Here is a 57,671-nt window from a genome sequence, read left to right on the forward strand (position 1 = left end):
CGAACACCCCGAACACCCCGAACACCCCGGCAACGCAAAACCCCGACCGCTCGTGCGGCCGGGGTCTCAGTCTCGTCTGTGGTCGGTACTCACGAACCCGTGGGCACGGAGTCAGTCGCCTCCGTCCACAGATCCTGCTCGGCGCGATCCGCCTGGATCTGGCGGTACACGAGGAGCCCGCCGATGGCGGCCAGTGCGACCAGGAGAAGCTTCTTCACCGCGCGACCTCGTCTCTTCCTTGACGTAGGGGACCTCTGGCGCCCGACTATACACACCGACCGATACCGATCGGTGACCTGGCGTCCGACCCCCAACTCAGGCCCGCCACAAGGCGTTGCACGAGGTCGGACCGCTCCGATCGGAGGGTGATCACACCCCCACGGACGGTGACTTTGCTCCGTATCGACTCATTTCATGGCGCTTTCCTAGGATTTTTCCCCTGCCATGCACCCATCCGTGTGGTGTTCATCAGAACATCAACGCGCCACGAGCCGACGTCCCCCACTTCGCGACCCTCATACACATCATGAGGAAAGTACGCAAATCGCCCAACCCGAAAGTGAGGGGCCATGGCCCGGAACTCCAAGGTCATGACGCTGTGGACCGCCATCGTCACCGCCTTCCTCGCGCTGTGCACGGCGCTCGGATTCGTCTCCGCCACCACCGCCGCCGCGGTACCGCAGACCGAGACCCCGCGCAACAGCACCGGCGACGACCACAGCACGGACCGGGTGATGATCCCGGCACAAAGTCACTGGCTCTGGTCCCACGCCAGGTCCCTGCCGCCCACGATGAAGCAGCGCATCCGGGCCGAGGCCCACGGCAAGACCCCCAGCTGCCGCCACCGCCCCCTGGACACCACCGAGCCGGAAACCCCGGCCGACCCCCCAGCGGCACCGCTGGACTGCTGACCCCGCCGGTACAGACGGCTCGGACGCAACGGCGCAAGGGCGACTTGCGTACGTACCAGCGCCTACTGCGACACAGGCCCGTGACCGGGATCGATCCGGCCGCGGGTCTCCGCATGCCCGGACATCCCCGCGTCCCTGGACGAGCCGTCCGTGGACGAAGCCATCCGTGCACGAAGCCATCCGTGCACGAAGCGGCTCGACTCATCAACACCTCTTGAGGAGTCGTAGCCTGATCGTGTGCCCAAGGCCTACGAGGAGATCGCCGACGACCTCCGCCGCGCCATCCGACGCGGCGAGCTCACACCCGGCGCCCGGCTGCCCTCCGAGGCCGAGCTGGCCCGGCGCCACCGCCGCAGCGTGCCCACGATCCAGAACGCGCTGCGGCTGCTGAGCGCGGAGGGCCTGATCGACAAGCGGCACGGCAGCGGCACCTTCGTGCGCCGCCCGCGCACCCGCGCGGTCCGCGACAACGAACGGCACCAGTGGGAGAAGGACCGCGCCCTGATGCCGGAGGCCACCCGGGCCGAGACCGGCGCGACCGAACGCGAGACCGGGCTGGTCATCGACGACCTGGTCTTCTTCGCCCGCTACCGCAAGCTGGCCGCGCCCACCGACCTCGCCGACGGGTTCGGCGTGCCCAAGGGCACCGTGCTCCTGGAGCGCACCTACCGGACCCGGCACTCCGCCGAGACCGCCCCCTTCAGCCTGGTGACCTCCTACCTGGTCCACGACATGATCGCGGCCAACCCGGATCTCCTGGACGAGACCAACGAACCCTGGCCGGGCGGCACCCAGAACCAGCTGCGCACCGTCGGCATCGAGGTCGACCGCGTCGAGGAGCGCTTCACCGCCCGTCCGCCGACGCCCGAGGAGGCCCGGGAGCTGGACCTGCCGGCCGGCACCTCGGTGATCCTGCTGCGCAAGCGGTCGTACGACATCCATGACCGCATCGTGGACATCACCGCCGTCACGCTTCCCGGCGACCGCACCGAGCTGCTCTTCACCACACACCTGGAAAGGTGGTGAACGCTGCCGTGACCCGGCGCATCACCGTCGTCACCGCGGTCCACGCGCCGTCGGCCCGCTTCCTGCCCGAGGCCTACAAGTCGCTGTGCGAGCAGCGGCTGCCCGACGGGTGGGAGTGGCAGTGGCTGATCCAGGAGGACGGCTGCGGCGACGAGGTCGGCCCGTACGTCCCCGACGACGCGCGGGTGTCGTTCCGGCAGGGCCGCGCCGGTGGTCCCGGGGTCGCGCGCACCATCGCGCTGGCCCGGGCGGAAGGGTCGTACGTCAAGGTCCTGGACGCCGACGACCAGCTCCAGCCGGGTGCGCTGGGCCGTGACCTGGCCGCGCTCGAGGACCGCCCTGACCTCGGCTGGGCCACCTCACGAGCCCTGGACCTGCTGCCGGACGGCTCCACGGCCCATTTCCCGGGCGACCCGGAGGAGGGCCCGATCGAGCGCGGGACCGTGCTGGGCCACTGGACGGCGCACGGCTTCCGCGCGCCGGTCCACCCGGCCACCCTCTTCGTCCGCCGTGAGCTGCTGCTCGCTCTCGGCGGCTGGATGGCGCTGCCCGCCTCCGAGGACACCGGTCTGCTGCTGGCTCTCGACGCCGTGAGCCGGGGCTGGTTCTCGGCGGAGACCGGGCTGCTCTACCGCAAGTGGGCGGGCCAGGTCACCGGCCACCCCGCCCACACCGACCCGGCGGAACGGGAGGCCCGCATGACGGTCGTGGCGGCCCGGGCACGGGCGCTGGCGGAGCTCGGCTGGCGGTACGGGTGACGCCTGCTTCCCATGACCTACAGGGTCGCCGCGTCCACTCGTGAGAACACCAGGTCGCTCTCCTCGGTCACCGGGCGGTCCCAGCGGACCGGGACCACCGGCTCGCCGTACAGGGCGCGGGGGTAGCTGTCGGCCGCGTAGCTGTTGGCGAGCCGGTAGACGTGGTAACCGGCGTCGGTCATGGTGCGCAGCAGGTCCTCCGCGCTGTCGCCCAGCTGGGCCATCCGGTCGGGGGTGACCTCGACGGTGATCTCGGCGTCCGGGCGCAGCTTCTCCAGCAGCGGCGCGAGCCCGCGCACCACCGCGCCCTCGGCGCCCTCCACGTCGATCTTGATGACCCGCGCGGTCTCGATCTCCTCCGGCCGGAGGAGTTCGGGCAGCGGCACGGCCTCGATGTCGAAGCGGGACTCGGCCGGCCCGTCCCACGGGACGATGCTGTTGGCACCCATGTTGCGGGAGCTGGCGAGCACGAAGGTCAGGGTGCGGTGGGCGTCGGAGACGGCGGCGTTGACGGCGCGGATGTTCCGGCAGCCGTTGAGGGCGCTCTGCTGTTCGAGGCGGCGGTGGAAGGCGGGGGAGGCCTCGACGGCCACGACCCGGCCCTGCTCCCCGACCAGCCGGGAGGCGAGGACGCTGAAGACGCCGATGTTGGCGCCGACGTCGACGAAGCAGTCCCCCGGCGCCAGCCGGCCGCGCAGCCAGCGGGTCATGTGCGGTTCCCACACCCCGAAGAGGTAGAGGTAGCGCTGGATGAGGTCCTGGGTGTCGACCGCGAACCGAGCGCCCCAGCGCGTCTCCACGACCCGCCGCCGGGGATGGTCGCGCAGGTAGGGGTTGAGCGCGCGGGCGGCGAGGCTCTTGCCCCAGGGGCGCGGGAAGTCGCGGACGTAGCGGCGGCCGAGCGTGGCCAGGAGTTCGGTGAGTTCGGTGGGGATGGCGAGGGCGGTGGGGGTAGTGGGGGTGGTGGGGATGGTGGGGATGGTGGGGATGGTGCTCATCCGCTAGTCGGTGACCCTTCGGCCGTCGATCCGGATCGCCTGCGACGGGCAGCGCTCGGCGATGTCCCGGATCAGTTCGTCGTCGTCCCCCGGTTCCCCGGAGTCCTCGCGTCCGGGCAGGACGAAACCGTACCCGTCCTCGAAGCCGAACACAGCGGGTGCCCGGAACGCACACTCACCCGACCCGTAACAGACGTCGGCGTCGACGGAGACCTTCATGGAAGGTCCCCTGCCCAGCGGCGGGCCCGCTGAACCGGCTAGGTGAACGGCAGCTCCAGCATCCGGATGGCGTTGCCGCGCAGCAGCTTGTACGCCACCTCCGGTGCCAGGCCGCCGACGTGCTCCTGGGCCACCCGCTTGGTCTCCGGCCAGGTCGAGTCGACGTGCGGGTAGTCCGTCTCGAAGGTCGCGTTGTCCACGCCGACCGTCTCGATCGCCTCGATGCCGTGCCGGTCGCGGAAGAAGCAGCAGAAGATCTGCCGGTAGTAGTACGTCGAGGGCGGCTCGGGGATCAGGTCCTTCACCCCGCCCCAGGCGCGGTGCTCCTCCCAGACGTCGTCGGCGCGCTCCAGGGCGTACGGGATCCAGCCCATCTGGCCCTCGCTGTACGCGAGTTTCAGCCGGGGGAACTTCACCAGGACCCCGGAGAAGAGGAAGTCCATCATCGAGGCCATGGCGTTGTTGAAGCTGAGCGAGGCCTGGACGGCGGGCGGGGCGTCCGGGGAGGCGGCCGGCATCTGGGAGCTCGACCCGATGTGCATGTTGACGACCGTCCCGGTCTCCTCGCAGGCCGCGAAGAACGGGTCCCAGTAGCCGGAGTGGATCGACGGCAGGCCCAGGTAGGTGGGGATCTCGCTGAAGGTGACCGCGCGGACGCCCCGCTCGGCATTGCGCCGGATCTCGGCGACGGCGAGGTCGACGTCCCACAGCGGGATCAGGCACAGCGGGATCAGCCGGCCGCCGCTGTCCCCGCACCACTCCTCGACCATCCAGTCGTTGTAGGCGCGGACGCAGGCCAGCGCGACCTCCTTGTCCTCGGCCTCGGCGAAGGTCTGCCCGCAGAAGCGGGGGAAGGTGGGGAAGCAGAGGGAGGCCTCGACATGGTTCATGTCCATGTCCTCCAGGCGGGCCTTGGGGTCCCAGCAGCCGCGCCGCATCTGTTCCCGGGTGATGCCGTCCAGCGTCATCTCGTCCCTGGAGAAGCCCACGGCGGCGATGATCCGCTTGTACGGGAAGAGCAGGCCCTCGTACTCCCACCAGTCGGTGGTCTGGCCCTCGGGGTCGGTGGTGAAGCGGTACTTGCCGCCGACGTAGGCGAGTTCGCCGATGCCGGCGGTGAAGGGCTTGGGCCCCTTGTCGCGGTACTTGCCCGGCAGCCACTTCTCGAAGAGGTGCGCGGGCTCGATCACGTGGTCGTCCACGCTGATGACCCTGGGCAGATCCTGGGTGCCGGTCGCGTTCTCTGCCATGCCTACCCCCTGCTGCCTGCGGAGTTCCGAATATATCTGACGGTCCATCAGATAAGCCGTCGCATTCAGGCTAGGCCCAGGAGCCAGCACCAGCAAGGCCCGCCACGCTCCTCCCGCTTCCCGGCCCCCCGACCCCTCGCCTCCCGGCCTCCTGTCCTCCCGCCTCCGCCCTCCCGCCCCGTCCTCCCGCCTCCCGCCTCCCGGCCTTCTCGCCTCTCGCCTCCCGACCTCGCGTCCTCCGCCTCCCGACCTCGCCACCTCCCCCCTCCCGACCTCCCCACCTCCCGGCCTCCCGGCCTCCCGGCCTCCCGCAGGAGTTCACCCCGCCCTCCCCCTTGCGGCGCACGCCGCCTTCCGCTGAACTGACGGTCCGTCAGGTGTCATGTGGGGATCGATCCGGGGAGGGTGCGGGATGCGATCAGCCTTGCTGAGCGGTGCCGAATGGTTCGCGGTGCTCCGCATCGGGCTCGGCCTGTGGTGGCTGGAGAGCTGGCGGCACAAGGACAAGAAGCAGTGGTTCGGCGGTGGCGGCATCCGGTGGGCGGCCGGCGTCGCGGAGAAGCACCGCTGGCCGGTGGTCCGGCGGGGCTTCGACACCGTCGTCGCGCCACGTCCCCGGCTGATGGCCTACGTCGTCGCGTACGCGGAGCTCGCCCTGGGCCTCGGTCTGGTCTCCGGCTTCCTCACGCCGATCGCGCTGGTGGCAGGGTTCCTGCTCAACCTGGTCTACCTGGTCCTCATGATCCACGACTGGGCGGAACAGGGGCAGAACCTGATGATGGCCCTGATCTCCCTGGTCGGGCTCTTCGCGATGAGCTGGCAGAGCTGGTCGGTGGACTCGGCACTGGGACTGTTCGGCTAGGGAGGCCCCGATGGAACGCCCCCGCAGGGGCGCTGGGGGTACCCCCGGCCGAAGGCTGGGGGAGGAACTGCGCGGCCAGCCTCCACGCACCCGCGGCGACACTCGACCGCATCACGGCGCTCCCGACGAGGAGGCACAGATGACGACCGACCCCTCGAACTCCCCCTCCCGTTCCTCTGCTTCCTCTGCGGCCGACTCCTCCTCGGCGGACACCCTGAGAAAGCTGCACTCGGCGCGCGCCCACAGCGCGTACGAGCGTGCGGTGGCCGCCTGTCGCCACGCCGGGATCGACCCCGACGCGGCGCAGACCGTCCCGACGAGTCCGGTGGGCCGGGCCGCGAACGCGCTCCGGCTGTCGGCTCAGTCCCTCAGCGCCCTGGCCGGCACCGCGCCCGACCCGGCGGCGGACGCCCGCTGCGCCCGCAACGCCGCCGCCACCGCTGCGCTGGCCGCGCAGGTGGCGACGCAGGTGGCCACGCACACGCCCGCACAGGTGACCGGCTCAAAGGACGACCGCGCCGTAACCGCGACGGCCCTGCACGCCGCCCTCACCGCGTCCCAGGCGGCCGCGAAGGCGGCCGGCGGCACGGCGGCGGGACAGGACACGGCGCTGAACGCGATCGCCGACGACGCGGAGGAACGCGCGGTCGAGGCGGCACGGGCGGCGGGCTGGATGTGATCCGTGCCGTTCGGCACCGGTCCCTCCCCACGTGGGGACCGGTGCCGAACGGCACGGAAGGTGTCGGACCGCGCACTGAGCCCGCAGGCCCGCTCGGTAAGCGGAGGCAGCTCGCGTCATACGGCCACTCCGGCGGAAGGACGCCGGTCGAAGGTGACCGAGAACGTGCGGTGCCGTGAGCTGTCTCTGCCAATGCTGAGCTGGTCGGCCGGTCGGGGCGAGACCCGATCACCGCGTTGCTGCGGCGAAATCCTGCCAGCCGAGCAGCCCGTCTGAGGAGGGCCGGACGTCCGGTTCAGAGCTTCGCCGCAGGTCAGCCGTATAAGGTGAGTTTTCCGGTCCGGATGACCAGCAGCAGGGGAAGTAGGGAGTGGAGAGCCTTGAGTCCCGACGCAGGGGCACGCACAGCCTTCGCGGAACGCCTCGCGTTGCTGTACAAGGAGGCCGGTAATCCTCCGCTCAAGCGGGTCGCCGAAGCGGTCGACCGGCTCCATCGCGTCGACGAGCGAGGCCGTCCGGTACGGGTCTCCGCCCAGCGGATCAGCGACTGGCGGCGGGCGAAGAACGTGCCCGCCCAGTTCGTCGCCCTCTCCGCCGTCCTGCAGGTCCTGATCCCCCAGGCGCGCCGCGCCCAGCCGGCGCCGGTGTCCAGCGGGCTCTACGACATGGCCCAGTGGCAGAAGCTGTGGGAGCGGGCCGTGGCCGATCCGGTCGCCGACTTGCCCGCACCGGAGACGGCCGAGGAGACGGACCAGCCGCCCCCGGTCGACAGCGTCTGCCCGTACCGGGGTCTGGCCTCCTACCGCCGCGAGGACGCCCGCTGGTTCTTCGGCCGGGAGCGCAGCACCGACGCGCTGGTCGCCCAGCTCCGTTCCGCGAAGGCGGGCGGCGGCCTGGTGATGCTGGTCGGCGCCTCGGGCGCGGGAAAGTCCTCACTCCTGAACGCGGGCCTGGTCACCACACTGCAGAGCGGCGCCTTGGCCGACGGCGAGAGCCAGCCGCCATCCATCCTGCAACTCGTCCCGGGTCCGGACCCCGTGAAGGAGCTGACCCGCCGGATACCCGAGTTGGCCGAACTGACGGACCTGGACGATCCGGACGCCGTACGGGAAGCGGTCACCTCCTGGGCCCGCCGCGAAACCGAGTCCGGGACAACGGCGGCCGGATCGGCCGACGCTCTGCCGACCGCGGCGGCCGGGCCGGCCGGTACGCGCGGGTCGACCGTCGATGTTTCACGTGAAACACGGCCCTCCTCGAGCACCGGACGAGCCCGTCCGGTCGTGATCGTCGACCAGTTCGAGGAGACCTTCACCCTCGGCAGCGACGAGACGGCCCGGCGCACCTTCGTCCGGCTCCTGCACTCGGCCAGCACCCCCGCCGCCCCCGGCGAGCGAGCCCCCGCCCTGGTCGTCCTCGGCATACGTGCCGACTTCTACGAGCAGTGCCTCGGCTACCCGGAGCTGGCCGACGCTCTTCAGCACCGGCACATGGTGCTGGGGCCGCTCTCCACTGCCGAACTGCGCGAGGCCGTGACCGGTCCGGCGAAGGCGGTGGGCCTGGAGCTGGAGCCGGGCCTGACCGAGCTGATCGTCCGGGAGGTGAGCGCGGACGGCCCGCGCGGCGCCCATGACGCCGGCATCCTCCCGCTGCTGTCCCATGCCCTGCTGGCGACCTGGCAGCGCCGCAAGGGAGGCCGCCTGACGCTGGCCGGCTACCGGGCCGCCGGCGGCATCCAGGGCGCGGTAGCCGCGACCGCCGAGCGCGCCTGGTCCAGCCTGGACCCGGCCGCCCGCACCGCCGCCCGGCTGCTCCTGCTCCGCCTGGTACGGCTCGGCGAGGACACCCAGGCGACCCGCAGGCGCGGCACCCGGCGCCAGCTGGCCGCCGAGTCCACCGACCCGGACAAGACGGAGGAGTCGCTCGAAACGCTGGTCAGGGCCCGGCTGGTGACGCTGGACGCGGACACCGTGGAGATCACCCACGAGGCGCTGCTGCACGCCTGGCCGCGGCTGCGCGAGTGGCTCGACGAGGACCGCAAGGGCAACCTGCTGCGCCAGCGCCTGGAGGAGGACGGCCGGGCCTGGGACGAGTCGTCCAAGGACGCCGCGCTGCTCTATCGGGGGTCACGGCTGGAACAGGCCCACAGCTGGGCGAAGACGGCCGGTGACACCTACCTGACCCGCAGCGCGGTGGAGTTCCTGGCGGCCTCGGTGCGGCTGCGCAGGCGCACGGTGTGGATCAGCCGGGCCGCCGTGTCGGCGCTGGTCGTCCTCGCGGTGCTGGCGGCCGGGTCCGCCGTGATCGCCCGGCAGCAGCGGGACGAGGCGGTGTTCGAGCGGGTGGTCGCCGAGGCCGACCGTTTCCAGTACTCGGACCCGTCGCTGTCCGCCCAGCTCGACCTGGTGGCCCATGGCCTGCGCCCGGACGACGAGGGTGCCAACAACCGCCTGATCTCCATCGTCAACGCCCCGCTGGCCACCCCCCTGCTCGGCCACACCGGCGCCGTCTACCTCACCACCTTCAGCCCCGACGGAAAGGTCCTGGCCACCGCCGCCTACGACCGAACGGTCCGGCTGTGGGACGTGAGCGACCCGACCCGGCCCAAGGCCCTGGGCAAGCCCCTGTCCGGCCACACGAGCTGGGTCTCCAGTGCGGTCTTCAGCCCGGACGGCAAGACCCTGGCCAGCGCCGGCGACGACGGCACCGTACGCCTGTGGGACGTCTCCGACCCCCGGCACCCCGTCTCCCTGGGCTCCCCCCTGGCCGGCCACGACGGCACCGTCTACCTGGTCGCCTTCAGCCCGGACGGCCGTACCCTGGCCGCCGCCGACGAGGACCACACCGTCCGTCTGTGGGACGTGCACGACCCGCGCCACCCCGCTTCGCTGGGCACTCTCACCGGCCATACCGAGGCCGTGCGTTCCATCGCGTTCAGCCCCGACGGCCGCACCCTCGCGGCCGGCAGCGACGACAACTCGATCCTCCTGTACGACGTCTCCGACCCCCGGCACCCCGAGCGCGTGGGCGCTCCGCTGACCGGGCACACCGCGACCGTGCACTCGGTGGCCTTCAGCCCGGACGGCCGCACCCTCGCCAGCGGCAGCAAGGACGACACCGTACGGCTGTGGGACGTCACGGACCGGGCCCACGCCAAGGCCCTAGGCGGGCCGCTCACCGGCCATACGGGGCCCGTCTGGTCGGTGGCCTTCAGCCCCGACGGTTCCATGCTCGCCGCGGGCAGCGCGGACTCCACGGCCAGCCTGTGGAACGTCGGCAACCCGGCCTTCCCCTCGCAGGTGGGCGAGCCGCTCGCGGGCAGCAGCGGCGAGATGTACGCCGTCGGCTGGAGCCCCGACGGGCACACCCTCGCCACCGGCAGCGGCGACGGCAAGGTGCGGCTGTGGTCGATCCCGGGCGCGGACATGATCGGTGCGGCGGGGGCGTTCAGCCCGGACGGCCGCGTTCTGGCCACCGGCGGTGGCGACAGCAGGATGCGGCTGTGGAACATCGCTGATCCGGCCCGGCCCACCGCGCTCGGCGAACCGTTCCGCACCGGGTGGCGGGACCTGCGTTCGATGGTGTTCACCCGGGACGACCGCACCCTCGTCATCCTGACCGGCGAGAACAACGTCAACTGGGTGCAGCTGTGGAACGTCTCCGACCCCGCGCACGCCGCCCAGTACGGTGCGCCGGTCCGGCTGAACACCCGGTACGCGGGCGCCGAGGCGCTGGCGCTGAGCCCCGACGGGCGCACCGTGGCCGCCGACTACGACGACCGCACGGTCCAGCTCCTCGACATCAGCGACCCTGCCCGTCCCAAGCGCCTCGGTGAGCTCCTCAAGGGCCACACCGGCTACGTCAACGCGCTCGTCTTCAGCCCGGACGGCAGGACGCTGGCCAGCGGCAGCGCGGACGGCACGGTCCGCCTCTGGAACGTCTCCGACCGGATGCGCGCCAGGCCCCTGGGTGCCCCCCTCGGGGGCCACCTGGGCCCCATCAACACCCTCGCCTACAGCCCGGACGGACACACCCTGGCCAGCGGCAGCGACGACGACACGGTGCGCCTCTGGAACATCTCCGACCCCGCGCACGCGCCCCGACTCGGCGCGGTCCTCACCGGCCACACCGAGGCGGTCGTCTCCCTGACCTTCAGCCGGAACGGCAGAACCCTGGCCAGCGGAGGCAACGACAACACGGTCCGCCTGTGGAACGTGTCGTCCCCGTCCTCGGCACACCCCATCGGCCAGTCCATGAGCCCCAACGCCAAGACGGGCAACTTCCTCTCCTTCAGCCCGCGCAGCAACATGCTGGGCGTCTCCAGCGGCGCCGACACGGTCCGGCTGTGGAGCCTGGACGTCGACCAGGCGGTCACGCGCATCTGCTCGGTCACCCGCAATGTCCTGACACCCGCCAAGTGGCGCGAGTACCTCCCCCGCCTCGCCTACAACCCGCCCTGCGACGCCTGATCCACGCCTGCCCCTGACCATCTTTGAGTGATCCCGATCACAACTGCTCATGCCGGTCGAGAAGTTGGCTCCCGTCGCACGGGCCACCTTGTTAGGCTGGCCACAACCCGGTCGCTGGTGCATCCCCCGTCGCCAGCGGCCGGGCTTTTTCATGCCCACCCCCCGAAGGCCCCGGGAAACGCCGAAGGTCCCCGATCCATCCGCATCACAACTGATCGCTCGGCCTGTTCGGCAGCGCACAGGAACTGATGGGCCGGTGTCACCAGCTCACCCGGGATCGGATCAATGCCGCGCACCCGGACTGCCACGATGTCGATCACGACGGGAGAGTGAGGGGGCTTGATCTCGACCAGTCGCCACCGGAAGGGGCGGGGAACATCCTTGGCCGGTAGGTCTGTCATGGCCAAATGGACCCACCGATCATAGACAGTCGGATAGACCCGCACGTCAGCACCGCACAGGCGGCAAGTCGGCGGCTCCACAAAGGTCACGTCGTCGGGGTCGAACTCGGGTCGGGGCGGCGCCGTTGCGCCCTCTTTCTCCGCCATGTCGTTGGCGAGCCGATTCCAGCAGTCGTCGCACAACACGGCCATGAGATCAATGCGCCCTCGACTGCGGACCGTCGGGCCGGCCTCCCCGCAGCGCTGGCACAAGTGCTCGTCACGATCGCCGGTCGCCCCCATGTGTTCGAGTGTGGGCGAGTCTGAGCAAATCGCAGTAGGGCGCGATTTGGCCTCATTTGACGATCAGAGGCGCAGGTGGCCCCAGGCGCGGCGATGGGCTCGGCCTGGGCGGGCGCCCCTGAGACGTCATCCCCTGAAAAGAGGTGGGCTCGCCGGTCTCTGGGTCAGTACGATCCACCTGGCCATGAGTCGTTCAGCGGCCCAAGACGTCGCACTCGGGTTCGCCCCGATGCGGAAACCCCGGTTCGAATCCGGGCCACGGCCACCTTTGTGTGTCCTTCCTCAACCTAGGTCCGGGGGGCACCTGCGACGATGCCCAGCATGCTGCCCCTGAGCAGGGGAGAAGTGTCGGCTACCGTCACTTCGCTGCTGACGGCGACCGGCTCCGCCTCATTGGTCCTGCTGCCGTCGTCCACGACGCAACCCTCTGGCGGTGGCGACGGTGACGAGGAAAGTACCGCCTACTGTCATAGGGAGTTCAGAGGCGAAGGGCCTTAGAGGGGGGTGTTCAAGGAAGGCCCGGGCGAACGCAATTCCGATCAGGGCGGCAGTCAGTGTGATCGCCCACAAGAGCAGGACGAGCAACCACGTACTCCGAGTGCTCAGCCAAGAAGTCATGGGGTCATCATGCACCCGACATGCCGACGGCCAGAGTCGCCCTCGCCAGGAAGTCACGCTCAACCCGCGCTCAGCGAAGGCCTGTTGGGCACCTGCTCCCCTCAAGCAAACCCGCCCCGGCTCCCATCCCGTCGGCGCAGCGCGGGCGGAGCGGGCCGACGGCAGGAGCGGCGCCCGCGGCGGAGCCGGGAAGCGCGCCCGGCGGAGCGGAGCGCAGCCGGCCTGATCCGGTGGGCTCCTCACGAACCTTCGGGCGACTCGTGAAGCGCGCCGGCGTCCGCCGCATCACGGTCCGGCTCGCTCGGCACACCTGCGGGACCCTGCTCGCCTTCCTGAAGGTGCATCCCAAGGCCGCTCAGGCGATCCTCCGGCACAGCCGGATCAGCACGACCATGGACGTGTACACGCACGTGGTGGGCGGCAGTGAGCGGGAAGCCGTCGCGATGCTCGCGGAGCCGCTGGAAGATCCGCTCATCGGCTGATCGCCGCCGTTGGTGTCAAGCGCTGGTGTCAAAAGACCCCCGGACCGATGGTCCGGGGGTCTTTTTGCTGGTGGGGCTAACAGGATTTGAACCTGTGGCCTCATCCTTATCAGGGATGCGCTCTAACCAACTGAGCTATAGCCCCGCCGCGCTCTGCGGTGTGTGTCCCGCGCGCTGACTCCTGAAGATTAGCGCACGACCGGGGCAGTCCCAAAATCGGTTGTCGGGGGATCGCCGGCAGAGGTTTGAACCCCGGTCACTCGTCCTCGGCCAAGGTCAGCTCGATGCCGCCGACGAAGCCCGCGGAGATGTTGTAGATGAACGCGCCGAGGGTCGCCAGCGCCGTCGCGAGGACGACGTCGATGACCGCGATGATCGCCGTGAACATCAGGACGTGCGACAGCGAGAGGAACGACTGGAGGTCGAAGCCGTTGGACTCGTTCGAACCGGTGGCCTCCGAGATCGTGCCGCCGACCGTCGAGAAGACACCCATCGCGTCCAGGACCATCCACAGCACCGCCGCCGCCACGATCGAGCAGATGCCCAGCGCGATGGAGAGCAGGAAGCTGACCTTCATCACCGACCAGGGGTCGGCCTTGGCGACCCGCAGGCGGGCCTTGCGGGTGCGCGGGGCGGTGCGCGTGCCGGCGCCGGTGCGGGGCCGTCGTACGCCTGCCGCGGGCGTCTGTGCGGCCTGTGCGGCCTGCGCCGCCGGGTAGGCCTGCGGCGGGTGGTAGGGCCCGGCGGGCTGCTCGGTACGCCGTTCCCCCGGAAGCGGGGATGCGCCCTGCGGCTGCGCGGGCGCCGGCCGGTCGCCCGGCGCGGCCGGCCCTCGGGTGTCGGTCACGGATCCCCCCTGCGATCCTTTCGCGTCCGGCGCGGGCGCCTTTCCGTGCGCCTTGATCGCCTTCAGCTGGGTGGTGTGCGTGTCCGCCTGCTGCGGCGCGCCGCCCCCGTCGGACGCGGCGGAGCCACGGCCGCCGCCGTCCGCATCCGTACCCGTCGGGGTACCGGCCGATCCGGCGCCCGTGGCTCCGCTCACGATGACTCACTCCTCGTGCCTACTCGGCCGAGGGCGCCTCACCCTCGTCCGTGCCGCTGGCCACGGCACCCTCGGCGGTCTCGTCCACGGCGTCCTCGCCGTCGACTTCCTCCGCCTCGCTGCCGGCCTCGGCGTTACGTGCGATACCGACGACGGCATCGCGCTTGCCCAGGTTGATCAGTTGGACGCCCATGGTGTCACGGCCCGTCTCCCTGACCCCGCTGACTCGCGTACGAATCACACCGCCGGACAGGGTGATGGCGAGGATCTCGTCGTTCTCCTCGACGATCAGCGCGCCGACGAGCGAGCCGCGGTCCTCCACGATCTTGGCAGCCTTGATGCCGAGGCCGCCACGGCCCTGGACGCGGTACTCGTCGACACGGGTCCGCTTCGCGTACCCCCCGTCGGTGGCAGTGAACACGAACGTACCGGGTCGAACAACATTCATCGACAGAAGTTCATCCGCCTCACGGAAACTCATGCCCTTGACACCGGAGGTGGCCCGGCCCATGGGACGCAGAGTGTCGTCGGAGGCGGTGAACCTGATCGACTGCGCCTTCTTGCTGATCAGAAGCAGATCACTGTCCGCCGAGACCAGCTCGGCGCCGATCAGTTCGTCGTCGGAACCGTCCTCGCGCTCCCGCAGGTTGATCGCGATGACACCGCCGGAGCGGGGCGAATCGTAATCCTTCAGAGGCGTCTTCTTGACCAGACCGGCCTTGGTGGCCAGCACCAGGTAGGGCGCCGCGTCGTAGTCCCGGATCGCGAGGATCTCGGCGATCGCCTCGTCCGGCTGGAAGGCCAGCAGGTTCGCCACGTGCTGACCGCGCGCGTCCCGGCCGGCGTCCGGCAGCTCGTAGGCCTTCGCCCGGTACACCCGGCCCTTGTTGGTGAAGAACAGCAGCCAGTGGTGCGTGGTGGAGACGAAGAAGTGGTCGACGATGTCGTCTTCCTTCAGCTTCGCGCCCCGCACGCCCTTGCCGCCGCGCTTCTGCGCCCGGTAGTCGTCCGTCTTGGTCCGCTTGACGTAACCACCGCGCGTGACGGTGACCACGATGTCCTCCTCGGCGATCAGGTCCTCGATGGACATGTCACCGTCGTAGGGCACCAGCATCGTCTTGCGGTCGTCGCCGTACTTCTCGACGATCGCGGCCAGTTCCTCGCTGACGATGCCGCGCTGCCGCACCGGCGAGGCGAGGATCTTGTTGTACTCGGTGATCTTCGCCTGGAGTTCGTCGTGCTCCTGGATGATCTTCTGGCGCTCCAGAGCGGCCAGGCGCCGCAGCTGCATCTCGAGGATGGCGTTGGCCTGGATCTCGTCGATCTCCAGGAGCTCCATCAGGCCCGTGCGCGCGATGTCGACCGTGTCACTGGCCCGGATCAGCGCGATGACCTCGTCGATCGCGTCCAGCGCCTTGAGCAGACCGCGCAGGATGTGCGCCCGCTCCTCGGCCTTGCGCAGCCTGAAGCGCGTACGGCGGACGATGACCTCGATCTGGTGCGTCACCCAGTGCCGGATGAACGCGTCCAGCGACAGGGTGCGCGGCACGCCGTCGACCAGCGCCAGCATGTTGGCGCCGAAGTTGGTCTGCAGGTCGGTGTGCTTGTACAGGTTGTTCAGGACGACCTTGGCGACCGCGTCCCGCTTCAGCACGATCACCAGCCGCTGACCGGTACGAGACGACGTCTCGTCCCGCACGTCCGCGATGCCGCCGACCTTGCCGTCCTTCACCAGGTCGGCGATCTTCTGCGCGAGGTTGTCGGGGTTCACCTGGTACGGCAGCTCCGTCACCACCAGGCACTGGCGGTTCTGGATCTCCTCGACCTCGACGACCGCGCGCATGGTGATCGAGCCGCGGCCCGTGCGGTAGGCCTCCTCGATGCCCTTGCGGCCGACGACCAGCGCACCGGTCGGGAAGTCGGGGCCCTTGATCCGCTCGATCAGCGCGTCCAGGAGCTCCTCGTGCGAGGCCTCCGGGTTCTCCAGGTACCACTGGGCGCCGGCCGCGACCTCGCGCAGGTTGTGCGGCGGAATGTTGGTCGCCATGCCGACCGCGATCCCGGCCGAGCCGTTGATCAGCAGGTTCGGGAAGCGGGCCGGCAGGACGGTCGGCTCCTGGGAGCGGCCGTCGTAGTTGTCCGTGAAGTCGACGGTCTCCTCGTCGATGTCGCGGACCATCTCCATCGACAGCGGCGCCATCTTGCACTCGGTGTACCGCATGGCGGCCGCCGGGTCGTTGCCCGGGGAACCGAAGTTGCCGTTGGAGTCGACGAGCGGCATCCGCATCGACCAGGGCTGGGCGAGCCGGACCAGGGCGTCGTAGATGGAGGAGTCGCCGTGCGGGTGGTAGTTGCCCATGACGTCGCCGACGACACGCGCGCACTTGTAGAAGCCGCGCTCGGGGCGGTAGCCGCCGTCGTACATCGCGTACAGCACACGGCGGTGGACGGGCTTGAGGCCGTCACGGACGTCGGGCAGCGCGCGGGACACGATGACGGACATCGCGTAGTCCAGGTACGAGCGCTGCATCTCCGTTTCGAGCCCGACGGGCTCGATGCGCATGGTGTCGCCGCCCGCTGCCTCGGGCGTGACCGGGGTGTTCTCGTCGGCCATAGCTGGTGAAGATCCTTCCTGGTGCGGTCAGCTGAGACCGACTCAGATGTCGAGGAAGCGGACGTCCTTGGCGTTGCGCTGGATGAACTGGCGGCGGGCCTCGACGTCCTCGCCCATCAGGACCGAGAACAGGTCGTCGGCCTGGGCGGCGTCATCGAGGGTGACCTGGCCGAGGACCCGGTGGTCGACGTCCATCGTGGTCACGCGCAGTTCCTCGGCGTTCATCTCGCCGAGACCCTTGAAGCGCTGGATCGAGTCCTCCCTGACGCGCTTGCCGCGCTGACGGCCGAGCTCCAGCAGCGCGTCGCGCTCGCGGTCGGAGTACGCGTACTCGACCTCGTCCCGGCCCCACTTGATCTTGTAGAGCGGAGGACGGGACAGGTACACGTGCCCCTGCTCCACCAGGTCCCGCATGAAGCGGAACAGGAAGGTCAGCAGCAGGGTGTTGATGTGCTGGCCGTCGACGTCGGCGTCCGCCATCAGGATGATCTTGTGATAGCGGAGCTTCTCGATGTCGAAGTCCTCGTGCACCCCCGTGCCGAACGCCGAGATCAGCGCCTGGATCTCCTGGTTCTGCAGGATCTTGTCGATCCGCGCCTTCTCGACGTTGAGGATCTTGCCGCGGATCGGGAGGATCGCCTGGTACTGCGGGTTGCGGCCGGACTTGGCCGAACCGCCGGCGGAGTCACCCTCGACGATGAAGATCTCGCACTTGGTGGGGTCGTTCGACTGGCAGTCGGAGAGCTTGCCCGGCAGGGACGCCGACTCGAGCAGGCCCTTGCGGCGGGTAAGGTCCCGGGCCTTGCGGGCCGCCACGCGCGCGGTGGCCGCCTGGATGCCCTTGCGGATGATGTCCGCCGCCTCGACCGGGTTGCGGTCCAGCCAGTCGTTCAGGTGCTCGTAGACCGCCTTCTGCACGAAGGTCTTGGCCTCCGTGTTGCCCAGCTTGGTCTTCGTCTGACCCTCGAACTGCGGCTCGCTCAGCTTGACCGAGATGATCGCGGTCAGCCCCTCGCGGATGTCGTCACCGGTGAGGTTGTCGTCCTTCTCACGGAGCAGCTTCTTGTCCCGCGCGTACTTGTTGATCAACGAGGTGAGCGCCGCGCGGAAGCCCTCCTCGTGGGTGCCGCCCTCGTGGGTGTGGATGATGTTGGCGAACGAGTACACACCCTCGCTGTAGCCGGTGTTCCACTGCATGGCGACCTCGAGGGACAGGCTCTTGTCCCGGTCCTCGGCCTCCAGGTCGATGATCGTGGGGTGCACCACGTCTCCCTTGCGGGAGTTGAGGTACTTCACGTAGTCGACGATGCCGCCCTCGTAGTGGTACGTGACGGTCTTGACCTCGGCCTTCTCGTCCGCACCCGCCTCGTCCGCGCCGGCGACGGCCTTCGCCTGCTCGCGCTCGTCGGTGAGCCGGATCGTCAGGCCCTTGTTGAGGAACGCCATCTCCTGGAAGCGCCGCGACAGCGTCTCGAAGGAGTACTCGGTGGTCTCGAAGATGTCCGGGTCGGCCCAGAACGTGACCGAGGTGCCGCTCTCGCCGGTCTCCTCGTGCTTGGCCAGCGGGGCCGTGGGGACGCCCAGCTTGTAGTCCTGCGTCCAGCGGTGCCCGTCGGTCCTGACCTCGACGGCCACCTTGGTCGACAGGGCGTTCACGACGGAGACGCCGACGCCGTGCAGACCGCCGGAGACCGCGTATCCGCCACCGCCGAACTTGCCGCCCGCGTGCAGCACGGTCAGCACGACCTCGATGGCCGGCTTGCCCTCCGAGGGCACGATGCCGACCGGGATGCCACGGCCGTTGTCGACGACACGCACGCCGCCGTCGGCGAGGATCGTCACGTCGATCGTGTCCGCGTAGCCCGCCAGAGCCTCGTCGACGGAGTTGTCCACGACCTCCTGCACCAGGTGGTGCAGGCCGCGTTCACCGGTGGAACCGATGTACATACCGGGTCGCTTGCGGACCGCGTCCAGCCCTTCGAGCACGGTGATGGCGCTGGCGTCGTACGAACCGGAGGCGATGGCCTCAGCGTGCACGCCGGCGTCGGTGGACGGGATGTTCTCGTTGGGGTTGCCGGAATCGGCCACGAAGCGCCCTTTCTGGCACAGCACGAGCCAGGCTCGTCGGCGGGTTGCCGGAGCGGCTGCGGCATGTTGCGTTGGTAAGCCTTGATCAGCGTTGCTCAGCTTTTCCCGGACGGTCCCCACGTTCGGGGCGGGATTGTCTCCCAGTCTACCGGTAGCGCCGACAGTGATGGGGGTTTGCCGGTACCTGAGTCCGCATGTGCCGCCCTGAACCGGCCTGTGCCGACTCCCGATATACGGATGGGGGCTCCAAGAGGCTCACAGCGGCACTCAGCGCTTTCGGCTGTCAACCCTTGGCTACTCGGGGGTCAGGTCGCGGTTCGCAACCGCGTGCGGTCGTACGACGACCGGCCGGGCCGGCCGTGAAACGGCACCGCACCCGGCTGCGATCGTGACGTAAGTCACCCGTAGGTGTCCCCGGGACCCGTGCTCCCAGGGGCGCGCAGCGGGCCGTAGCGCCGGGGCGGCCCACCGGGATTGAGCACCTTGATCAGGCGTACGGTGCCGTGCCCCAGGTCCTCGTTCAGACGGGCGACCAGCGCGGGCGCGAGATGACGCAGTTGCGTCGCCCAGGCCGTGGAGTCGCACTGGACGACCAGCACCCGCTCGTCCTCGTCGTAGCGCTGCGGCACACAGTGCTTGGCCAGATCCCCGCCGACGATCTCCGGCCAGCGGCCCATCACCCCGCCCACTGCGGCCGGCGTCTCCCAACCGCGCTCGGTGATCAGCCGGTTGATCGCCGAACCCAACGCCATGGGGTCGCGGCCGTCGGCGCGCGCACCGGAGCGCAGACCACCCCGCCGCGCCTGCTTCCTCTGCTGCGCCGCGTCCCCACGCGCGCGCGCCGCCTCCCTGGCCGCCCTGAGCGCCACGCGCGCGAGGTCGACACCGGAGGGTTCCTCCGTGGGCGCCGGCCCGGGTCCGTCCGTGCTCATACGCGCTCCACCGCCCCGTCCGCCACCGCGTACCGGGCCCCCGCGAGGATGTGCGGTACGTCGTCGTCCACCGCGGCGGTGACCAGCACCTGCTCCCCGGGCGCGACCAACTCCGCCAGCCGCTCCCGGCGCCGCGCGTCCAACTCGGCGAACACGTCGTCGAGCACCAGCACCGGCTCGTTCCCCTCGGCACGCAGCAGGTCGTACGACGCGAGGCGCAGCGCCAGCGCGTACGACCAGGACTCGCCGTGCGAGGCGTACCCCTTGGCGGGCAGCTGCCCGAGCTTGAGGACCAGGTCGTCGCGGTGCGGACCGACCAGCGTCACACCCCGCTCGATCTCCTGCTTGCGGGCCTCCACCAGGGCCGCCGTCAGCTGGACGTACAGATCCTCACGCGTGTGCGCCTCACCGGGCGCCGACGGCTTGTACTCCAGCACGACCGGGCCACCGCCCGGCGCCAGCTGCTCGTACGCCTTGTCGGCCAGCGGCTGGAGCGCGGCGACCAGGTCGAGCCGCTGGGCGAGCAGCTCGGCGCCCACACGCGCGAGATGCTGGTCCCACACGTCCAGCGTCGAAAGATCCGCCCCCAGGCTCGAACTCGCTCGCCCGGGAGGTGCCCCCGTGCGGCCGCCGTGCCGCCGCGCCAGGGCCGCGGTCTTCAGCAAAGTGTTCCGCTGCTTGAGCACCCGCTCGTAGTCGGACCGCACACCGGCCATCCGCGGCGACCGCGCGGTGATCAGCTCGTCCAGGAAGCGGCGCCGCTCGCCGGGATCGCCCTTCACCAGCGCGAGATCCTCGGGCGCGAACAGCACGGTCCGTATGATCCCCAGCACGTCACGCGGCCTGACCTGCGAGGACCTGTTGATGCGGGCGCGGTTGGACTTGCCGGGGTTGATCTCCAGCTCGACCAGCTGCTGCCGGTCGCCCTGCCGGACCTGGGCCCGGATGATCGCCCGGTCGGCACCCATGCGGACCAGGGGAGCGTCGGAGGCGACCCGGTGGCTGCCCAGAGTGGCGAGATAGCCGACGGCCTCGACCAGATTGGTCTTGCCCTGGCCGTTGGGACCGACGAAGGCGGTGACGCCCGGGTCGAGCGGGACCTCCACCCGGGCGTAGGAGCGGAAGTCGGCCAGCGACAGATGCGTGACGTGCATGGGTGTTTCGCCGACCTCCCCGTGACCTGCTACTTCGTCTCTGCCTGGTGCTACTTGGCCGTTACGGCGTGGCCGCCGAACTGGTTGCGCAGCGCGGCGATCATCTTCATCTGCGGCGAGTCGTCCTGCCGGGAGGCGAACCGCGCGAACAGCGAGGCGGTGATCGCGGGCAGCGGCACCGCGTTGTCTATGGCGGCCTCCACAGTCCACCGGCCCTCGCCGGAGTCCTGTGCATAACCCTTCAGCCTGTCCAGGTGCTCGTCCTCGTCGAGGGCGTTCACCGCGAGGTCGAGCAGCCAGGAACGGATGACCGTCCCTTCCTGCCAGGAGCGGAAGACCTCGCGCACGTCCGTGACGGAGTCGACCTTCTCCAGGAGCTCCCAGCCCTCGGCGTAGGCCTGCATCATCGCGTACTCGATGCCGTTGTGGACCATCTTCGCGAAGTGGCCCGCGCCGACCCTGCCGGCGTGCACCGAACCGAAGTCGCCCTCCGGCTTGAGCGCGTCGAAGACCGGCCGGGCCTTCTCGACGTGCTCGGCGTCGCCTCCGTACATCAGCGCGTAGCCGTTCTCCAGGCCCCAGACTCCTCCGGAGACCCCGCAGTCGACGAAGCCGATGCCCTTGGCGGCCAGCTCCTCGGCGTGCTTCTCGTCGTCCGTCCAGCGCGAGTTGCCGCCGTCGACGACCACGTCACCGGGCTCCAGAAGCTCGGCCAGCTCGTCGATCGTGGACTGCGTCGGCGCCCCGGCCGGGACCATCACCCACACCACGCGCGGCCCGCTGAGCTTGCCCACGAGCTCTTCCAGGCTGTGGACATCGGCGAGGTCCGGGTTGCGGTCGTATCCGACGACGGTGTGGCCCGCGCGGCGGATCCGCTCGCGCATGTTGCCGCCCATCTTGCCGAGGCCGACGAGACCGAGCTCCATCAGTTGGTTCCTTAGGTTGCGGTGTGGCAGGAGAGGCACGTTCGTGCCGTGTCCGAGCCTAATCGCGACCCTTTGCGCACAGTTGTGGGCATAGCCGCTCACCTGGGGAAACCCGCCGTGCCACGGTGCCGGGTACCCACAGGGAACCGCCCGGCACCATGCACAGCTGTGGACAACTCAGCCGCTGAGGCGCACCGGCATGATCAGGTACTTGTAGGCCTCGTCCGCCTCCGCGTCCAGCGCCGGCTTGCCGCTGAGCAGCGCGGGCTTGGTGGACGTCGTGAACGACAGCTGGGCGACCGGCGAGTCGATGGCGCTGAGACCGTCCAGCAGGAAGGTCGGGTTGAAGGCGATCGAGATGTCGTCGCCGTCCAGCTGGGCGTCGACCCTTTCCACAGCCTGTGCGTCGTCGCTGGAACCGGCCTCCAGGATCAGCACGCCCTGCTCGAAGCTGAGCCGCACCGGCGTGTTCCGCTCGGCGACCAGGGCGACGCGCTTGACGGCCTCCACGAAGGGGGCGGTCTCGATCACCGCGACGGAGTTGAACTCGGTCGGGAACAGCGTGCGGTACTTCGGCAGGTCGCCTTCGAGCAGCCGGGTGGTCGTCCGGCGGCCCGCGCCCTCGAAACCGATGAGCCCCTCACCGGCACCGGAGCCGGACAGGGCCAGGATGACGCTGTCGCCGCTCGTGAGGGCCTTGGCGGTGTCCAGGAGCGTCTTGGCGGGCACCAGGGCGACCGCGGAGGCCTCCGGGTTCTCCGGTTTCCACAGGAACTCACGGACCGCGAAGCGGTAGCGGTCGGTGGAGGCCAGGGTGACCGTGTCGCCCTCGATCTCGATCCGCACACCGGTCAGCACCGGCAGCGTGTCGTCACGCCCGGCGGCGATGGCCACCTGGGAGACCGCGGAGGCGAAGACCTCACCGGGGACCGTGCCGGTCGCGTTCGGCATCTGCGGCAGGGACGGGTACTCCTCCACCGGCAGCGTGTGCAGCGTGAACCGGGACGATCCACAGACCACCGTGGCCCGTACACCGTCTGTGGAAATCTCCACCGGCCGGTTGGGGAGCGCCCGGCAGATGTCGGCGAGCAGCCGGCCCGAGACGAGGACGGTGCCCTCCTCCTCGACCTCGGTCTCGACACTGACCCGCGCGGAGACCTCGTAGTCGAAGCTGGACAGGCTCAGCTGGCCGTCCTCGGCCTTCAGCAGCAGGCCGGCGAGGACCGGCGCCGGCGGACGGGCCGGGAGGCTGCGTGCCGCCCAGGCCACTGCCTCCGCGAGTACGTCGCGTTCCACCCGGATCTTCACCGTAAGCCCGCCTCCTGCTGTTGCCGGGGCCTCTCGCCCTGCTGCGTCTTCGTCGTCTGTCCCGGTGTCGTCGGCCCCGGGGAGGGGAAGAGCACCGGGGACCAGTCTGACGCACCGCACTGACAGCTGGTGCCCGTCGGGGTCAAGTCGTGACGGGGCGCGGTCAGAGGCCGGAGAGCGAGTTGTGCACAGGGCCCTCTTCGAAACGGATTCCCAGCTCTCTCTAGTTGGGAGTAGTAGTAGGGCCTGTGGATACCGTGGATAACCTCGTTTGCCCAGCTCAGGGCCGAGATTTTGTCCACCGCCCCTGTGGGTGGGACCGGTGGACAACCGGGCCTCGCTGTGGAGAACAGAAAGTTCTGCACACGCCGTGCACAGCCTGAGGGGAGTTCTCCCCAACACCGTCCCCAGCTTTACCCACCTTTCCCACAGGCCAACCCGGCACCTTCGTGTGACGCCTTTCACTCGACTCGGTGAGCGGCCGCGTCGCGTTGCCGAACAGTGGACAGCGGTGTGGAGAAGCTGGGGATCGCTGGGGACAACCGCCCCTCATCCTGTGGGCTACCGGTGGACAACTTCATGCACAGCCTGTGGATCTTCTCCTCGTCCACAGTCTGTGGAGATCCGTTGTCCACGATTCCACAGCCACCTGAGCTGCCCTGATGCGCCTTCAACCCCCAGCCTGTGGACGACGCTCGGGACAACTTCACCGTCCCCAGGGTGTGGACGCGAGAAAGTCGGCAAATCTGTGGAGGACGGCCGTAACCAGGGTGGTAATCGAACAGCAGAGCTCGCTTGAGCGCCCCCTTGGGGCGCGGGGCCGTGCCGATGTGCGGCTCCGCCGTGTGGCCGCGATCAGCCTCCACCGACCGGCACCGGACCCCCTCTGAACCACCTCGGGACGCCAAAAAGGGCGCCCCGGGATCTCTCCCAGAGGCGCCCTGAACGCCGTGGCGGCGCCGGCCGGACAGCTACCCGTTCTTGATCCGGTTGGTCAGCTCGGTCACCTGGTTGTAGATCGACCGCCGCTCGGCCATCAGCGCGCGGATCTTCCGGTCGGCGTGCATCACGGTCGTGTGGTCCCGGTTCCCGAACTGTGCTCCGATCTTCGGCAGCGACAGATCCGTCAGCTCCCGGCACAGGTACATCGCGATCTGCCGCGCCGTGACCAGCTGCCGCCCGCGCGAGCTCCCGCACAGGTCCTCGACCGTGAGCCCGAAGTAGTCCGCGGTCGCCGCCATGATCGCCGTGGCGCTGATCTCCGGTGTGGAGTCCTGGCCCCCGGGGATCAGGTCCTTCAGCACGATCTCGGTCAGCCCGAGATCGACCGGCTGCCGGTTGAGCGACGCGAACGCCGTCACCCGGATCAGCGCGCCCTCCAGCTCACGGATGTTGCGCGAGATGCGGGAGGCGATGAACTCCAGCACCTCCGGCGGCGCGTTCAGCTGCTCCTGCACCGCCTTCTTGCGGAGGATCGCGATCCGCGTCTCCAGTTCCGGCGGCTGGACGTCGGTGATCAGACCCCACTCGAACCGGTTCCGCAGCCGGTCCTCCAGCGTGACCAGCTGCTTGGGCGGCCGGTCGCTGGAGAGCACGATCTGCTTGTTCGCGTTGTGGAGCGTGTTGAAGGTGTGGAAGAACTCCTCCTGCGTCGACTCCTTGTCCGCGAGGAACTGGATGTCGTCGACGAGCAGGATGTCCATCTCGCGGTAGCGCTTGCGGAAGCTGTCGCCCTTGCCGTCGCGGATGGAGTTGATGAACTCGTTGGTGAACTCCTCCGAGCTCACGTACCGCACGCGCGTGCCCGGGTAGAGGCTCCGCGCGTAGTGCCCGATCGCGTGCAGGAGGTGCGTCTTGCCGAGCCCCGACTCCCCGTAGATGAAGAGGGGGTTGTACGCCTTCGCGGGTGCCTCGGCGACGGCGACCGCGGCCGCGTGCGCGAAGCGGTTGGACGCGCCGATGACGAACGTGTCGAAGAGGTACTTCGGGTTCAGCCGTGCGGTCGGCTCACCGGGGCCGCCGGCCGGCGCGGGCTTCGCGCCGAGTGGCCCGGGCCCGCCGGCGCTCTGCATGTTCGGGAGGTCCGGCCGTCCAGGACCGCCGCGGTGGCCCGGACCCGGCCCGCCCGAGGACTCGGGCAGGTCACGGCGCCCGGGGTCCCGGTCGTAGTCGGACCGGTCATGGGCGGGGCGCTGGTAGTCGGAGCGGTCGTACTCGGACCGGTCGTAGTCGGGGCGCGGAGGCTCGTACTCCGCGCGCTGCTGCTCGTACGGCGGCCGGTCCAGCGGCTGCTGCGGGCGGTACTCCTGGCCGTACGAGTCCCCGTAACCGTCCGAGCGGTAGGTGTCCTGGGACGGCGAGGCATAGGGGTCGCGTTCGGGGAAGCCGAGCCGCGGCTGCTGCCAGCTGTACTCGTCCTGTCCGGGGCGTGGCCAGGCGCCGGGTTCGGGGCGCTGGTACTCGGAGGGGTAGGCGGGCCGGGCGGTCGGGAGCTGGTCGCGGCCGCCCGGAGCGGGCAGCTGGTCGGCGCGGTGCCGGCCGTACCCTCCGTCGTACTGCGCCGACGGGAGCTCGGGCTCCTCGTAACGCTGCTGCTGCACGGGCGGGGGCTCGCCCGCGGACTCGTCCACGGTGATCGCGATCCGGATGGGCCGTCCGCACTCGCGGCTCAGGGTCTCGCTGACGATCGGTGCGAGACGGCCCTCCAGTACGTTCTTCGCAAATTCGTTCGGTACTGCGAGCAGTGCGGTGTCCGCGACCAGCGCGAGCGGCTGGCAGCGCCGGATCCAGTGTTCGTCCTTCGCCTCCACACCCTGACCGCGGTCCTCACCGAGGAGCTGCTCCAGTACTCGTGGCCACACTGCGGCAAGATCGGCAGGTACGTCAGCCACAGGGCACGCTCTCTCACAGGTCCCACGAACGTGTGGTTCGAGGACGGGTCGGGATGAATATCGGGTCGGGCGGGGATAAAGGAACGAATCGGAGTTCCGCCACGGTAGTCAGCGTGGTGGGTACGGTTCAAGTTGTTGTCCCCAGCCTGTGGATAGTGGCTGCCCGTCCCTGCTGGTTTGACCGAATGGCGTAGCCCCGCGTACCGTAACCAGGTCGAGTTGTCGATGGCTGCTGCCGCCTGCCTCCGATGGGCACAGATCGCTGAAGGTGATCGGGAAGCGGTGCACTCGGGCGTGATGCGAGCTACTCGTGGGCGCACGGTGACAGCCAGGACGGCACCCGCCACACCGATTTGATTTCTGGAGCCCCCGAGTGAGCAAGCGCACCTTCCAGCCGAACAACCGTCGTCGCGCGAAGACCCACGGCTTCCGCCTGCGGATGCGTACCCGTGCCGGCCGCGCGATTCTCGCGAACCGTCGTGCAAAGGGTCGCGCAAGCCTGTCCGCCTGATCCCGGTCAGGTCATGACGTCGTGCTGCCTACCGAGCATCGGCTGAGGCGGCGCGAGGACTTCGCGACCGCGGTACGACGGGGGCGCCGGGCCGGTCGCCCGTCCCTCGTCGTCCACTTTCGTAGCGGTGCCACGGACCCGCACGCGCCTGGGGAGAGCGCTCCCCCGACGCGTGCGGGTTTCGTCGTGAGCAAGGCCGTGGGTGGTGCTGTTGTGCGCAACACAGTGAAGCGCAGGCTGCGTCATCTGATGCGCGAGCGAGTCGCCCTGTTCCCCCCCGGTAGCCTGGTAGTCGTACGAGCGCTGCCCGGAGCGGGCGACGCCGACCATGCACAGCTGGCCCGAGACCTGGATGCCGCCATCGAGCGGCTGCTGGGAGGGGGTGCGCGATGAAGTACCCGCTGCTGGCTCTGATCAAGCTGTACCAGTGGACGATCAGTCCGCTGCTGGGTCCGGTGTGCAAGTACTACCCGTCGTGCTCCCACTACGGCTATACGGCCATCGACCGGCACGGTGCGATCAAGGGCACGGCACTCACGGCCTGGCGCATCCTGCGGTGCAATCCGTGGTCGCTCGGCGGTGTGGATCACGTCCCGCCGCGCAAGCGCCCGCGGTGGCACGAAATGCTGCGTGACGCCTGGCGCGCACGCAGGGGCGGGTCCTCCGCCGCCGAACCGGCCACCGAGGAGAAGCCTCTCTCCGGGCTTCCCTCGAGCCCGGCCGCAGAGACTTCGTCCCATGCCCAAGGAGCATGATTAGTGGACACGATTGCCAGTCTGTTCAGCTTCATCACGACACCCGTCTCATGGGTCATCGTCCAGTTCCACTCGGTGTACGGGAAGATCTTCGGTCCCGACACGGGCTGGGCCTGGGGCTTGTCCATCGTGTCCCTGGTGATTCTGATCCGCATCTGCCTGATCCCGCTCTTCGTGAAGCAGATCAAGGCGACCCGGGCCATGCAGACGCTCCAGCCCGAGATGAAGAAGATCCAGGAGCGCTACAAGAACGACAAGCAGCGCCAGTCCGAAGAGATGATGAAGCTGTACAAGGAGTCGGGTACCAACCCGCTCTCCTCGTGCCTTCCCATCCTGGCGCAGTCCCCGTTCTTCTTCGCCCTGTACCACGTGCTCAACGGCATCGCGACGGGCTCGACGATCGGCGTCATCAACGAGTCGCTGCTCGCCAGCGCCCGTAAGGCCCACATCGTCGGGGCACCGCTGGCCGCGAAGTTCACGGACGGCTCGTCGAAGGTGGAGGCGCTCGGTGCCTCCCTGACGGACGTCCGGGTCGTCACCGCGATCATGATCGTCCTGATGTCGGCGTCGCAGTTCTACACGCAGCGCCAGCTGATGACGAAGAACGTCGACACCACGGTGAAGACGCCGTTCATGCAGCAGCAGAAGATGCTGATGTACGTCTTCCCGGTCATGTTCGCCGTCTTCGGTATCAACTTCCCGGTCGGTGTCCTCGTCTACTGGCTGACCACCAACGTGTGGACCATGGGCCAGCAGATGTACGTCATCCGCAACAACCCGACCCCGGGCTCCAAGGCCCAGGCCGCGTACCTGGAGCGCCTGACCAAGCACGTCACGCACCACGGCAAGACCCGTCGGCGCAGCGAGAAGACCATCATCAAGGCGATCGTCGCCAAGGGCCGGGACCGCAACGAGTTCGAGCGCAAGTTCATCAACGGGCTGACCAAGGCCGGTCTCGTGGCCCAGGCCGACGGCACCGTGGTGAAGGGCGAGGCCCAGGCCGTCGCGCAGGCCGAGGACGGCGTCACGAGCACCGCCGTGGCCAAGCGCCAGCAGCCCAAGCGCCAGACCAAGGCCCAGCGGCAGTCCGCTGCGGCGAAGGCGGCCGACGACGCCACGTCGGCTTCCGACTCGTCGGCTTCGGATGATGTACCGGCTGCGGCGGGCACGACGACCTCGCTGGAGAAGTCCGACGAGCCGCAGGACGCCAAGCCGGCTGCCCAGCAGGCCCCGAAGAGTGGCTCCAACGGCCGCAGCAGGGCCCAGTCCGGTCAGCGCAAGGGCGGTCCGCAGCGCCCCAAGTCCCCGTCCAAGAAGTAAGAAGGAGCCCATCCCGTGACGGAAGGCACCACCTCCGCCGCTGCCGAGGGTGCAGACACCCTGACCCGCCTGGAGCAGGAGGGCGAGATCGCGGCGGACTACCTCGAAGGTCTGCTGGACATCGCCGACCTCGACGGCGACATCGACATGGATGTCGAGGCCGACCGCGCCTCCGTGTCGATCATCAGCGATTCGGGCAGCCGGGACCTGCAGAAGCTGGTCGGCCGCGACGGCGAGGTGCTGGAGGCGCTTCAGGAGCTGACCCGCCTGGCCGTGCACCGGGAGACCGGTGACCGCAGTCGGCTGATGCTCGACGTCGCTGGCTACCGTGCCAAGAAGCGCGCCGAGCTCTCCGAGCTGGGCGCCAAGGCCGCCGCCGAGGTGAAGAGCACCGGCGAGCCCGTGAAGCTGCAGCCGATGACCCCGTTCGAGCGCAAGGTCGTGCACGACGCGGTCAAGTCCGCCGGGCTGCGCAGCGAGTCGGAGGGCGAGGAGCCGCAGCGGTTCGTCGTCGTACTGCCCGCCTGAGCGGCCCCCCGTTTCACCGGCCCCGTCTGTTGAGCAGGCGGGGCCGAACTTTGTCAGCCTGGTAGTTCTGGTGGCCGGCGCGCGGAGCGCCGGCGCTGTACGGAAGGACGGTCCCCGTGACGGAGGCTGCGGAGCTCCCCCCGGCGCCCGAACAGGCGCGGGAAGTGTTCGGCGAGCGCTTCGCCGATGCGGTGCGCTACGCGGAGCTGCTCGCCGAGGCAGGCGTGCAGCGTGGTCTGATCGGCCCGCGGGAAGTGCCCCGCCTGTGGGAGCGGCACCTGCTGAACTGCGCGGTGCTCTCGGAGGCCGTTCCCGAGGGGGTGACCGTGTGCGATGTGGGTTCGGGAGCGGGCCTGCCGGGCATTCCGCTGGCGCTGGTCCGGGAGGACCTCAACATCACCCTTCTGGAGCCGCTGCTGCGGCGCACCAACTTTCTCACCGAGGTGGTCGAGCTGCTCGGACTGGACCACGTGACCGTGGTGCGGGGCCGTGCCGAGGAGGTCATGGGCACGTTGCCTCCGGTGCACGTGGTGACGGCCCGGGCCGTGGCCCCGCTGGACCGGCTGGCCACCTGGGGCATCCCGCTGCTGCGTCCCTATGGCGAGATGCTCGCCCTCAAGGGGGACACGGCGGAGGAGGAGCTGAAGGCCGCGGCCACGGCGCTGACCAAGCTCGGTGCGGTGTCCACGTCGATCCTGCATGTGGGTGAGGGCGTGGTGGATCCACTGTCGACCGTCGTCCGTGTGGAGGTCGGGGAGAGCCCAGGGGGTGTGCGCTTCGCGGCCAAGAGGGCGAAGGCGGCTCGTACCGGGAGAACGCGTAGGCGCCGCTGACCCGTCCTGACGACCAGACGTACTCCACACAAGCTGCCAAACCTACGCATGACGGAGTGTCGCGGCTTTTCGGTCCTACTCGCTGTGCATCGTGTTTCACGTGAAACGTCGCTCACTGTTGCACGGCATCATCAGTCGGGGCCGCGCTGCGGCCGAACCGCGTGACCGAAAGCCTCTCGGGTCGCTCGGAGAGGGCGCCTCTGGTGACACTCCGTCCTCCCTGCGGGGCATGGAGTTGTCCACAGAGGTGGATTTCTCCACAGAACACCAGGCCTCACTGGTTCACGACCCCGAAGGCATGGGAGGCTCTGTTCATTGCGAGCCTGAAGTCGAGGAGAGTGAATCCTTGCGGTCCGACGCCAACATCGCGGGACCGATGACCGATCCGGTCCCCGGTCCCCGTACCGAGTCGATGGGGGTGGATGTTTCACGTGAAACACCGCCTCCGATGGACGACACTCCCATCGGTCGTGCTGCCCAACTCGCGGTGGAGGCTCTGGGCCGCGCCGGCGAAGGACTGCCACGTCCGGAGCAGACCAGAGTCATGGTGGTCGCCAACCAGAAGGGCGGCGTGGGCAAGACGACGACCACCGTCAACCTTGCCGCGTCTCTCGCCCTGCATGGTGGCCGCGTTCTGGTGATCGACCTCGACCCACAGGGCAACGCGTCCACTGCGCTGGGGATCGACCACCACGCCGAAGTACCGTCCATCTACGACGTGTTGGTCGAGAGCAAGCCGCTGGCCGAGGTCGTCCAGCCGGTGGTGGACGTCGAGGGTCTCTTCTGTGCCCCCGCCACGATCGATCTCGCCGGTGCGGAGATCGAGTTGGTGTCCCTGGTGGCCCGGGAGAGCCGGCTACAGCGGGCGATCCAGGCGTACGAGCAGCCGCTGGACTACATCCTCATCGACTGCCCGCCCTCACTGGGCCTGCTGACGGTCAACGCACTCGTCGCGGGCGCCGAGGTGCTCATCCCGATCCAGTGCGAGTACTACGCGCTGGAAGGCCTTGGCCAGCTGCTGCGCAACGTCGACCTGGTACGGGGGCACCTCAACCCCGACCTGCACGTGTCGACCATTCTGCTCACCATGTACGACGGCCGGACGCGTCTCGCCTCCCAGGTCGCGGAAGAGGTGCGCAGCCACTTCGGTGACGAGGTGCTGCGGACGAGCATTCCCCGCTCGGTCCGTATCTCCGAGGCGCCGAGCTACGGGCAGACGGTACTGACCTACGATCCTGGATCGAGTGGTGCCCTCTCCTATCTTGAGGCGGCCCGTGAAATCGCGCTGAGGGGCGTTGGGGTCAGCTACGACCCCACGCAGGCCCACATCGGCGCTCAGACCAATCCGAACATGGTGGAGGGGATCCAGTGAGCGAGCGACGGAGGGGGCTGGGTCGTGGTCTCGGTGCACTGATCCCAGCTGCCCCGACCGAGAAGACCCCGGCCCAGACGGCCATAGGGGGAACGGTAGCTCCGTCCCCCGCCGCGGTTCCGGTACTGACGACCGACCGTGGGGTTGCCGCGGCCAAGGTGACGACGCTGCCGGCTGTTTCACATGAGACCGAGGAAACGTCGGTGTTCGGAGTCGCGGGCGGTGTGGAGACACCCGCTCCTCCGATGGGCGCCCACTTCGCGGAGATCCCCCTCGACGACATCACGCCGAACCCACGTCAGCCGCGTGAGGTCTTCGATGAGGACGCTCTGCACGAGCTGGTCACCTCCATTCAGGAGGTCGGTCTCCTCCAGCCTGTCGTCGTGCGGCAGCTGGGTCCTTCCCGCTACGAACTCATCATGGGCGAGCGGCGCTGGCGGGCCTGCCGTGAGGCCGGCCTGGAGGCGATCCCGGCGATTGTCCGGGCGACGGACGACGAGAAGCTCCTCCTGGACGCGTTGCTGGAGAACCTGCACCGTGCGCAGCTGAACCCGCTGGAAGAGGCTGCCGCCTACGACCAGTTGCTGAAGGACTTCAACTGCACGCACGACCAGTTGGCCGACCGCATCGGGCGCTCCCGCCCGCAGGTCTCCAACACACTGCGGCTGCTGAAGCTCTCTCCGGCGGTCCAGCGCCGGGTGGCCGCCGGGGTCCTGTCGGCCGGGCACGCCCGGGCCCTGCTCTCCGTCGACGACTCGGAGGAGCAGGACCGGCTGGCCCACCGGATCGTGGCCGAGGGGCTGTCGGTGCGGGCCGTCGAGGAGATCGTGACCCTCATGGGCTCGCGGCCCCAGACGACTCGCGCCAAGGGACCGCGGGCCGGCGCCCGGGTCTCTCCGGCGCTCACCGATCTCGCCACCCGGCTCTCGGATCGCTTCGAGACACGGGTCAAGGTCGACCTGGGCCAGAAGAAGGGCAAGATCACCGTCGAGTTCGCCTCGATGGAAGACCTTGAGCGGATCCTGGGCACGCTCGCCCCGGGAGAGGGACCGGCCCTGCACCAGGGGCTCCACGACGGCGACTCCTTGGCCTCCGAAGATCCCGAGGACTGACCATCGCTCACAGAAGAGCGGATCGTGTCCGGTGTGTACCGGACACGATCCGCTCTTTGCTTTCAGGCGGTGTCGATGTAATCGCTGTGTGGATACGATGCGTACGGTATGGCGCATCCACCTGGCAGTTGGCAGCACCTCCGGGAGAGGCGGGGCCATGCGATCGATGAGCCGCACCGGACTGGTGAGCGCGGGTCTGGGACTGGGCGCGACCGTCGGATTCATCGGCAGTCTGCTCAGGGAACGCAGCGCCCTGACAGCCGCTCGCAAGGCCGCGGGCGATGGAAGCGAGGAACAGCCTTCATGGGGCGTCGGCTCGTACCGCTCACGCTGGACAACCTTCAGGACCTTCCCCAGCGCTGTCGCTCGTGTGTCTTCTGGGAACTGGACCCCGTCAGCAGCGAAGCAGCGGTGAGAGCAGGCACCTCCACGCTGGAGAAGGAATCCTGGATCTCCGCCGTCCTGCTCGACTGGGGATCGTGCGGCCGAGTGGTCTACGTCGACGACGTGCCGGTGGGCTTTGTGCTCTACGCTCCACCCGCCTACGTCCCACGCTCCACGGCGTTCCCCACGAGTCCGGTCTCACCGGACGCCGTGCAGCTCATGACCGGCTTCATCATGCCCGGCTATCAGGGGCAGGGTCTCGGACGCGTGATGGTGCAGACGGTCGCCAAGGATCTGCTGCGGCGGGGCTTCAAGGCGATCGAGGCGTTCGGCGACGCCCGCTACAAGGAACCGGCCTGCCTGCTCCCTGCCGAGCATCTGCTGGCCGTGGGCTTCAAGACGGTCCGGCAGCACCCCTCGCACCCGCGGCTGCGGCTGGAGCTACGCTCAACGCTCTCCTGGAAGGAAGACGTGGAACTGGCGCTCGACCGGCTTCTGGGGGCCGTACAGAAGGAACCGGCGCTGCGGCCGCTGTGAGTGCCTCCATGCGAATGGGCCAACCCCAAGGGGTTGGCCCATTCGTGTTTCACGTGAAACATCACTCGGCGATGAAGTCCTCAAGGTCGCGGAGCAGCGCTGCCTTCGGCTTGGCACCGACGATGGTCTTGGCGACCTCGCCACCCTGGTAGACGTTCAGGGTCGGGATCGACATGACGCCGTACTTGGCCGCCGTGTTCGGGTTCTCGTCGATGTTCAGCTTGACGATCTCGATCTTCTCGCCGTGTTCGGCGGCGATCGCCTCAAGCGACGGGGCGATCTGGCGGCACGGGCCGCACCACTCGGCCCAGAAGTCCACCAGGACGGGCTTGTCACTCTTGAGGACGTCCTCGTCGAACGTCGCGTCGGTTACTGCCTTCAGGGTGCCGGCCACGGCGGGCTCCTTTACTTGATCGTGCGGGGGCGGAAGGGGGAAGGTCAGACGGAGGTCTTCTCGGGCTCGGCCTTCTCTTCGTCAGCGAGGGCGGAGAGGAAGCGCTCGGCGTCGAGAGCGGCGGAGCAGCCGGTGCCGGCTGCGGTGATCGCCTGGCGGTAGGTGTGGTCCACCACGTCACCGGCGGCGAACACCCCCGTCACGTTGGTGCGCGTGGAGGGGGAGGCGACCTTGAGGTAACCCTCCTCGTCGAGGTCCAGCTGGCCCTTGAAGAGCTCGGTACGCGGGTCGTGGCCGATCGCGATGAACAGGCCGGTGACCGGCAGGTCGGAGAGCTCGCCGGTCTTGACGTTGCGCAGCTTCAGGCCCGCCAGCTTCTGCTCGCCCTGGACCTCGGCGATCTCGCTGTCCCAGGCGAACTTGATCTTCGGGTCGGCGAAGGCGCGCTCCTGCATCGCCTTGGAGGCGCGCAGGCTGTCCCGGCGGTGGACGATCGTCACGGACTTGGCGAACCGGGAGAGGAAAGTGGCCTCCTCCATCGCGGTGTCGCCGCCGCCGATCACGGCGATGTCCTGGTCCTTGAAGAAGAACCCGTCACACGTGGCACACCAGGAGACGCCGCGTCCGGAGAGGGCGTCCTCGTTGGGCAGGCCGAGCTTGCGGTGCTGGGAGCCCGTGGTGACGATGACGGCCTTCGCCTTGTGGACGGTGCCGGCGGTGTCGGTGACGGTCTTGATCTCACCGGTCAGGTCGACGGAGACGATGTCGTCCGGGATCAGCTCGGCGCCGAAGCGCTCGGCCTGCGCCCGCATGTTGTCCATGAGGTCGGGGCCCATGATGCCGTCGCGGAAGCCCGGGAAGTTCTCCACCTCGGTGGTGTTCATCAGGGCGCCACCCGCGGTGACGGCCCCCTCGAACACCAGAGGCTTCAGCGACGCGCGCGCGGTGTAGAGCGCCGCCGTGTAGCCGGCGGGCCCGGAGCCGATGATGATCACGTTACGAACGTCGCTCACGGCTTGATTCCTCGTCTCTGGTCTACGTCATTCGACCGGTGGGAGCTTCGGTCAGAAGCTCTCACCCCACCCAACGGATCCTAAGGGGCGCGCATTCCCGGGGTGGCCGGGCACACGGGCATCCCTACACCGTACGGATTTCCATGCCGGGGGGAGACGATGCGTTCCCTGTCCGAGGCCGTTCCGAGGGGAGGCTCAGGGACGGGGCAGGGACTCCGTCAGGAGGATCTTGCCGGGGGACGCGGACGCCTTGTCGAGACAGGACGCGTCGACGATGTACGCCTTCACCCTGGATGCGTCGGAGGTGTCGGCAAGCACGACGAGGTAGGCGTTCTTCCCTTCGTACGTTCCCTGCTTCGCACCGAGGGCATCACCGGGCTGACTGATGCCCTGACGGACGCATGCGGGCACGCGTACCGAGGGCTGGATCAGGATCTTGGGACTCTGTGACGAGCCCGGCTGGCCGGTGGCCTGGGACTCGACGGTGAAGGGCTTCTGAGAGCCCCGCCGGGGGGTCGTCTTCGTACCGAGGAGGTCCTTCACCTGACCCGGGAGGGTGCTCGTGGAGAAGGTCCCGGCGGGGTTCGTCGGATTGCCCTGAGCCGTCGTGGCCCCGTTGCCGCCGAGTGACTGAAGAAAGAAGGAGCCGACGCCCAGGACGGCGGTGGTGAAGACAGCGCTGAGCACGACCGTCCGGCGGCGTCGACCGCGGTCCCGTCCGCGTTCCCTACGGCCCGGACCGGCGGAGGAACTCGGTCGCCCGGCAGGGCGGTCCCCGGGGGAGGACATCTCCCGGGGCGATGTTTCACGTGAAACATGTGCCACAGGTGCCGTGGCGTTCAGCAGGGCCTCAGCGGCGAGTGCGGCGTCGATCCGGCCTGCGACATCAGCCGGCATGCGGGGCGGACCCGGCAGCGTGCCCAGCAGGCCCCGGATCTCTTCCAGTGAGGCATGGACGTCGGCACAGAGCTCGCACTCTTCCAGGTGCCGTCGTACCTCCGCGGTCCGGGCGGGCGGCAGCAGACCCTCGGTGAGGTCGGAGATCTCCGCGACGTCCGGGTGCCCGGTCGTGTCTGTCGTCGATGTCACGCTCGCCCACCTCCGCCCTTCAGCGCGGCTGAATCACTCGGCCCGGTGCCCTGTGGGCCCCTGTTCTGAGGCCCCGCTGCGGGTGGGACGGATGTCCCCTCCGCCCGGTTCCGTGCCGGGTCAGGATCCTTTTCGTCACCGGTGCTTTCCGGTCGCAGATGGGTGACCAACGGGAGGAGTCTGGCTCTGCCGCGGGCACAGCGGCTCTTCACCGTCCCTGTGGGCACATCGAGGATCCGGGCGGCCTCGGCGACCGGGTAGCCCTGCATGTCGACCAGGACGAGGGCGGCCCGCTGATCGTGGGGCAGGGTGCCAAGGGCGTCCAGGAGCTGCCGGTGCAGATCGTTCCGCTCGGCCGGAGCGGAGGCCGATTCGTGCGGCTCCAGCAGCTGCTCGAGCCGTTCGGTGTCATCGACGGGGGCGGTCTTGCGGGAGGCCGCCTTGCGGGCGCGGTCCAGGCAGGCGTTCACCGTGATCCGGTGCAGCCACGTTGTGACGGCCGCCTGGCCCCGGAAGGTGTGGGCGGCCCGGTAGGCGGAGACCAGAGCGTCCTGGACGGCGTCAGCGGCCTCCTCGCGGTCCCCCAGGGTTCGCAGGGCGACCGCCCAGAGCCGGTCACGGTGGCGGCGAACGACCTCACCGAAGGCATCGGGGTCGCCCTCCACATGGCGGGCGAGCAGATCCTGGTCGCTCACTCCGCCGTATCCGGCGCCCTCCGCCATCTGCCCCCTCCGCCTTCGGTGCCGCCGGTGAGACGTCAGCCCGTGAACTTCACCTCGGTGACGGCCTGCTTGTAGCCGGCCTGTGCGTACGCGTCGGGATCCGCACCCGACTTCGGTACGGCGGTGATCCACACGAGCACGAACTGGCTCTTCACCTTCTTGCTGACCTTCACCGTGGCGGTGTTCCCGGTGGTGGTGACACTGCCGAGCTTCGTCATCGAGCTGATCGACCCCGGGGTCAGCGAGTCGGCGGCGTACAGCTCGACCGTCGTGTGATCGCCAGAGTAGCGAAGGGAGATGGATCCCGTGGCGAGTTCCTTCGCGGAGCCCAGGTCGTAGACGATTCCCACACCCGGCTTGAATGGTGCGAGCTGTGGGCCGTCGACGAAGGTGTTGGTCCTCCAGTACGTCGAGGTGCTTCCGTCGTACGTCTTCCCGACGTCGTTCGGATGCTGGGCCTCGCCCTCGGCGACGTACTCCTGTGCGCCCTGGACCTTTATCGCGGTGGGTGCGGGGCTGGCGCTGTTCTTGTCGCCGTCGTCCGTCGTCTGGCTGTTGCCGGTGTCACCCGACTTGTCGCCCTGGTTCATCAGGGCGTCCGCGAGCTGCCAGCTGCCCAGGCCCAGGGCGGCGATGAGGAGGGCCGAGACGGTCCACTTCAGGGCCTTGCCCGTGCGGCTCTGCAGCGGCGGCGGCGGAGCCTGGACGGGCTGCGTCACTCCGGGCGGTGTGGGGCGGCCGTAGGTGCCCTGCTGGTAGGTGGTGCGCTGGTACTCGGGCGGTGCCGTGAACGCCGGCTCCGGCGGACGGATGCGGGGCATCTCGCCGATCGCCTTCACCAGTTCCTCCGGCGTGGTGCACGCGGACTCGTGGCGGGAGGCGGTGGCGCCGTCGTTGACCAGAGCCCGCATGGCGAGTTCCGACAGACCGCGGTGGACACCGGCCCGTACCTGGTCCGGGGCGATCAGGCCGACGTCCTTGGGCAGACCGGCCAGACCGTAGGCGTCGCTCTCGTACGGCCAGCGCTGGGTCAGCGCGGCGTACAGCAGGGCGCCGATCGCCTCGGTGTCGGTGCGCTGGGGGGTGTCCGAGCTGATGCCGCGCAGCGCCGCGTTCACCGCGAGGCCGCGGACGCGCCACTGGCCGGTGGAGGTGCGCAGCACGGCGTTCGGGTTGAGGCGGAGATGGGCCAGCCCCTCGCGGTGCGCGGCCGCCATGGCGGAGGCGATCTGACTGACCATCTGGTAGGCGTCGTGCGGCTCCAGTGGCCCGGCCGCGAGCAGCGTGGTCAGCTCGGTGGCGTCCGGCAGCCACTCGTGCACCACGTAGACGAGATCGTCCTCCTCGACGGCGTCCAGGACCTGCACGAACCTGGGGTCGCCGAGCAGTGCCGCCGAGCGGGCCGCAGCCAGCACCGAACGGGTTCGGGGATGGTCGGCGGGCAGGATGTGGACGCCGACGGCACGCCGGAGTTTCTCGTCCACCGCACGCCAACTGCTGAATCCGTCCAGACGGGTGACGCACTCCTCAAGGCGGTAGCGTCTGGCCAGCTTGTGTCCGCTGTGCAGTTCCGGGGGTGAGGCCTTCTTCTCAGCGCCCGCGTTTGTGCCGCTTCCCTGTGCCTCGTCGCTGTCCGTGTCCCGCTCCGGGTTCTGGGCCACCCCGTCGGCCGTGGACTGGTCCGCCTTGGCGGTCAGCGGCTTGTCACCGCTGTTGTCTGCCACGTCGACGGCAGCCGTGCTCCGTTCCGCCACCGTCGTTCCCTGCCTCCCCATCCGTTGCACGCTGTTCGACGCCGAAACCAATTGTGCCCACAGTCCCCCGCCATGCACGACACGCGGCGGCGGACGATGGTTGTGCGCTTACCCCCGCCTCAGCGCCCCAGACGCCCGCGCACCATACCCACGAGGGAGTTGAGCTCCTCGATGCGCATGCGGCGCGCGGCGACGTAGAAGACGCCGAGCAGTACGGCTCCGCCGGCCAGCAGCGCGGCGAAGGAACCGATCACCCCCTGCCCCAGAGTGTGGCCGATGCCGTAGCAGGCCGCACCACTGAGCAACGCCGCCGGTACCGAAGCGATGCAGAGCCTCGCGTAGGTGCGGGTGACCCGGGAGCCGTCCAGGTCGCCGCCGAGACGCTTGCGCAGCCGCCGCCAGGCGACCCCCACGCCGATCGCGTACGCCAGGCCGTAGGAGGCGGCCATGCCGGCCACCGCCCAGCGGGCCGGGAGCAGCAGGTAACAGGCGACCGAGGCACCCGCGTTGACCGCCGCGACGATGACCGTGTTGTAGAACGGCGTACGGGTGTCTTCGTAGGCGTAGAACGCGCGCAGGACGACGTACTGCACCGAGTAGGGGATCAGGCCGAGGGCGAAGGCCATCAGCATGTACCCCATGTTGGTGGCCTCGCTGATGCCCGAGGAACCGAAGATCAGGGTGCACATCGGGATACCGAGGGCCAGGAACCCGAAGGCGATGGGGACGATCGCGACGGCGGTCGTCCTCAGGCCCTGGGAGATGTCGTCGCGGACGGCGCCCGTGTCGTTCTCGGCGGCCGAGCGGGAGATCCGCGGGAGCAGCGCCGCCATCAGGGAGACCGTGATGATGGCCTGCGGCAGGCCCCAGATCAGCTGGGCGTTGGCGTAGGCGGCGAAGCCGGTGCCGTCGACCGGGGAGCTCTTGCCGGCCGCGGTGGACAGCTGGGAGACGACGATCGCGCCCGCCTGGTTGGCGAGGACGAACAGCACGGTCCACTTGGCGAGCGTGGCGGCCTTGCCGAGGCCGTGGCCCCTCCAGTCGAAGCGCAGCCGCAGCCGGAACCCGGTCTCGCGCAGGTAGGGGATCATCGCCAGGGCCTGGACCACGAGGCCGAGCAGCACGCCGAGGCCGAGCAGCCGCTGGCCCTCCGGCGGGATCGTGGTGACCTTCATTCCGGAGTGCGCGGCGGTGCCGTACACCCAGATGAACAGACCGAGGGTGACGATGATGACGATGTTGTTGAGGACCGGTGTCCACATCATCGCGCCGAACTTGCCCCGCGCGTTGAGGACCTGACCCATCACCACGTGGACGCCCATGAAGAAGATCGAGGGCAGGAAGTAGCGGACGAAGGTGATACCGACCGCGTTGGCCGCCGGATCGTTGGCGACCGGGTCGGACAGCAGGCGGATGAGGAGGGGCGCGGCCGCGACGGTGGCCGCGGTGAGCAGGCCCAGTGCCACCATGACGAGGGTCAGCAGGCGGTTGGCGAAGGCCTCGCCGCCGTCCTCGTCCTCCTTCATGGCGCGCACCAGCTGCGGCACGAAGACGGAGTTGAGGCCGCCGCCGACGGTCAGGATGTAGATCATCGTCGGCAGCTGGTAGGCGACCTGGAAGGTGTCACCGAGCAGGCCGACGCCGAGCGCGGAGACGATCAGCGCGGAACGGACGAAACCGGTGAGGCGGGAGACCATCGTGCCCGCCGCCATCACAGCGCTCGACTTGAGCAGACCTCCGGCCTTCCCGCCCTTCTTCGCGGGGACGGGCGCGGGAGCCGCCGCGGGCACGGCACCGAGGTTCAGCGTCTGGTCGGCCGCGACAGCCGGAGCGGGCGAGGCCTGGCGCGGCGACGCCTGCGCCGGGCCTCCCGAGGCGGCCGCCGGACCCGGCACCGCACGCTCCGACGACAGTTGACCACCGCCCTGCTGCGGATCCCGGTAACCGCTCTGCTGCTGGTCACGGAAGAGATGCGCGAAGGCGTCCGGCTCGTGGCGCTCCTCCGCGGAGTGCGAGACCAGGTCGTCGACGCCCACGAACTGGGTCGTGCGCGGATCGTCGCCGTACGGCAGGTACTGGCTCGGGCCGTCCGGCTCCGGCGCCGGTGTCTGGGCCCACACGTTCGGGTCGGGGGCGTACGGAGACTGGGCGGGCTGCCCGTACAGCGGCTGCTGCGGGTAGGTGCCCGGGGCCGGCGGGGGGTGCGCGGCACGGTCGTAGAGCGCCTCGGCGACCGGGTCCTGGGCGGAGAGGTCCCGCGCCCGGTAGGGGTCCTGTTCGTAGGCGTCCTGGAGGTACATGTCAGCCGCGTGCTGCGGCGGGACCTGGCCGGGCTCCGGCGGCGGCTCGGGGTAGCCCGAACCGGCCGCGCCCTGGCCGCGTTCACCGTCGTACGGCGCGTTCATGGTTACCCCACCTCATCGTCCCGGGCCCACCGGCCACGACATCGCTCAACGGTCCACTCTCTCACCCGTCTCGGACGGGTCGGCGCTTTCCGGTGCGGTGTCCGGTGTCGGGTCACTCGGCTGCTCCGGGCCGTCTGCCCGGGAGCGGGCTACGGACTCCTGTTGGAGACGATCCCCTTGGGCAGCGGGGTTCCCCGGCCCGTCGGCGTCATCTGAGTTCTTGGCCTCCGGGTCGCGGGGTGCCTCCGCGGCACCGGGAGACTCGGGGGTGCCGGGAGCGTCCGGGGTGTCCTCGCCCGCCTCGTCGGGGCCCTCGTCCTCCTCGGCCCGCCGGGCGGCCGCCCGCTTGCGCTGGGTGTACATGCGGAAACCGGCGAGCACCAGCAGGAGCACGCCGCCGCCGATGACCAGCATGACCGTCGGCGTGACCTCGGTGACCTTCACGTCGAACCTGACGGGCGCGCCGTACTCCTGGCCGTCCTCGGTGTAGAGCTGGGCGGTGACCTCCACCCGGCCGTTGGCATTGGCCGAGGTGGAGAACTTCACGGACTGGCTGTGGCCGCCGGAGACCTCGACGGGCTGCTCGTAGTAGGGCTTGCCGCCGATCTCCAGTCGGGTCGGCATGGTCGAGGTGAGCCGCAGGACGAGGTGGTCGACGCCCTGGACCAGGTTGTTCTGGACGGTCACCGGGATGGTGGCGCTGCGACCGGAGAGCTTGGTCTCGGACTTGTCGATCAGCTTGACCTGGCCGATGAGGTCGTCGAGCCAGGACTCCACGCTCGTGCGAAAGCTGTCCGCCTCGCTGCCGCGACCACGCCACGACGTGGACATCTCGCGGTTTATGGCCCGCCCGAAGGGGGTCACCACCCGGGACTCGTCGGTGAGGATCACCTGGAAGTTGTCGAGCTTGTCCTGGGTGCGGGCGATCTGTTCGAAGGCCGTCCGGGGCAGCTCGCGCTTGCGCAGCGACGACGGGTACGCGGACGACGAGGGGATCCTCGTGGTCGCGCCGGGGTCGGGCTTGGCCTTGGCGGCCGCCGCGAGGTCCTGGGACTGCGACCAGTTGCCGGCCTGCAGGGCCGTGATCGCCGTCGCCATCGCCTGGGCCTGGCTCGCCGACGGCATCCGCTGCGGGGCGACGACGATGCTGCGCTGCTTGCCCGTCTGGGTGTTCAGCGCCAGGCTCTGGGCGAGGAACTGCTGCACCGCGAGAGTGGCCGAGTCGGCGTCGGTCAGGTCGCCCTCGAAGGCCGTGGACATCCGGGCGTCGGCGACCACCGCTGTGGTGCCGCCGCCGACCGGCCGGGCGGCCGAAGGCGTGTAGGTCAGCCCGCCGGTCTCCTGGAGGCTGTCGCTGCGGGCGATCACCTTGTCGGCACCCGCCGAGGTGGCGACCTTGATGATCGAGGGGTCGACGGCGCCCTCCACGGGCCACGCGAAGTCGGTGCTCGGTGTGACATGGAGCACGGTCTTCACGGTGGTGGCGGCGACGTCGGTGGCGTCCTTGAGGTGGCTCAGCGAGCCGGTCACGGTGGTGCCGTTGTGGGCGAGGGAGGCCAGGTCCGGGTCGGCGAAGGGGAGGGCCACCACCTCCTTGTCCGTCACCGCGTCCTGCAGGTCGGCCAGGAACTGCTTGGCCACCGCCTGATGGGTGCCGGCCGTGGTGGTGGCGCCGGTGCCCTGGATCCGATAGTTGCGGGTCATCGCGTCCACGGAGGCCAGCAGATCCGGGTCGATCACCCAGGTGACGTCCAGGTCCTTGCCGAGCGCCAGCATCTGGGCCAGCCGGCCGCCGGACGAGATCTCCTTGGCGAGGTCGTCGTTCTCGAAGACGGGCGTCTGCAGCTCGCCCGCGCCGGTCTTCGCCGTCACATGGACGGTGGAGATCAGCGGCCACAGATACGTGGTCTTCGTCTTCGTGTCGGCCTCGGAGGACTGCCACGGCAGGAACGTCCGCTGGATGCCGAGGACCTGGTCCCACTGCTGCGTGGACGTCTTGCCGGACAGCGAGACGCCGAACTGGTACACACCGTCCTGGCCGAGGCCGAGCTTGTCGACCGGCACGGAGACGCTGAAACGCTCGGCGACTCCGGGGCTGAGCGAGTCGAAGTCCTCGGTGTACTTGCCGCCCACCTCGGTGCCCAGGCTCGACTGGAGGTCGTCGGAGTGCCGGGCGGCCGTGTCGATCTCGGAGCGCGTGCTGAGCAGGGAGCCCACCCGCAGGTCCACATGCGCGTCGGTGACCGCCTGCTTGCCGTTGTTCGTCACCGTGCCGGAGACCGTCAGCGTGTCCCCGTCGCCGGGGGCGCTGGGGCTCAGCGAGTCCAGGGCGACGGACACGGTGTCCGAGCCGGCCGCCTGCGCCGGCGCCGCGGCCGGCAGCTGCATCAGTCCGGCCAGCAGGGGCGCACCTGCGAGCAGTGCCCCGGTGCGCCGCAGCCAGCGGCGGGCAGGTGAGGGCGTCCCCTGGAAGTCTGCCGCCTCGGCCACGCGCTCGTCCGTCCCTCGTCGTCTTCAGTGGTCGTCGGAATGTGCGTCCACGCATGGTAACGAGGTGCGCTGAGCGGAAGTGCCACGGTCCGCTTCACAAGATCGGAAGAGCGGATCGGACCATCCCCCTGTATCCAGTATTGCCGGGAGACTCCGCTAAGAGCGGATCACTCTGCTTGTCCGGGTAAGGGGTGAGATGCGCCACCCTCTCCGCGGCGAGGCCTCACCTGCGGCGCTGCCGGAATATGGAGGCGCTTCGCACTGCCTGGGGCACGTACCCTGTTCTGTTGTGCCGAACGCCAATGAAGACACTCCCTCTGCCCTGAGCCAGGCGCAGCAGCGCGCGGTGAGCGAACTGCTGCGGGTGGCGCCCGTCGCCGACGATCTCGCCCGCCGATTCCAGGAGGCCGGGTTCTCGCTTGCCCTGGTCGGCGGCTCGGTCCGGGACGCGCTGCTGGGCCGGCTCGGCAACGACCTGGACTTCACGACCGACGCTCGTCCCGAGGACGTCCTGAAGATCGTCCGGCCCTGGGCGGACGCCGTCTGGGAGGTCGGGATCGCCTTCGGCACCGTCGGCGTGCAGAAGGAGGCCCGTGTCGGAGACGACATCCGGCACTTTCAGATCGAGGTGACCACCTACCGGTCCGAGGCGTACGACCGCACCTCGCGCAAGCCCGAGGTGTCGTACGGGGAGTCCATCGAGGAGGACCTCGTCCGCCGTGACTTCACGGTCAACGCGATGGCGGTGGCGCTGCCGGAGAAGGAGTTCATCGACCCGCACGGCGGCCTTGAAGACCTGGCACAGCGCGTGCTGCGCACCCCGGGGACGCCTGAGGACTCCTTCTCGGACGACCCGCTGCGGATGATGCGGGCCGCCCGCTTCGCCGCGCAGCTCGACTTCGAGGTGGCCTCCGAGGTCGTCGCGGCGATGAAGGACATGTCCGGACGTCTGGAGATCGTCTCGGCCGAGCGGGTCCGGGACGAGCTGAACAAGCTCATCCTGTCGGCCCACCCCCGCAAGGGACTGACTCTGCTCGTGGACACGGGCCTCGCCGAGCATGTTCTGCCCGAGCTGCCGGCCCTGCGCCTGGAGAGCGACGAACACCATCGGCACAAGGACGTCTACGACCACACGTTGATCGTCCTGGAGCAGGCCATGGCGCTGGAGGAGAACGGTCCCGACCTCACCCTCCGTCTCGCCGCGCTGCTGCACGACATCGGCAAGCCGCGCACCCGGCGGTTCGAGGACGACGGCCGGGTCTCGTTCCACCACCATGAGGTGGTCGGAGCGAAGATGACCAAGAAGCGCATGACGGCGTTGAAGTACTCCAACGACATGGTGAAGGACGTCTCGCAGCTGGTCGAACTCCATCTGCGCTTCCACGGCTACGGCACCGGGGAGTGGACGGACTCCGCGGTCCGCCGTTACGTCCGTGACGCGGGCCCGCTGCTGGACCGACTTCACAAGCTCACCCGGTCCGACTGCACCACCCGCAACAAGCGGAAGGCCGCGACGCTCTCCCGTGCGTATGACGGTCTGGAGGAGCGCATCGCCGAACTCCAGGAGAAGGAGGAGCTCGACGCGATCCGCCCGGACCTCGACGGCAACCAGATCATGGAGATTCTGGGTATCCGCCCCGGCCCGGAGGTCGGCAGGGCCTACAAGCACATGCTGGAACTGCGGCTGGAGAACGGGCCGATGGACCACGATGCAGCGGTGGCCGCACTCAAGGAGTGGTGGTCCGAGCAGGGCTGAAGACGTGGACCTGGGTCATGTTTCACGTGAAACATGACCCAGGTAGGGGAAGCGGCACGGGGCGATGTTTCACGTGAAACATCGCCCCTCTTCATGAGTCACTGCGGCGCCCCGTGGTTCTGCTGTGGCCGGCGGTCGGGTTGGAGGCGGGCCATGGTCGCAGCGACCGCCGCGTAGACCAAGGCGACCATGACGACGAGGGTCGCGGACCGGCCGTCCGGCGGGAGCATCAGCGCGGCCACGGCGGCGGCCCCGACGAAGGCGACGTTGAAGAGCACGTCGTACACGGAGAAGATCCGGCCGCGGAAAGCGTCATCGACGGACGACTGTACGACGGTGTCCGTGGCGATCTTCGCGCCCTGGGTGATCAGTCCCAGGACGAAGGCGGCGACGAGCATGGGGACGGTCGCGAAAGGGAGCCCCAGGGCGGGCTCCAGTACGGCGGCTGACGCGGCACACGCGACGATCCAGCGGCCGGGGCCGAAACGCCCCGCGGTCCACGGCGTCACGACGGCGGCGGCGAAGAAGCCCGCGCCGGAGACCCCGACGGCCAGCCCGAGCAGTCCGAGCCCGTCGTCCGGGCCGGAGGCGAGGGCGTACCGGCACAGCATCAGTACCAGGACGAGGAGCGCGCCGTAGCAGAAGCGCATCGCCGTCATGCTGACCAGTGCCCAGGCCGCCTCACGTCGCCGCGGTTCGGTGAGATGCCGGATCGCCTCCAGCAGGTCGCGTGCGGTGCTGATCACCGCCACTCCCAGGCTCGGCTGAGCGGGATGCCGGTCCGGTCCGAGGAGGTCGGGGGCCATGGTGAGGGAGGCGAGGGCCGCGCACAGGTACAGCGTGGCGCCCAGCAGTACCACCGCGGCATCGGAACCCGAGGCGGCCAGCCGTACGGTGAAGGCGAGGCCGCCGCCGACGGTCGCGGCGAGGGTGCCGGCGGTCGGGGACAGGGAGTTGGCGAGCACCAGCCGTTCGGTGTCGACCACCCGTGGCAGTGCGGCGGACAGGCCCGAAAGGACGAAGCGGTTGACGGCCGTGACGCACAGGGCGGACGCGTAGAAAAGCCAGTCGGGGACGTGGCCGACCATGAGGACGGCAGTGGCCGCGGCCAGCAACGCGCGCAACAGGTTGCCGTAGAGGAAGACCTGGCGGCGGCGCCAGCGGTCCAGCAGGACGCCGGCGAAGGGGCCAACGAGGGAGTACGGAAGAAGCAGGACGGCCATGGCCGAGGCGATGGCGGCCGGCGAGGTCTGTTTCTCCGGGGAGAAGACGACGTAGGCGGCGAGGGCGACCTGGTAGACGCCGTCGGCCCCCTGGGAGAGCAGGCGTATGACGAGCAGGCGGCGGAAGTTCCGCAGGCGCAGCAGGACGCGCAGGTCGCGGACGACGGGCATGGGCACAGCCTCACATACGGGGCCGCGCGCAGGAGAAGGGTCCCCGGATCGGATGACCCGGGGACCCTTTGAGCCCTGGCAGGAGCGTTTTTTTGCGAGCTTGATCTGTGGAGCTTCAGTGCCCCGCGGTGTGCCGGGTCAGCGCTCGACGTCGCCGCGGATGAACTTCTCCACGTTCTCCCGGGCCTCGTCGTCGAAGTACTGAACCGGCGGGGACTTCATGAAGTAGCTGGACGCGGAGAGGATCGGGCCGCCGATGCCGCGGTCCTTGGCGATCTTCGCGGCGCGCAGGGCGTCGATGATGACACCCGCGGAGTTCGGGGAGTCCCAGACTTCGAGCTTGTACTCCAGGTTCAGCGGGACGTCACCGAAGGCGCGGCCCTCCAGGCGGACATAGGCCCACTTGCGGTCGTCGAGCCAGGCGACGTAGTCGGACGGGCCGATGTGGACGTTCTTCTCGCCGAGGTCCCGGTCGGGGATCTGGGAGGTGACGGCCTGCGTCTTGGAGATCTTCTTCGACTCCAGCCGCTCGCGCTCCAGCATGTTCTTGAAGTCCATGTTGCCGCCGACGTTCAGCTGCATCGTGCGGTCCAGGACGACGCCCCGGTCCTCGAACAGCTTCGCCATCACGCGGTGCGTGATGGTGGCGCCGACCTGCGACTTGATGTCGTCACCGACGATCGGCACGCCGGCCTCGGTGAACTTGTCCGCCCACTCCTTGGTGCCGGCGATGAAGACCGGAAGGGCGTTGACGAAGGCGACCTTGGCGTCGATAGCGCACTGGGCGTAGAACTTCGCCGCGTGCTCGGAGCCGACGGGCAGGTAGCAGACGAGGACGTCGACCTGCTTGTCCTTGAGGATCTGGACGATGTCGACCGGCTCGGCCTCGGACTCCTCGATGGTCTCGCGGTAGTACTTGCCGAGACCGTCGAGGGTGTGGCCGCGCTGGACGGTGACGCCGGTGTTGGGGACGTCGCAGATCTTGATGGTGTTGTTCTCGGAGGCGCCGATGGCGTCCGCCAGGTCGAGGCCGACCTTCTTGGCGTCCACGTCGAACGCGGCGACGAACTCGATGTCCTTGACGTGGTACTCGCCGAACTGCACGTGCATCAGGCCGGGGACCTTGGACGACGGATCGGCGTCCTTGTAGTACTCGACTCCCTGTACCAGCGACGCGGCGCAGTTGCCCACACCGACGACGGCTACGCGAACCGAACCCATTCCGGTTGCTCCCTGTGTGTACGAGTGAGGCCCTGAACGGGACTCACGTGGCGGTGTCGTCGGGCGTATCCGGCCGGGGGGAATCCCCGGACCGGGGCAGGACGCCCGGCGCTCCATTGGTGGTGTTCTGCTGAGCGGACCCCCCGGAAGCGGGACCCTTCAGGTCCCGTCCGGCCCGCTCGCTCTCGATGAGCTCGTTCAGCCAGCGCACTTCGCGCTCCACGGACTCCATCCCGTGGCGCTGGAGCTCAAGCGTGTAGTCGTCGAGACGCTCCCGGGTGCGTGCCAGCGAGGCGCGCATTTTCTCCAGGCGCTCCTCCAGCCGGCTGCGGCGGCCCTCCAGCACGCGCATCCGCACATCGCGCGAGGTCTGTCCGAAGAAGGCGAACCGCGCCGCGAAGTGCTCGTCCTCGTACGCGTCGGGGCCGGTCTGGGACAGGAGCTCCTCGAAGTGCTCCTTACCCTCGGCCGTCAACCGGTAGACGATTTTGGCGCGGCGGCCGGCGAGCGGCGTGGCGAGCGCGTCCTCCACGCTGTTCCCAGGCTCCTCGATCAACCAGCCGTTGGCGACCAGCGTCTTGAGGCAGGGGTACAGCGTCCCGTAGCTGAACGCACGGAAGACACCCAGCGATGTGTTGAGACGTTTCCGCAGCTCATAACCGTGCATCGGGGACTCGCGGAGCAGGCCGAGAACGGCGAACTCAAGGATGCCGGAGCGCCGGCTCATGGTCGCCTCCTCTCGTCCGCGGCTCACTTATCTCGCTCTGATGTATCGACTCGATACATCATGACGATAGATCGGCCTTCCTCGCGCGACAAGAGGGGTGACGGTGAACGGGATCACATCACCGATTCGTAGGAGGTAAGTTGCCTGATTTGGGGTGAACTTCAAGGCTCGACGGGTTTTGGTGGTGCGTAGTCTGTGCGGCATGCACACCACCGGGAACCGAGCGACGCCTGGGGAGCGTCCACGTCCTCGGTGCAGTACGGGTGAATGCAGGACCGACCACATCCGTATTTCGGGGGGACCGGAAATCAGCCGCCGTTCCAGGCGCCCACAGGTGCGCCTGCCCGAGGAGTAATCGTTCGATGAGCGAGCACCGTCGCAAACCGCCGCCGCCGCAGGGAGGCGGACGTGCCGCGGCCCGACGCGGCCAGTCCGAACCGTCCTCCGGCCGCCGTGCGGCACCGCGAGGCGCCACCGGGTCTCTTTCCGACTCCTATGGGTCCAGTTCCTATGGGTCGGACTCGGGGTCGGGAGGTGAGGAGCGTCCGTACGGCGGCCGTGCCGAGGCACGCCGGGCGGCGCAGAGAAGCACGGGAAACGGTCGCCGCAGAGCGGCCGACAACGGGAGCCGCGGTCCTGGTGGTCCTGCCGGGCCGGGGCGTGGCAGAGGTCGCGCGTCGACGGCGCCGGGTAAGAAGCGCCTGATCGACTACCCCAGGGCGAACAGATTCGGCTGGCGCCGCTGGGTCCCCTCCTGGAAGCTCGTCTCCGGGCTGTGCGTCACCTTCTTCGGCAGCCTGGTCGCGCTGGTCGGCGTCAGCTACGCCATGGTGACCATCCCCAGCGAGAACGACGCGGCCAGGTCCCAGAACAACGTCTACTACTGGTCGAACGGCGATCAGATGGTCGCGACGGGCACGGGTGCGAACCGGCAGAACGTCACCATCGACCAGATCCCCGAGGCCATGCAGAACGCGGTGATCTCGGCGGAGAACAAGAGCTTCTACTCGGACTCGGGCGTCGATCCCATGGGTATCGCCCGGGCTCTGGTCAACATGGCCCGGGGTGGTGAGACGCAGGGTGGTTCGACGATCACCCAGCAGTTCGTCAAGAACACCTACCTCAGCCAGGACCAGACGGTCTCGCGGAAGTTCAAGGAGATGTTCATCTCCATCAAGGTGGGCACCAAGCTCTCCAAGCAGCAGATCCTCCAGGGCTATCTGAACACCTCGTACTTCGGCCGTGGCGCCTACGGCATCCAGGCCGCCGCCCAGACCTACTACGGCGTGGACGCGAAGGACCTCAAGCCGAGCCAGTGCGCGGTCCTCGCGGCTCTGCTCAAGGGCGCGACGTACTACGACCCCGCGGGTAACCCGGACATCGACTCCACGGCCACCCAGAAGGCCAACTACCAGCGCTCCCACGACCGCTGGGCCTGGATCCTCGAAGAGATGCACAAGGACCAGCACCTCACCGACGCCCAGTACCAGGAAGCCATCAAGAAGTACCCGATGCCCCAGGGCCGCAAGGCGATCAAGGGCATGACCGGCCAGATCAGCTATCTCGCCGACACGGCCAAGAAGTACGTCCTCGCGCACTCCAACATCACGGAGACGCAGTTCGACCAGGGCGGCTTCCAGATCTACACGACCTTCCAGAAGGACAAGGTCAACGCGCTGAGCGCGGCCGTGGAGAAGGTCCAGAAGGCGCGTCTGGACCCGAAGAACCGCGACAAGGACAAGTACGTCCAGTTCGGCGCGGCGTCGGTGGTGCCCAACGACGGCGCGATCGTCGCCCTGTACGGCGGTGCCGGCTACGAGAACAACCACTTCACCAACAACGCCGACACCTCCGGTGTCCCCGTCGGTTCGACGTGGAAGCCGTTCGTGCTCGCCGCGGCCATGCAGTACGGGACGTACAAGACCTCCCCCGAAGGGGTCTCGCCGCTGAGCAAGTACAACGGCGACGACAACCTCAAGGTCAGGAACCAGGACGGTACCTTCGTCCTCAACAAGGACGGCTCGGTCTTCCATCAGAAGAACGAGAGCGGCTACCCCTGGGGCTACATCACCCTGCGCAAGGCGATGGAGCAGTCGATCAACACGCCGTTCGTGCAACTCGGCGTGGACGTCGGCATGACCAAGGTGCGGGATGTGGCACAGGCGTCCGGAATCCTGCGCGACAGCATGTCTCAGGACCTGAACCCGTCGTTCGCCATCGGTACGTCCACCCCAAGCGCGATCCGCATGGCCGACGCCTACGCGACCTTCGCCGCCTCCGGCAATCACGCGGACCCGTATTCGGTGACGGAGGTCAAGCAGGACGGTCAGGACCTCCAGGGCTTCAGCAAGCCGAAGGTGACCACCGCGATGCCTGAGAACATCGCGAACAATGTCACGGACACGCTGGAGAATGTCATCCAGAACGGTACGGGTACCAACGCCAAGGCCCTGGGCCGTACGGCGGCGGGCAAGACCGGTACCACCGACAGCAACAAGTCCGCCTGGTTCGTCGGCTACACCCAGCAGCTGGCCACGTCGGTGGCGATGTTCCGTGAGAACCCCAAGGACGCCGAGCTGCTCTCCATGAACGGCACCGCGGGCGTGGCGTCCATCCACGGTGGTGACATCCCGACCTCGGTGTGGACCGAGTACATGAAGGCCGCGCTGAAGGGCAAGAACGACCTGGGCTTCCCGGAGGCCACCAAGGTCGGCCAGATCGCCGACGAGGCGGGGGCTCCCTCCCCGACGCCGACCGTCAGCATCACGCCGAGCGAGACGCCCAGCGAGACGCCGAGCGCCACGCCCAGCGAGACGGTCACCGCCCCGTCGCCCACGGCGACGGAGACCTGCCAGTTCGCCTGGAACTGCCCGGCCAACGGCGGCACCACCGGCGGCAGCACATCGGGTACGACGTCCTCGCCGACGGCCACGGATACCACCGGCACCACCAGAGGCAATGCCAACGGTGGAGGGAACCTCTTCGGCGGGTCGGGCGGCTAGCCGCCGTCAGACCGGTTGGTGACTGTTTCGCCCGCCGAAGCCTGTTTCACGTGAAACATGGGCCGTCGCACCCGCGAGGTGCGGCGGCCCTCGGCGTATTGCTAGAGAGGTACGGCAGGATGGGCCCCATGCCCAGTGCAGAGACGACGCCCGCGGGCGTGCGCGAGCCGGAGCCGGTACGGCCGACCAGGGAAGACGAGGTCGCCGCGGCCGGGAGTGAGCTGATCGGCGGCCCCATCGGGCGGCGTGCCCTGCTCGGCACGTCCTGGTGGACGCCGCTACGGGTGGTCGTCATCGTGGCGGTCGGGATGTTCGCTCTCGGCATGGTGCAGAAGCTGCCCTGCTACGACAGCGGCTGGTTCTTCGGCGCGAGTTCCCAGTACACCCACGCCTGCTATTCGGACATTCCGCACCTTTATCAGGGGCGCGGCTTCGCCGACGGTCTGGTGCCGTACTTCGACAAGCTCCCGGGCGACATGGACTACCTCGAATACCCGGTGTTGACCGGTGTGTTCATGGAGGTGGCCGCATGGCTCACGCCGGGCAGCGGCAGCATCATGCTCCAGGAGCAGGTGTACTGGTTCGTCAACGCCGGGATGCTGATGCTCTGCGCCGCCGTCATCGCGGTCTGCGTGGTCCGTACGCACCGCCGGCGCCCCTGGGACGGTCTGCTGGTCGCCCTGGCGCCCGCCTTCGCCCTGACCGCCACCATCAACTGGGACCTCCTGGCGGTCGCTCTGACGGCCGCGGCGATGCTGATGTGGTCCCGGAGCCGTCCCCTCGCCTTCGGCGTCCTCCTGGGGCTTGCCACGGCCGCCAAGCTGTATCCCGTGTTCCTGCTGGGGCCGCTGTTCCTGCTGTGCTGGCGCGCGGGCAAATGGCGGAAGTTCTTCGTCGCCACCGGCGGCGCGGTGGCCGCCTGGTTCGTCGTCAACCTGCCGGTGATGATCTTCGCCTTCGACGGCTGGTCGAAGTTCTACACCTTCAGTCAGGAGCGGGGCGTGGACTTCGGTTCCTTCTGGCTGATCTGGGCGCAGAACACGACCAGCCCGCCCAGCACCGACTTCGTGAACACCGCGGCCACGGTGCTGGTTCTGCTCTGTTTCCTCGGCATCGCCGCCCTGACGCTCACCGCCCCGCGCCGACCGCGCTTCGCCCAGCTGGCCTTCCTGGTGGTGGCGGCCTTCATCCTCACCAACAAGGTCTACTCCCCGCAGTACGTGCTGTGGCTGGTGCCGCTGGCCGTCCTCGCCCGCCCCAAGTGGCGGGACTTCCTGATCTGGCAGGCGTGCGAGGTGGCGTACTTCCTGGGCATCTGGATGTACCTCGCGTACACGACCAGCGGAGACGCCCACAAGGGCCTGCCGACGGACGGCTACCACTGGGCCATCGCCGTGCATCTGCTGGGCACGCTCTACCTGTGCGGCATGGTGGTGCGTGACATCCTCCTGCCCGAGCGGGACGTGGTGCGCCGCGCCGGGGACGACGATCCCTCTGGCGGGGTGCTGGACGGTGCCGAAGACGTCTTCGTGCTCGGTGCGGCGGCTCATCCCCCGCGCCACGCCGCGCAGTTCGAGGGCCCGCAGGTGGAATGGGGAAGCCGGTCCTCCGAGGGCGGTTCGCTCTGAGCGAACAGGCCGTTTGCCGGACGTGAGAAGGGCCGTACACGGACTCCGTGTACGGCCCTTTCCCCTGTCCTGCGAACGGTCAGCGGTCCACGAGACGGTCGAACTGGGTCGTGGTGTGCCGCAGATGGGCCACCAGTTCCTCACCGACCTTCGGCTCCGGGGCGTCGGAGGGCACGAAGAGGATCGACACCTGCATGTGCGGCGGCTCCGCGAACCAGCGCTGCTTGCCGCCCCAGACGAACGGAGAAAGGTTCCGGTTCACCGTGGCCAGGCCGGCCCGTGCGACGCCCTTGGCGCGCGGCATGACGCCGTGCAGGGCCTTGGGAGCCTCCAGACCCACCCCGTGCGACGTACCGCCCGCCACGACCACCAGGAAGCCGTCAGAGGCCGCCTTCTGCTGCCGGTAGCCGAACCGGTCGCCCTTGGCGACCCGGGTGACGTCCAGGACCGCCCCGCGGTACTCGGTCGCGTCATGGTCCCCCAGCCACAGCCGGGTGCCGATCCGGGCCCGGAACCGGGTCTGCGGGAACTGCTGCCGCAGCCGGGCGAGATCGTCGGCCTTGAGGTGGCTGACGAACATCGTGTGCAGCGGCAGCCGCGCCGCGCGCAGCCGGTCCATCCAGCCGATGACCTCCTCGACGGCGTCCGAGCCGTCGGTACGGTCCAGCGGCAGATGGATGGCGAAGCCCTCCAGGCGGACGTTCTCTATGGCCGAGTGCAGCTGCGGCAGGTCCTGCTCGCTGATGCCGTGCCGCTTCATCGTGGACATCACCTCGATGACCACCCGGGCGCCCACCAGGCCGTACACACCGTCGATGGACGACACCGAGCGGATGACCCGGTCGGGCAGCGGCACCGGCTCCTCGCCGCGCCGGTACGGGGTCAGCACCAGCAGGTCGCCGCCGAACCAGTCCCTGATGCGCGCGGCCTCGTACGTCGTGCCGACGGCCAGGATGTCCGAGCCGAGCCGGGTGGCCTCCTCCGCCAGCCGCTCGTGCCCGAAGCCATAGCCGTTGCCCTTGCAGACCGGGACCAGGCCCGGGAACTGCTCCTGCACGTGCTTGTGGTGCGCCCGCCAGCGCGCGGTGTCGACGTAGAGCGTGAGCGCCATGGCCGGACCTGGGACCTTTCTGGGTGGCTGGGGAGTGCCAGAGGACTACGGTGTGTCAGGGCTATAGAAGCACGGAGCGTGACGTCAGCGGCGCGACATGTAGATGTCGAGCGCCTTGTGGAGCAGCTTGTTGAGCGGGAAGTCCCATTCGCCGAGGTATTCGGCGGCCTGTCCACCGGTGCCCACCTTGAACTGGATCAGACCGAAGAGGTGGTCCGTCTCGTCCAGTGAGTCGGAGATGCCACGCAGGTCGTAGACGGTGGCGCCGAGCGCGTAGGCGTCGCGCAGCATCCGCCACTGCATGGCGTTCGAGGGCCGCACCTCACGGCCGATGTTGTCGGAGGCGCCGTAGGAGTACCAGACGTGCCCGCCGACGATCAGCATGGTCGCCGCGGACAGGTTGACCCCGTTGTGCCGGGCGAAGTACAGCCGCATCCGGTTGGGGTCCTCGGTGTTGAGGGCCGTCCACATGCGCTGGAAGTACGACAGCGGGCGCGGCCGGAAGTGGTCGCGCACGGCCGTGATCTCGTACAGCCGCTGCCACTCCTCCAGATCCTGGTAGCCACCCTGGACGACCTCGACGCCCGCCTTCTCGGCCTTCTTGATGTTGCGCCGCCACAGCTGGTTGAAGTTCCTGTGGACCTCTTCCAGGGAACGGTTCGCCAGCGGCACCTGGAAGACGTAGCGGGGCTGGACGTCGCCGAAGCCGGCGCCGCCGTCCTCACCCTGCTGCCAGCCCATCCGGCGCAGCTTGTCGGCCACTTCGAAGGCGCGCGGCTCGATGAAGTCGGCCTCGATGTCGCGCAGGCGCTTCACATCCGGGTTCTGGATGCCCTGCTTGATGGAGTTGGACTCCCAGCGCCGGATGATCACCGGCGGGCCCATCTTCACCGAGAACGCGCCCTGCTGCTTGAGGTGGGCCAGCATCGGCTGGAGCCACTCGTCGAGATTCGGCGCGAACCAGTTGATGACCGGGCCCTCGGGAAGGTAGGCGAGGTAGCGCTTGATCTTGGGCAGCTGGCGGTACAGCACCAGGCCCGCGCCGACCATCTCGCCGGTGCGCTCGTCGAACCAGCCGAGGTTCTCCGAACGCCATTCCGCCTTGACATCGGCCCAGGCCGGGACCTGCATGTGGCTCGCCGCCTGCAGGCTCTGGATGTACGCCAGATGCTGTTCGCGGCTGATGGTCCTCAGGGTCAGGCTCATGTCGGGGCGCTCCTCGGGCTGGTGTGTCCCCATGGATACAGGGGCTCCGGCTCTCGCGCCGAAGCCTACTGCGCCTTGTCCGCGACCTGACTGGGCGTACACCGCCTACGCCCCGGCTCCTGTCGGGCCGGGGCGTTCCACGGTGCTGCCGCGGGTGCCGGACTAGCCGAACAGACCGCCGTTCGCCATGCCGATGAAGAAACCGATGCCCGAGGCACCGAGACCCAGGATCAGACCGAAGCGCTCGCGCGTGGTGATCGAGATCCACTGCCCGTACAGACCGGTGCAGATACCGATCAGGCCGGTCCAGGAACTGAGCAGGTTCAGGCTGGGGAAGAACGACGTGATGAAGGCGATCAGCCCGAGCGCCAGCGTCACTGCCGTCAGGGAGTCCTGGAGCGGATGGGTTTTGCCGTCGGTGGCGAACAGTGATCCGGCGGTGTTGGGTCGCAATGCCTGTGCCATAGGGCACCTCCTGCGGAAGGCGGCGCACTGTAGCGCCGTACACACCCGATGTGTACAGACTGAGGGTCCTGGCGGCCTGATTTCAACCGGAAGCGGGTGTGCGGGTACTCTGTACCCTCTGCACCGGTGTCTGCCCATGCCCTGACCGGGATCCCAGCGGGAACCCCCGAATGTCAGTGGCGGCCGATAGCGTTGCGTACGCATCACAACCCTCCTGCCACGGAACGACCGTGGCCGCTGAGTCCAAAGGAGGTGGGTTCCACATGCGTCACTACGAGGTGATGGTCATCCTCGACCCCGATCTGGAGGAGCGCGCCGTCTCCCCCCTGATCGAGAACTTCCTCTCCGTCGTCCGTGAGGGCAACGGCAAGGTCGAGAAGGTCGACACCTGGGGCCGTCGTCGTCTCTCGTACGAGATCAAGAAGAAGCCCGAGGGCATCTACTCGGTCATCGACCTGCAGGCCGAGCCTGCGGTCGTCAAGGAGCTCGACCGCCAGATGAACCTGAACGAGTCGGTCCTCCGGACCAAGGTCCTCCGTCCCGAGACCCACTGAGCTCACCGCTCAGCCGGTCCCGGGATTCCGAGTAGCAGCACAAGCAGCCAGCAGCAAACCCGCCGAGAGGTTCCCCCATGGCAGGCGAGACCGTCATCACGGTCGTCGGCAATCTTGTCGATGACCCCGAGCTGCGCTTCACCCCCTCCGGTGCGGCGGTCGCGAAGTTCCGTGTCGCGTCCACCCCCCGCACCTTCGACCGTCAGACGAACGAGTGGAAGGACGGCGAGAGCCTGTTCCTGACCTGCTCGGTCTGGCGTCAGGCGGCGGAGAACGTCGCGGAGTCGCTCCAGCGAGGCATGCGCGTCATCGTGCAGGGCCGACTGAAGCAGCGGTCCTACGAGGACCGTGAGGGTGTCAAGCGCACGGTCTACGAGCTGGACGTCGAGGAAGTCGGCGCCAGCCTGCGGAGCGCCACGGCCAAGGTCACCAAGACCGCCGGCGGTGCCGGCCGCGGTGGCCAGGGCGGTTACGGCGGCGGGGGCGGCCAGGGTGGCGGCGGCTGGGGCGGCGGCTCCGGCGGCGGCCAGCAGGGCGGCGCTCCCAACGACGACCCCTGGGCTTCCAGCGCTCCGGCCGCTGGCGGCAACCAGGGTGGCGGCGGCTGGGGCGGTGGCTCCGGCGGCTCCGGCGGCGGTGGCGGCTACTCGGACGAGCCTCCCTTCTAAGGGCCAGTGGCTCGCATCCCCACTTCTTGATCACACAGGAGAATCACCATGGCGAAGCCGCCTGTGCGCAAGCCGAAGAAGAAGGTCTGCGCATTCTGCAAGGACAAGGTCACGTACGTTGACTACAAGGACACGAACATGCTGCGGAAGTTCATTTCCGACCGCGGCAAGATCCGTGCCCGCCGCGTGACCGGCAACTGCACGCAGCACCAGCGTGACGTCGCCACGGCCGTCAAGAACAGCCGTGAGATGGCGCTGCTGCCCTACACGTCCACCGCGCGCTAAGGGAGGGGTGACCGACTCATGAAGATCATCCTCACCCACGAGGTCTCCGGCCTCGGCGCTGCCGGCGAAGTCGTCGATGTCAAGGACGGCTACGCACGCAACTACCTGATCCCGCGGAAGTTCGCGATCCGCTGGACCAAGGGTGGCGAGAAGGACGTCGAGCAGATCCGTCGTGCTCGCAAGATCCACGAGATTCAGACCATCGAGCAGGCCAACCAGGTGAAGGCCCAGCTCGAGGGCGTCAAGGTCCGTCTGGCCGTCCGTGCCGGCGACGCCGGTCGCCTCTTCGGTTCCGTCACCCAGGCCGACATCGCTTCGGCGATCAAGGCTGCGGGTGGCCCCGAGGTCGACAAGCGCCGCATCGAGGTCGGTTCGCCGATCAAGACCCTGGGCGCCCACGAGACGTCCGTGCGTCTGCACCCCGAGGTTGCCGCGAAGGTCAACATCGAGGTCATCGCGGGCTGACGCTGCGCTCGGTCTGAGCAGTAGCTGAAGGGGGCCGTACCCATGAGGGTGCGGCCCCTTTGG

General features: G+C 69.0%; 49 protein-coding genes and 2 tRNA genes. 24 read left to right on the forward strand and 27 right to left on the reverse strand.

Features of this window, described 5'->3' with window-relative positions; genetic code table 11:
- Positions 1 to 89 precede the first annotated feature (89 nt).
- The gene (locus tag LQ326_RS35235) at positions 90 to 218 is read right to left on the reverse strand and encodes a DLW-39 family protein (protein WP_003999697.1); all 129 of its coding nucleotides are present in this window, start codon (positions 216 to 218) and stop codon (positions 90 to 92) included.
- A 351-nt stretch (positions 219 to 569) separates the two neighbouring features.
- Here LQ326_RS35235 and LQ326_RS35240 point away from each other — a divergent pair, with 351 nt between their 5' ends.
- From LQ326_RS35240 to LQ326_RS35250, 3 genes are all read left to right on the forward strand, one after another.
- Positions 570 to 911 carry a DUF6344 domain-containing protein gene (locus LQ326_RS35240; RefSeq protein WP_234543147.1) on the forward strand — a complete coding sequence of 114 codons (342 nt, stop codon included), beginning with the start codon at positions 570 to 572 and terminating at the stop codon, positions 909 to 911.
- Between the two features lie 237 nt (positions 912 to 1,148).
- Positions 1,149 to 1,937 (forward strand): GntR family transcriptional regulator, encoded by a 789-nt coding sequence (locus LQ326_RS35245; protein WP_234543148.1) that lies wholly within the window; start codon positions 1,149 to 1,151, stop codon positions 1,935 to 1,937.
- A gap of 8 nt (positions 1,938 to 1,945) precedes the next feature.
- Positions 1,946 to 2,695, forward strand: coding sequence for a glycosyltransferase family 2 protein (locus LQ326_RS35250; RefSeq protein ID WP_234543149.1), 750 nt, complete (start codon positions 1,946 to 1,948; stop codon positions 2,693 to 2,695).
- A 17-nt stretch (positions 2,696 to 2,712) separates the two neighbouring features.
- On the opposite strand, the gene LQ326_RS35255 is transcribed toward LQ326_RS35250, so the two are convergent.
- From LQ326_RS35255 to LQ326_RS35265, 3 genes are read right to left on the reverse strand one after another with little or no spacing between them, the layout of a single operon-like run.
- Positions 2,713 to 3,693 (reverse strand): FkbM family methyltransferase, encoded by a 981-nt coding sequence (locus tag LQ326_RS35255; RefSeq protein ID WP_234543150.1) that lies wholly within the window; start codon positions 3,691 to 3,693, stop codon positions 2,713 to 2,715.
- Positions 3,694 to 3,696: 3 nt separating this feature from the next.
- Positions 3,697 to 3,912, reverse strand: coding sequence for a ferredoxin (locus tag LQ326_RS35260; protein ID WP_234543151.1), 216 nt, complete (start codon positions 3,910 to 3,912; stop codon positions 3,697 to 3,699).
- 38 nt (positions 3,913 to 3,950) lie between these two features.
- Complete coding sequence (locus LQ326_RS35265) at positions 3,951 to 5,162, reverse strand: amidohydrolase family protein (RefSeq protein ID WP_234543152.1); 1,212 nt, start codon at positions 5,160 to 5,162, stop codon at positions 3,951 to 3,953.
- Positions 5,163 to 5,574: 412 nt separating this feature from the next.
- On the opposite strand from LQ326_RS35265, the gene LQ326_RS35270 reads away from it, so the two are divergent.
- From LQ326_RS35270 to LQ326_RS35280, 3 genes are all read left to right on the forward strand, one after another.
- The gene (locus LQ326_RS35270) at positions 5,575 to 6,024 is read left to right on the forward strand and encodes a DoxX family membrane protein (RefSeq protein ID WP_234543153.1); all 450 of its coding nucleotides are present in this window, start codon (positions 5,575 to 5,577) and stop codon (positions 6,022 to 6,024) included.
- Between the two features lie 139 nt (positions 6,025 to 6,163).
- Positions 6,164 to 6,703, forward strand: a complete 540-nt coding sequence (locus LQ326_RS35275; protein WP_234543154.1) for a hypothetical protein — start codon at positions 6,164 to 6,166, stop codon at positions 6,701 to 6,703.
- Positions 6,704 to 7,047: 344 nt separating this feature from the next.
- Positions 7,048 to 11,169, forward strand: a complete 4,122-nt coding sequence (locus LQ326_RS35280) for a WD40 repeat domain-containing protein (protein ID WP_234543155.1) — start codon at positions 7,048 to 7,050, stop codon at positions 11,167 to 11,169.
- A gap of 149 nt (positions 11,170 to 11,318) precedes the next feature.
- Here LQ326_RS35280 and LQ326_RS35285 read toward each other — a convergent pair whose 3' ends face one another.
- Positions 11,319 to 11,852, reverse strand: coding sequence for a DUF6083 domain-containing protein (locus LQ326_RS35285; protein ID WP_234543156.1), 534 nt, complete (start codon positions 11,850 to 11,852; stop codon positions 11,319 to 11,321).
- 180 nt (positions 11,853 to 12,032) lie between these two features.
- Here LQ326_RS35285 and LQ326_RS35290 point away from each other — a divergent pair.
- Both LQ326_RS35290 and LQ326_RS48880 read left to right on the forward strand, forming a co-directional pair.
- Positions 12,033 to 12,117: transfer RNA gene (locus tag LQ326_RS35290), tRNA-OTHER, on the forward strand.
- Positions 12,118 to 12,490: 373 nt separating this feature from the next.
- Positions 12,491 to 12,952, forward strand: coding sequence for a tyrosine-type recombinase/integrase (locus LQ326_RS48880; RefSeq protein ID WP_372497040.1), 462 nt, complete (start codon positions 12,491 to 12,493; stop codon positions 12,950 to 12,952).
- A 68-nt stretch (positions 12,953 to 13,020) separates the two neighbouring features.
- On the opposite strand, the gene LQ326_RS35300 is transcribed toward LQ326_RS48880, so the two are convergent.
- From LQ326_RS35300 to dnaA, 9 genes are all read right to left on the reverse strand, one after another.
- A tRNA-Ile gene (locus LQ326_RS35300) sits at positions 13,021 to 13,097 on the reverse strand.
- A gap of 111 nt (positions 13,098 to 13,208) precedes the next feature.
- Positions 13,209 to 13,994, reverse strand: coding sequence for a DUF3566 domain-containing protein (locus LQ326_RS35305; protein ID WP_234543157.1), 786 nt, complete (start codon positions 13,992 to 13,994; stop codon positions 13,209 to 13,211).
- Positions 13,995 to 14,013: 19 nt separating this feature from the next.
- Entirely contained in the window at positions 14,014 to 16,608 is a 2,595-nt protein-coding gene (gene gyrA / locus LQ326_RS35310; RefSeq protein WP_234543158.1) for a DNA gyrase subunit A, read from the reverse strand.
- A gap of 42 nt (positions 16,609 to 16,650) precedes the next feature.
- Positions 16,651 to 18,720 (reverse strand): DNA topoisomerase (ATP-hydrolyzing) subunit B, encoded by a 2,070-nt coding sequence (gene gyrB / locus LQ326_RS35315; RefSeq protein ID WP_308402076.1) that lies wholly within the window; start codon positions 18,718 to 18,720, stop codon positions 16,651 to 16,653.
- Between the two features lie 374 nt (positions 18,721 to 19,094).
- Positions 19,095 to 19,628: a DciA family protein gene (locus tag LQ326_RS35320; protein ID WP_234543159.1), complete on the reverse strand. Its 534-nt coding sequence runs from the start codon at positions 19,626 to 19,628 to the stop codon at positions 19,095 to 19,097.
- Positions 19,625 to 20,782 (reverse strand): DNA replication/repair protein RecF, encoded by a 1,158-nt coding sequence (gene recF, locus LQ326_RS35325; RefSeq protein ID WP_234543160.1) that lies wholly within the window; start codon positions 20,780 to 20,782, stop codon positions 19,625 to 19,627. Before recF ends, LQ326_RS35320 begins: the two co-directional genes overlap by 4 nt.
- A 50-nt stretch (positions 20,783 to 20,832) precedes the next feature.
- On the reverse strand, positions 20,833 to 21,708 hold the full coding sequence (gene gnd / locus LQ326_RS35330) for a phosphogluconate dehydrogenase (NAD(+)-dependent, decarboxylating) (RefSeq protein WP_234543161.1): 876 nt from the start codon (positions 21,706 to 21,708) through the stop codon (positions 20,833 to 20,835).
- 177 nt (positions 21,709 to 21,885) lie between these two features.
- Positions 21,886 to 23,016 (reverse strand): DNA polymerase III subunit beta, encoded by a 1,131-nt coding sequence (gene dnaN, locus LQ326_RS35335; RefSeq protein ID WP_181801349.1) that lies wholly within the window; start codon positions 23,014 to 23,016, stop codon positions 21,886 to 21,888.
- 971 nt (positions 23,017 to 23,987) lie between these two features.
- The gene (gene dnaA / locus LQ326_RS35340) at positions 23,988 to 25,907 is read right to left on the reverse strand and encodes a chromosomal replication initiator protein DnaA (protein ID WP_308402077.1); all 1,920 of its coding nucleotides are present in this window, start codon (positions 25,905 to 25,907) and stop codon (positions 23,988 to 23,990) included.
- Between the two features lie 373 nt (positions 25,908 to 26,280).
- On the opposite strand from dnaA, the gene rpmH reads away from it, so the two are divergent.
- From rpmH to LQ326_RS35385, 9 genes are all read left to right on the forward strand, one after another.
- Positions 26,281 to 26,418 (forward strand): 50S ribosomal protein L34, encoded by a 138-nt coding sequence (gene rpmH / locus LQ326_RS35345; protein ID WP_015659252.1) that lies wholly within the window; start codon positions 26,281 to 26,283, stop codon positions 26,416 to 26,418.
- Positions 26,419 to 26,439: 21 nt separating this feature from the next.
- Entirely contained in the window at positions 26,440 to 26,811 is a 372-nt protein-coding gene (rnpA, locus tag LQ326_RS35350) for a ribonuclease P protein component (RefSeq protein ID WP_181801347.1), read from the forward strand.
- Complete coding sequence (gene yidD / locus LQ326_RS35355; protein ID WP_181801346.1) at positions 26,808 to 27,173, forward strand: membrane protein insertion efficiency factor YidD; 366 nt, start codon at positions 26,808 to 26,810, stop codon at positions 27,171 to 27,173. Before rnpA ends, yidD begins: the two co-directional genes overlap by 4 nt.
- 3 nt (positions 27,174 to 27,176) lie before the next feature.
- Entirely contained in the window at positions 27,177 to 28,493 is a 1,317-nt protein-coding gene (gene yidC / locus LQ326_RS35360; protein ID WP_234543163.1) for a membrane protein insertase YidC, read from the forward strand.
- A 15-nt stretch (positions 28,494 to 28,508) separates the two neighbouring features.
- Complete coding sequence (locus LQ326_RS35365) at positions 28,509 to 29,021, forward strand: Jag family protein (protein WP_234543164.1); 513 nt, start codon at positions 28,509 to 28,511, stop codon at positions 29,019 to 29,021.
- Positions 29,022 to 29,137: 116 nt separating this feature from the next.
- Positions 29,138 to 29,854: a 16S rRNA (guanine(527)-N(7))-methyltransferase RsmG gene (rsmG, locus tag LQ326_RS35370; protein ID WP_234543165.1), complete on the forward strand. Its 717-nt coding sequence runs from the start codon at positions 29,138 to 29,140 to the stop codon at positions 29,852 to 29,854.
- A 298-nt stretch (positions 29,855 to 30,152) separates the two neighbouring features.
- Positions 30,153 to 31,226 carry a ParA family protein gene (locus LQ326_RS35375; protein WP_308402079.1) on the forward strand — a complete coding sequence of 358 codons (1,074 nt, stop codon included), beginning with the start codon at positions 30,153 to 30,155 and terminating at the stop codon, positions 31,224 to 31,226.
- Complete coding sequence (locus LQ326_RS35380) at positions 31,223 to 32,338, forward strand: ParB/RepB/Spo0J family partition protein (protein WP_234543166.1); 1,116 nt, start codon at positions 31,223 to 31,225, stop codon at positions 32,336 to 32,338. Before LQ326_RS35375 ends, LQ326_RS35380 begins: the two co-directional genes overlap by 4 nt.
- Before the next feature lie 303 nt (positions 32,339 to 32,641).
- Positions 32,642 to 33,259, forward strand: coding sequence for a GNAT family N-acetyltransferase (locus tag LQ326_RS35385; protein ID WP_234543167.1), 618 nt, complete (start codon positions 32,642 to 32,644; stop codon positions 33,257 to 33,259).
- 61 nt (positions 33,260 to 33,320) lie between these two features.
- On the opposite strand, the gene trxA is transcribed toward LQ326_RS35385, so the two are convergent.
- The 7 genes from trxA to LQ326_RS35420 form a co-directional block, all read right to left on the reverse strand.
- Complete coding sequence (gene trxA / locus LQ326_RS35390; RefSeq protein ID WP_181801339.1) at positions 33,321 to 33,653, reverse strand: thioredoxin; 333 nt, start codon at positions 33,651 to 33,653, stop codon at positions 33,321 to 33,323.
- 44 nt (positions 33,654 to 33,697) lie between these two features.
- Positions 33,698 to 34,666, reverse strand: a complete 969-nt coding sequence (trxB, locus tag LQ326_RS35395) for a thioredoxin-disulfide reductase (RefSeq protein WP_234543168.1) — start codon at positions 34,664 to 34,666, stop codon at positions 33,698 to 33,700.
- 195 nt (positions 34,667 to 34,861) lie between these two features.
- A complete protein-coding gene (locus tag LQ326_RS35400) occupies positions 34,862 to 35,755 on the reverse strand; it encodes an anti-sigma factor family protein (RefSeq protein WP_234543169.1) in 894 nt (297 codons plus the stop codon).
- Positions 35,752 to 36,477 (reverse strand): RNA polymerase sigma factor SigM, encoded by a 726-nt coding sequence (gene sigM, locus LQ326_RS35405; protein WP_234543170.1) that lies wholly within the window; start codon positions 36,475 to 36,477, stop codon positions 35,752 to 35,754. Before sigM ends, LQ326_RS35400 begins: the two co-directional genes overlap by 4 nt.
- A 35-nt stretch (positions 36,478 to 36,512) precedes the next feature.
- Positions 36,513 to 38,231, reverse strand: coding sequence for a protein kinase family protein (locus tag LQ326_RS35410; RefSeq protein ID WP_234543171.1), 1,719 nt, complete (start codon positions 38,229 to 38,231; stop codon positions 36,513 to 36,515).
- A 119-nt stretch (positions 38,232 to 38,350) separates the two neighbouring features.
- Positions 38,351 to 40,636 carry a murein biosynthesis integral membrane protein MurJ gene (gene murJ / locus LQ326_RS35415; protein ID WP_234543172.1) on the reverse strand — a complete coding sequence of 762 codons (2,286 nt, stop codon included), beginning with the start codon at positions 40,634 to 40,636 and terminating at the stop codon, positions 38,351 to 38,353.
- Positions 40,637 to 40,681: 45 nt separating this feature from the next.
- A complete protein-coding gene (locus LQ326_RS35420) occupies positions 40,682 to 43,126 on the reverse strand; it encodes a DUF6049 family protein (protein ID WP_234543173.1) in 2,445 nt (814 codons plus the stop codon).
- Between the two features lie 289 nt (positions 43,127 to 43,415).
- Between LQ326_RS35420 and LQ326_RS35425 the strand changes: the two genes are divergently transcribed.
- The gene (locus tag LQ326_RS35425) at positions 43,416 to 44,882 is read left to right on the forward strand and encodes a CCA tRNA nucleotidyltransferase (RefSeq protein ID WP_234543174.1); all 1,467 of its coding nucleotides are present in this window, start codon (positions 43,416 to 43,418) and stop codon (positions 44,880 to 44,882) included.
- Between the two features lie 98 nt (positions 44,883 to 44,980).
- Here the strand turns inward: LQ326_RS35425 and LQ326_RS35430 are convergent, their stop codons facing one another.
- The 3 genes from LQ326_RS35430 to LQ326_RS35440 form a co-directional block, all read right to left on the reverse strand.
- Positions 44,981 to 46,276, reverse strand: a complete 1,296-nt coding sequence (locus LQ326_RS35430) for an MFS transporter (RefSeq protein ID WP_234543175.1) — start codon at positions 46,274 to 46,276, stop codon at positions 44,981 to 44,983.
- Positions 46,277 to 46,414: 138 nt separating this feature from the next.
- A complete protein-coding gene (locus tag LQ326_RS35435) occupies positions 46,415 to 47,497 on the reverse strand; it encodes an inositol-3-phosphate synthase (RefSeq protein WP_234543176.1) in 1,083 nt (360 codons plus the stop codon).
- A 43-nt stretch (positions 47,498 to 47,540) separates the two neighbouring features.
- A complete protein-coding gene (locus tag LQ326_RS35440; protein WP_234543177.1) occupies positions 47,541 to 48,224 on the reverse strand; it encodes a PadR family transcriptional regulator in 684 nt (227 codons plus the stop codon).
- Positions 48,225 to 48,586: 362 nt separating this feature from the next.
- On the opposite strand from LQ326_RS35440, the gene LQ326_RS35445 reads away from it, so the two are divergent.
- Both LQ326_RS35445 and LQ326_RS35450 read left to right on the forward strand, forming a co-directional pair.
- A complete protein-coding gene (locus LQ326_RS35445) occupies positions 48,587 to 51,226 on the forward strand; it encodes a transglycosylase domain-containing protein (protein ID WP_234543178.1) in 2,640 nt (879 codons plus the stop codon).
- 128 nt (positions 51,227 to 51,354) lie between these two features.
- Positions 51,355 to 52,854 (forward strand): glycosyltransferase family 87 protein, encoded by a 1,500-nt coding sequence (locus LQ326_RS35450; RefSeq protein WP_234543179.1) that lies wholly within the window; start codon positions 51,355 to 51,357, stop codon positions 52,852 to 52,854.
- Between the two features lie 79 nt (positions 52,855 to 52,933).
- Here the strand turns inward: LQ326_RS35450 and LQ326_RS35455 are convergent, their stop codons facing one another.
- The 3 genes from LQ326_RS35455 to LQ326_RS35465 form a co-directional block, all read right to left on the reverse strand.
- Entirely contained in the window at positions 52,934 to 53,965 is a 1,032-nt protein-coding gene (locus tag LQ326_RS35455) for an alanine racemase (protein WP_234543180.1), read from the reverse strand.
- Positions 53,966 to 54,049: 84 nt separating this feature from the next.
- Positions 54,050 to 55,171: a peptidoglycan bridge formation glycyltransferase FemX gene (gene femX / locus LQ326_RS35460; protein ID WP_234543181.1), complete on the reverse strand. Its 1,122-nt coding sequence runs from the start codon at positions 55,169 to 55,171 to the stop codon at positions 54,050 to 54,052.
- Positions 55,172 to 55,333: 162 nt separating this feature from the next.
- Positions 55,334 to 55,636: a hypothetical protein gene (locus LQ326_RS35465; RefSeq protein WP_234543182.1), complete on the reverse strand. Its 303-nt coding sequence runs from the start codon at positions 55,634 to 55,636 to the stop codon at positions 55,334 to 55,336.
- A 263-nt stretch (positions 55,637 to 55,899) separates the two neighbouring features.
- Between LQ326_RS35465 and rpsF the strand changes: the two genes are divergently transcribed.
- The 4 genes from rpsF (at position 55,900) to rplI (ending at position 57,608) form a co-directional block, all read left to right on the forward strand.
- On the forward strand, positions 55,900 to 56,190 hold the full coding sequence (gene rpsF, locus LQ326_RS35470; protein ID WP_006604399.1) for a 30S ribosomal protein S6: 291 nt from the start codon (positions 55,900 to 55,902) through the stop codon (positions 56,188 to 56,190).
- 77 nt (positions 56,191 to 56,267) lie between these two features.
- Complete coding sequence (locus LQ326_RS35475) at positions 56,268 to 56,858, forward strand: single-stranded DNA-binding protein (protein WP_234543183.1); 591 nt, start codon at positions 56,268 to 56,270, stop codon at positions 56,856 to 56,858.
- A 48-nt stretch (positions 56,859 to 56,906) separates the two neighbouring features.
- Complete coding sequence (gene rpsR, locus LQ326_RS35480; protein ID WP_003949403.1) at positions 56,907 to 57,143, forward strand: 30S ribosomal protein S18; 237 nt, start codon at positions 56,907 to 56,909, stop codon at positions 57,141 to 57,143.
- A gap of 18 nt (positions 57,144 to 57,161) precedes the next feature.
- Entirely contained in the window at positions 57,162 to 57,608 is a 447-nt protein-coding gene (gene rplI / locus LQ326_RS35485) for a 50S ribosomal protein L9 (protein WP_234543184.1), read from the forward strand.
- The last annotated feature ends 63 nt before the right edge of the window (positions 57,609 to 57,671 follow it).

The organism is Streptomyces shenzhenensis, from assembly GCF_021462265.1.
Taxonomy (GTDB): Bacteria; Actinomycetota; Actinomycetes; order Streptomycetales; family Streptomycetaceae; genus Streptomyces; species Streptomyces shenzhenensis.

Excerpts from the sequence above, each read along its gene's own strand:
- rpsF (WP_006604399.1), top strand. The coding sequence starts at position 55,900 with ATGCGTCACTACGAGGTGATGGTCATCCTCGACCCCGATCTGGAGGAG.
- LQ326_RS35445 (WP_234543178.1), top strand. The coding sequence starts at position 48,587 with ATGAGCGAGCACCGTCGCAAACCGCCGCCGCCGCAGGGAGGCGGACGT.
- gyrA (WP_234543158.1), bottom strand. The coding sequence starts at position 16,608 with ATGGCCGACGAGAACACCCCGGTCACGCCCGAGGCAGCGGGCGGCGAC.
- LQ326_RS35385 (WP_234543167.1), top strand. The coding sequence starts at position 32,642 with ATGGGGCGTCGGCTCGTACCGCTCACGCTGGACAACCTTCAGGACCTT.
- LQ326_RS48880 (WP_372497040.1), top strand. The coding sequence starts at position 12,491 with ATGCCGACGGCCAGAGTCGCCCTCGCCAGGAAGTCACGCTCAACCCGC.
- murJ (WP_234543172.1), bottom strand. The coding sequence starts at position 40,636 with ATGAACGCGCCGTACGACGGTGAACGCGGCCAGGGCGCGGCCGGTTCG.
- LQ326_RS35440 (WP_234543177.1), bottom strand. The coding sequence starts at position 48,224 with ATGAGCCGGCGCTCCGGCATCCTTGAGTTCGCCGTTCTCGGCCTGCTC.
- LQ326_RS35285 (WP_234543156.1), bottom strand. The coding sequence starts at position 11,852 with ATGGGGGCGACCGGCGATCGTGACGAGCACTTGTGCCAGCGCTGCGGG.
- LQ326_RS35270 (WP_234543153.1), top strand. The coding sequence starts at position 5,575 with ATGCGATCAGCCTTGCTGAGCGGTGCCGAATGGTTCGCGGTGCTCCGC.
- LQ326_RS35240 (WP_234543147.1), top strand. The coding sequence starts at position 570 with ATGGCCCGGAACTCCAAGGTCATGACGCTGTGGACCGCCATCGTCACC.
- sigM (WP_234543170.1), bottom strand. The coding sequence starts at position 36,477 with ATGGCGGAGGGCGCCGGATACGGCGGAGTGAGCGACCAGGATCTGCTC.
- gnd (WP_234543161.1), bottom strand. The coding sequence starts at position 21,708 with ATGGAGCTCGGTCTCGTCGGCCTCGGCAAGATGGGCGGCAACATGCGC.
- LQ326_RS35475 (WP_234543183.1), top strand. The coding sequence starts at position 56,268 with ATGGCAGGCGAGACCGTCATCACGGTCGTCGGCAATCTTGTCGATGAC.
- LQ326_RS35260 (WP_234543151.1), bottom strand. The coding sequence starts at position 3,912 with ATGAAGGTCTCCGTCGACGCCGACGTCTGTTACGGGTCGGGTGAGTGT.
- rpsR (WP_003949403.1), top strand. The coding sequence starts at position 56,907 with ATGGCGAAGCCGCCTGTGCGCAAGCCGAAGAAGAAGGTCTGCGCATTC.
- LQ326_RS35455 (WP_234543180.1), bottom strand. The coding sequence starts at position 53,965 with ATGGCGCTCACGCTCTACGTCGACACCGCGCGCTGGCGGGCGCACCAC.
- rplI (WP_234543184.1), top strand. The coding sequence starts at position 57,162 with ATGAAGATCATCCTCACCCACGAGGTCTCCGGCCTCGGCGCTGCCGGC.
- yidD (WP_181801346.1), top strand. The coding sequence starts at position 26,808 with ATGAAGTACCCGCTGCTGGCTCTGATCAAGCTGTACCAGTGGACGATC.
- LQ326_RS35265 (WP_234543152.1), bottom strand. The coding sequence starts at position 5,162 with ATGGCAGAGAACGCGACCGGCACCCAGGATCTGCCCAGGGTCATCAGC.
- LQ326_RS35435 (WP_234543176.1), bottom strand. The coding sequence starts at position 47,497 with ATGGGTTCGGTTCGCGTAGCCGTCGTCGGTGTGGGCAACTGCGCCGCG.
- LQ326_RS35275 (WP_234543154.1), top strand. The coding sequence starts at position 6,164 with ATGACGACCGACCCCTCGAACTCCCCCTCCCGTTCCTCTGCTTCCTCT.
- LQ326_RS35430 (WP_234543175.1), bottom strand. The coding sequence starts at position 46,276 with ATGCCCGTCGTCCGCGACCTGCGCGTCCTGCTGCGCCTGCGGAACTTC.
- femX (WP_234543181.1), bottom strand. The coding sequence starts at position 55,171 with ATGAGCCTGACCCTGAGGACCATCAGCCGCGAACAGCATCTGGCGTAC.
- LQ326_RS35280 (WP_234543155.1), top strand. The coding sequence starts at position 7,048 with ATGACCAGCAGCAGGGGAAGTAGGGAGTGGAGAGCCTTGAGTCCCGAC.
- LQ326_RS35465 (WP_234543182.1), bottom strand. The coding sequence starts at position 55,636 with ATGGCACAGGCATTGCGACCCAACACCGCCGGATCACTGTTCGCCACC.
- LQ326_RS35255 (WP_234543150.1), bottom strand. The coding sequence starts at position 3,693 with ATGAGCACCATCCCCACCATCCCCACCATCCCCACCACCCCCACTACC.
- LQ326_RS35450 (WP_234543179.1), top strand. The coding sequence starts at position 51,355 with ATGCCCAGTGCAGAGACGACGCCCGCGGGCGTGCGCGAGCCGGAGCCG.
- recF (WP_234543160.1), bottom strand. The coding sequence starts at position 20,782 with ATGCACGTCACGCATCTGTCGCTGGCCGACTTCCGCTCCTACGCCCGG.
- LQ326_RS35320 (WP_234543159.1), bottom strand. The coding sequence starts at position 19,628 with ATGAGCACGGACGGACCCGGGCCGGCGCCCACGGAGGAACCCTCCGGT.
- LQ326_RS35375 (WP_308402079.1), top strand. The coding sequence starts at position 30,153 with ATGGGAGGCTCTGTTCATTGCGAGCCTGAAGTCGAGGAGAGTGAATCC.